General features: G+C 71.9%; 55 protein-coding genes and 1 riboswitch (2 of these 56 running past the window's edge). Of the genes, 23 read left to right on the forward strand and 32 right to left on the reverse strand.

Annotation, left to right across the window (positions count from 1 at the left end; translation table 11 throughout):
- Positions 1 to 748 carry the 3' portion of an amino acid permease gene (locus ACLJQF_RS24970; protein WP_410612035.1) on the forward strand. 692 nt of this gene lie to the left of the window's left edge, so only the last 748 of its 1,440 coding nucleotides appear in the window; its start codon lies beyond the left edge, outside the window; the stop codon is at positions 746 to 748.
- On the opposite strand, the gene ACLJQF_RS24975 is transcribed toward ACLJQF_RS24970, so the two are convergent.
- From ACLJQF_RS24975 to ACLJQF_RS24985, 3 genes are read right to left on the reverse strand one after another with little or no spacing between them, the layout of a single operon-like run.
- A complete protein-coding gene (locus ACLJQF_RS24975; protein ID WP_410612037.1) occupies positions 745 to 1,794 on the reverse strand; it encodes an NAD(P)H-dependent flavin oxidoreductase in 1,050 nt (349 codons plus the stop codon). The two genes, ACLJQF_RS24970 and ACLJQF_RS24975, sit on opposite strands and share 4 nt — an antisense overlap.
- 17 nt (positions 1,795 to 1,811) lie before the next feature.
- The gene (locus ACLJQF_RS24980; RefSeq protein ID WP_410612039.1) at positions 1,812 to 2,186 is read right to left on the reverse strand and encodes a nuclear transport factor 2 family protein; all 375 of its coding nucleotides are present in this window, start codon (positions 2,184 to 2,186) and stop codon (positions 1,812 to 1,814) included.
- 30 nt (positions 2,187 to 2,216) lie between these two features.
- Positions 2,217 to 2,726 (reverse strand): MarR family winged helix-turn-helix transcriptional regulator, encoded by a 510-nt coding sequence (locus ACLJQF_RS24985; protein ID WP_410612041.1) that lies wholly within the window; start codon positions 2,724 to 2,726, stop codon positions 2,217 to 2,219.
- A 76-nt stretch (positions 2,727 to 2,802) separates the two neighbouring features.
- Between ACLJQF_RS24985 and ACLJQF_RS24990 the strand changes: the two genes are divergently transcribed.
- Genes ACLJQF_RS24990 through ACLJQF_RS25010 form a run of 5 tightly spaced genes read left to right on the forward strand, consistent with a single transcriptional unit; the run spans position 2,803 to position 7,309 of the window.
- Complete coding sequence (locus ACLJQF_RS24990) at positions 2,803 to 4,605, forward strand: family 20 glycosylhydrolase (protein WP_410612043.1); 1,803 nt, start codon at positions 2,803 to 2,805, stop codon at positions 4,603 to 4,605.
- A gap of 60 nt (positions 4,606 to 4,665) precedes the next feature.
- Positions 4,666 to 5,910, forward strand: a complete 1,245-nt coding sequence (locus tag ACLJQF_RS24995; protein ID WP_410612045.1) for a pentapeptide repeat-containing protein — start codon at positions 4,666 to 4,668, stop codon at positions 5,908 to 5,910.
- Between the two features lie 24 nt (positions 5,911 to 5,934).
- Positions 5,935 to 6,216: a hypothetical protein gene (locus tag ACLJQF_RS25000; protein WP_410612047.1), complete on the forward strand. Its 282-nt coding sequence runs from the start codon at positions 5,935 to 5,937 to the stop codon at positions 6,214 to 6,216.
- A gap of 41 nt (positions 6,217 to 6,257) precedes the next feature.
- A complete protein-coding gene (locus ACLJQF_RS25005; protein ID WP_410612048.1) occupies positions 6,258 to 6,704 on the forward strand; it encodes a pyridoxamine 5'-phosphate oxidase family protein in 447 nt (148 codons plus the stop codon).
- Between the two features lie 26 nt (positions 6,705 to 6,730).
- Complete coding sequence (locus tag ACLJQF_RS25010) at positions 6,731 to 7,309, forward strand: hypothetical protein (RefSeq protein ID WP_410612050.1); 579 nt, start codon at positions 6,731 to 6,733, stop codon at positions 7,307 to 7,309.
- A 12-nt stretch (positions 7,310 to 7,321) separates the two neighbouring features.
- On the opposite strand, the gene ACLJQF_RS25015 is transcribed toward ACLJQF_RS25010, so the two are convergent.
- Together ACLJQF_RS25015 and lepA are read right to left on the reverse strand one after the other, a co-directional pair.
- Complete coding sequence (locus ACLJQF_RS25015) at positions 7,322 to 7,891, reverse strand: Uma2 family endonuclease (RefSeq protein WP_410612052.1); 570 nt, start codon at positions 7,889 to 7,891, stop codon at positions 7,322 to 7,324.
- 134 nt (positions 7,892 to 8,025) lie between these two features.
- On the reverse strand, positions 8,026 to 9,876 hold the full coding sequence (gene lepA / locus ACLJQF_RS25020; RefSeq protein ID WP_410612054.1) for a translation elongation factor 4: 1,851 nt from the start codon (positions 9,874 to 9,876) through the stop codon (positions 8,026 to 8,028).
- Positions 9,877 to 9,991: 115 nt separating this feature from the next.
- On the opposite strand from lepA, the gene ACLJQF_RS25025 reads away from it, so the two are divergent.
- A complete protein-coding gene (locus tag ACLJQF_RS25025) occupies positions 9,992 to 10,612 on the forward strand; it encodes a class I SAM-dependent methyltransferase (protein WP_410612056.1) in 621 nt (206 codons plus the stop codon).
- Here ACLJQF_RS25025 and ACLJQF_RS25030 read toward each other — a convergent pair.
- Entirely contained in the window at positions 10,609 to 10,983 is a 375-nt protein-coding gene (locus ACLJQF_RS25030; RefSeq protein WP_410612058.1) for a VOC family protein, read from the reverse strand. The genes ACLJQF_RS25025 and ACLJQF_RS25030 overlap by 4 nt on opposite strands.
- A 23-nt stretch (positions 10,984 to 11,006) precedes the next feature.
- Positions 11,007 to 11,870 carry an EamA family transporter gene (locus ACLJQF_RS25035; RefSeq protein ID WP_410612060.1) on the reverse strand — a complete coding sequence of 288 codons (864 nt, stop codon included), beginning with the start codon at positions 11,868 to 11,870 and terminating at the stop codon, positions 11,007 to 11,009.
- Positions 11,871 to 12,227: 357 nt separating this feature from the next.
- On the opposite strand from ACLJQF_RS25035, the gene rpsT reads away from it, so the two are divergent.
- Positions 12,228 to 12,488, forward strand: coding sequence for a 30S ribosomal protein S20 (gene rpsT, locus ACLJQF_RS25040; protein ID WP_410612062.1), 261 nt, complete (start codon positions 12,228 to 12,230; stop codon positions 12,486 to 12,488).
- A gap of 117 nt (positions 12,489 to 12,605) precedes the next feature.
- On the opposite strand, the gene holA is transcribed toward rpsT, so the two are convergent.
- On the reverse strand, positions 12,606 to 13,586 hold the full coding sequence (gene holA, locus ACLJQF_RS25045) for a DNA polymerase III subunit delta (RefSeq protein ID WP_410612064.1): 981 nt from the start codon (positions 13,584 to 13,586) through the stop codon (positions 12,606 to 12,608).
- Between the two features lie 148 nt (positions 13,587 to 13,734).
- Positions 13,735 to 13,868, forward strand: a riboswitch (SAM riboswitch).
- A 12-nt stretch (positions 13,869 to 13,880) separates the two neighbouring features.
- On the opposite strand from holA, the gene thrC reads away from it, so the two are divergent.
- Both thrC and ACLJQF_RS25055 read left to right on the forward strand, forming a co-directional pair.
- Entirely contained in the window at positions 13,881 to 15,146 is a 1,266-nt protein-coding gene (gene thrC, locus ACLJQF_RS25050; protein WP_410612066.1) for a threonine synthase, read from the forward strand.
- Between the two features lie 244 nt (positions 15,147 to 15,390).
- A complete protein-coding gene (locus tag ACLJQF_RS25055; RefSeq protein WP_410612068.1) occupies positions 15,391 to 15,810 on the forward strand; it encodes a DUF4231 domain-containing protein in 420 nt (139 codons plus the stop codon).
- Positions 15,811 to 15,819: 9 nt separating this feature from the next.
- Here ACLJQF_RS25055 and ACLJQF_RS25060 read toward each other — a convergent pair whose 3' ends face one another.
- The 7 genes from ACLJQF_RS25060 to nadD form a co-directional block, all read right to left on the reverse strand.
- Positions 15,820 to 18,192 (reverse strand): ComEC/Rec2 family competence protein, encoded by a 2,373-nt coding sequence (locus tag ACLJQF_RS25060; RefSeq protein WP_410612070.1) that lies wholly within the window; start codon positions 18,190 to 18,192, stop codon positions 15,820 to 15,822.
- Complete coding sequence (locus tag ACLJQF_RS25065) at positions 18,189 to 18,923, reverse strand: helix-hairpin-helix domain-containing protein (protein ID WP_410612072.1); 735 nt, start codon at positions 18,921 to 18,923, stop codon at positions 18,189 to 18,191. Before ACLJQF_RS25065 ends, ACLJQF_RS25060 begins: the two co-directional genes overlap by 4 nt.
- Positions 18,924 to 19,034: 111 nt before the next feature.
- Positions 19,035 to 19,904, reverse strand: coding sequence for a DegV family protein (locus tag ACLJQF_RS25070; RefSeq protein ID WP_410612073.1), 870 nt, complete (start codon positions 19,902 to 19,904; stop codon positions 19,035 to 19,037).
- Positions 19,905 to 19,908: 4 nt separating this feature from the next.
- Entirely contained in the window at positions 19,909 to 20,637 is a 729-nt protein-coding gene (octT, locus tag ACLJQF_RS25075; RefSeq protein WP_410612075.1) for a diglucosylglycerate octanoyltransferase, read from the reverse strand.
- A gap of 3 nt (positions 20,638 to 20,640) precedes the next feature.
- A complete protein-coding gene (locus ACLJQF_RS25080) occupies positions 20,641 to 21,255 on the reverse strand; it encodes a histidine phosphatase family protein (RefSeq protein ID WP_410612077.1) in 615 nt (204 codons plus the stop codon).
- Complete coding sequence (gene rsfS, locus ACLJQF_RS25085) at positions 21,252 to 21,647, reverse strand: ribosome silencing factor (protein ID WP_247020711.1); 396 nt, start codon at positions 21,645 to 21,647, stop codon at positions 21,252 to 21,254. Before rsfS ends, ACLJQF_RS25080 begins: the two co-directional genes overlap by 4 nt.
- A gap of 60 nt (positions 21,648 to 21,707) precedes the next feature.
- Positions 21,708 to 22,277: a nicotinate-nucleotide adenylyltransferase gene (gene nadD, locus ACLJQF_RS25090; RefSeq protein ID WP_410612252.1), complete on the reverse strand. Its 570-nt coding sequence runs from the start codon at positions 22,275 to 22,277 to the stop codon at positions 21,708 to 21,710.
- A gap of 196 nt (positions 22,278 to 22,473) precedes the next feature.
- Here nadD and ACLJQF_RS25095 point away from each other — a divergent pair, with 196 nt between their 5' ends.
- The 5 genes from ACLJQF_RS25095 (at position 22,474) to ACLJQF_RS25115 (ending at position 28,440) form a co-directional block, all read left to right on the forward strand.
- Positions 22,474 to 24,585, forward strand: a complete 2,112-nt coding sequence (locus ACLJQF_RS25095; RefSeq protein ID WP_410612080.1) for a RecQ family ATP-dependent DNA helicase — start codon at positions 22,474 to 22,476, stop codon at positions 24,583 to 24,585.
- A 96-nt stretch (positions 24,586 to 24,681) separates the two neighbouring features.
- Positions 24,682 to 25,968 carry an MFS transporter gene (locus ACLJQF_RS25100; protein ID WP_410612082.1) on the forward strand — a complete coding sequence of 429 codons (1,287 nt, stop codon included), beginning with the start codon at positions 24,682 to 24,684 and terminating at the stop codon, positions 25,966 to 25,968.
- Positions 25,969 to 26,038: 70 nt separating this feature from the next.
- Complete coding sequence (argS, locus tag ACLJQF_RS25105; protein ID WP_410612084.1) at positions 26,039 to 27,760, forward strand: arginine--tRNA ligase; 1,722 nt, start codon at positions 26,039 to 26,041, stop codon at positions 27,758 to 27,760.
- Positions 27,761 to 27,772: 12 nt separating this feature from the next.
- Positions 27,773 to 28,159: a PPOX class F420-dependent oxidoreductase gene (locus ACLJQF_RS25110; RefSeq protein ID WP_410612086.1), complete on the forward strand. Its 387-nt coding sequence runs from the start codon at positions 27,773 to 27,775 to the stop codon at positions 28,157 to 28,159.
- A complete protein-coding gene (locus ACLJQF_RS25115; RefSeq protein WP_410612088.1) occupies positions 28,156 to 28,440 on the forward strand; it encodes a putative quinol monooxygenase in 285 nt (94 codons plus the stop codon). The genes ACLJQF_RS25110 and ACLJQF_RS25115 overlap by 4 nt, the downstream gene beginning before the upstream one ends.
- Here the strand turns inward: ACLJQF_RS25115 and ACLJQF_RS25120 are convergent.
- Entirely contained in the window at positions 28,410 to 29,009 is a 600-nt protein-coding gene (locus ACLJQF_RS25120; protein WP_410612090.1) for a TetR/AcrR family transcriptional regulator, read from the reverse strand. The two genes, ACLJQF_RS25115 and ACLJQF_RS25120, sit on opposite strands and share 31 nt — an antisense overlap.
- A gap of 61 nt (positions 29,010 to 29,070) precedes the next feature.
- Between ACLJQF_RS25120 and ACLJQF_RS25125 the strand changes: the two genes are divergently transcribed.
- Positions 29,071 to 29,784 carry an SDR family oxidoreductase gene (locus tag ACLJQF_RS25125; protein ID WP_410612092.1) on the forward strand — a complete coding sequence of 238 codons (714 nt, stop codon included), beginning with the start codon at positions 29,071 to 29,073 and terminating at the stop codon, positions 29,782 to 29,784.
- A gap of 106 nt (positions 29,785 to 29,890) precedes the next feature.
- Here the strand turns inward: ACLJQF_RS25125 and proB are convergent, their stop codons facing one another.
- The 5 genes from proB to ACLJQF_RS25150 form a co-directional block, all read right to left on the reverse strand.
- Positions 29,891 to 31,000: a glutamate 5-kinase gene (gene proB, locus ACLJQF_RS25130; RefSeq protein ID WP_410612094.1), complete on the reverse strand. Its 1,110-nt coding sequence runs from the start codon at positions 30,998 to 31,000 to the stop codon at positions 29,891 to 29,893.
- A complete protein-coding gene (obgE, locus tag ACLJQF_RS25135; RefSeq protein ID WP_410612096.1) occupies positions 30,997 to 32,454 on the reverse strand; it encodes a GTPase ObgE in 1,458 nt (485 codons plus the stop codon). Before obgE ends, proB begins: the two co-directional genes overlap by 4 nt.
- Positions 32,455 to 32,561: 107 nt before the next feature.
- The gene (gene rpmA / locus ACLJQF_RS25140; RefSeq protein ID WP_410612097.1) at positions 32,562 to 32,822 is read right to left on the reverse strand and encodes a 50S ribosomal protein L27; all 261 of its coding nucleotides are present in this window, start codon (positions 32,820 to 32,822) and stop codon (positions 32,562 to 32,564) included.
- A gap of 40 nt (positions 32,823 to 32,862) precedes the next feature.
- Positions 32,863 to 33,177, reverse strand: coding sequence for a 50S ribosomal protein L21 (gene rplU / locus ACLJQF_RS25145; RefSeq protein ID WP_410612254.1), 315 nt, complete (start codon positions 33,175 to 33,177; stop codon positions 32,863 to 32,865).
- A 165-nt stretch (positions 33,178 to 33,342) separates the two neighbouring features.
- Positions 33,343 to 36,360, reverse strand: a complete 3,018-nt coding sequence (locus ACLJQF_RS25150; RefSeq protein ID WP_410612098.1) for a translation initiation factor IF-2 N-terminal domain-containing protein — start codon at positions 36,358 to 36,360, stop codon at positions 33,343 to 33,345.
- A 549-nt stretch (positions 36,361 to 36,909) separates the two neighbouring features.
- On the opposite strand from ACLJQF_RS25150, the gene ACLJQF_RS25155 reads away from it, so the two are divergent.
- The gene (locus tag ACLJQF_RS25155) at positions 36,910 to 38,346 is read left to right on the forward strand and encodes a S8 family peptidase (protein ID WP_410612100.1); all 1,437 of its coding nucleotides are present in this window, start codon (positions 36,910 to 36,912) and stop codon (positions 38,344 to 38,346) included.
- A 116-nt stretch (positions 38,347 to 38,462) separates the two neighbouring features.
- Here ACLJQF_RS25155 and ACLJQF_RS25160 read toward each other — a convergent pair whose 3' ends face one another.
- The 7 genes from ACLJQF_RS25160 to ACLJQF_RS25190 all read right to left on the reverse strand — a co-directional run bounded on the left by ACLJQF_RS25160 (position 38,463) and on the right by ACLJQF_RS25190 (position 47,264).
- A complete protein-coding gene (locus tag ACLJQF_RS25160) occupies positions 38,463 to 39,287 on the reverse strand; it encodes an ABC transporter permease (protein ID WP_410612102.1) in 825 nt (274 codons plus the stop codon).
- A complete protein-coding gene (locus tag ACLJQF_RS25165) occupies positions 39,288 to 40,091 on the reverse strand; it encodes an ABC transporter permease (protein ID WP_410612103.1) in 804 nt (267 codons plus the stop codon).
- A complete protein-coding gene (locus ACLJQF_RS25170) occupies positions 40,091 to 41,047 on the reverse strand; it encodes an ABC transporter ATP-binding protein (protein WP_410612105.1) in 957 nt (318 codons plus the stop codon). The genes ACLJQF_RS25165 and ACLJQF_RS25170 overlap by 1 nt, the downstream gene beginning before the upstream one ends.
- A gap of 29 nt (positions 41,048 to 41,076) precedes the next feature.
- The gene (locus ACLJQF_RS25175) at positions 41,077 to 44,370 is read right to left on the reverse strand and encodes a phosphodiester glycosidase family protein (protein WP_410612106.1); all 3,294 of its coding nucleotides are present in this window, start codon (positions 44,368 to 44,370) and stop codon (positions 41,077 to 41,079) included.
- A 105-nt stretch (positions 44,371 to 44,475) separates the two neighbouring features.
- Complete coding sequence (locus ACLJQF_RS25180; protein ID WP_410612107.1) at positions 44,476 to 45,186, reverse strand: maleylpyruvate isomerase family mycothiol-dependent enzyme; 711 nt, start codon at positions 45,184 to 45,186, stop codon at positions 44,476 to 44,478.
- Between the two features lie 61 nt (positions 45,187 to 45,247).
- Positions 45,248 to 45,658 (reverse strand): nucleoside-diphosphate kinase, encoded by a 411-nt coding sequence (gene ndk / locus ACLJQF_RS25185; protein ID WP_410612108.1) that lies wholly within the window; start codon positions 45,656 to 45,658, stop codon positions 45,248 to 45,250.
- A 58-nt stretch (positions 45,659 to 45,716) separates the two neighbouring features.
- A complete protein-coding gene (locus ACLJQF_RS25190; RefSeq protein WP_410612110.1) occupies positions 45,717 to 47,264 on the reverse strand; it encodes an alkaline phosphatase D family protein in 1,548 nt (515 codons plus the stop codon).
- Between the two features lie 124 nt (positions 47,265 to 47,388).
- Here ACLJQF_RS25190 and ACLJQF_RS25195 point away from each other — a divergent pair, with 124 nt between their 5' ends.
- The 3 genes from ACLJQF_RS25195 to ACLJQF_RS25205 are packed head-to-tail and all read left to right on the forward strand — an operon-like array spanning position 47,389 to position 50,961.
- Complete coding sequence (locus tag ACLJQF_RS25195; RefSeq protein ID WP_410612112.1) at positions 47,389 to 49,746, forward strand: penicillin acylase family protein; 2,358 nt, start codon at positions 47,389 to 47,391, stop codon at positions 49,744 to 49,746.
- Positions 49,747 to 49,786: 40 nt separating this feature from the next.
- Positions 49,787 to 50,653: a hypothetical protein gene (locus ACLJQF_RS25200; protein WP_410612114.1), complete on the forward strand. Its 867-nt coding sequence runs from the start codon at positions 49,787 to 49,789 to the stop codon at positions 50,651 to 50,653.
- Complete coding sequence (locus tag ACLJQF_RS25205; protein ID WP_410612115.1) at positions 50,650 to 50,961, forward strand: ArsR/SmtB family transcription factor; 312 nt, start codon at positions 50,650 to 50,652, stop codon at positions 50,959 to 50,961. Before ACLJQF_RS25200 ends, ACLJQF_RS25205 begins: the two co-directional genes overlap by 4 nt.
- A 3-nt stretch (positions 50,962 to 50,964) precedes the next feature.
- Here ACLJQF_RS25205 and ACLJQF_RS25210 read toward each other — a convergent pair whose 3' ends face one another.
- Positions 50,965 to 51,321, reverse strand: a complete 357-nt coding sequence (locus ACLJQF_RS25210) for a DUF4233 domain-containing protein (RefSeq protein ID WP_410612255.1) — start codon at positions 51,319 to 51,321, stop codon at positions 50,965 to 50,967.
- A gap of 32 nt (positions 51,322 to 51,353) precedes the next feature.
- Positions 51,354 to 53,009, reverse strand: a complete 1,656-nt coding sequence (folC, locus tag ACLJQF_RS25215) for a bifunctional tetrahydrofolate synthase/dihydrofolate synthase (protein ID WP_410612116.1) — start codon at positions 53,007 to 53,009, stop codon at positions 51,354 to 51,356.
- 74 nt (positions 53,010 to 53,083) lie between these two features.
- On the opposite strand from folC, the gene ACLJQF_RS25220 reads away from it, so the two are divergent.
- Complete coding sequence (locus tag ACLJQF_RS25220; RefSeq protein ID WP_410612117.1) at positions 53,084 to 53,719, forward strand: class I SAM-dependent methyltransferase; 636 nt, start codon at positions 53,084 to 53,086, stop codon at positions 53,717 to 53,719.
- Between the two features lie 71 nt (positions 53,720 to 53,790).
- A complete protein-coding gene (locus tag ACLJQF_RS25225) occupies positions 53,791 to 54,660 on the forward strand; it encodes an SGNH/GDSL hydrolase family protein (RefSeq protein WP_410612119.1) in 870 nt (289 codons plus the stop codon).
- Here the strand turns inward: ACLJQF_RS25225 and ACLJQF_RS25230 are convergent.
- Together ACLJQF_RS25230 and ACLJQF_RS25235 are read right to left on the reverse strand one after the other, a co-directional pair.
- Positions 54,644 to 55,420 carry an alpha/beta fold hydrolase gene (locus ACLJQF_RS25230; RefSeq protein WP_410612120.1) on the reverse strand — a complete coding sequence of 259 codons (777 nt, stop codon included), beginning with the start codon at positions 55,418 to 55,420 and terminating at the stop codon, positions 54,644 to 54,646. The two genes, ACLJQF_RS25225 and ACLJQF_RS25230, sit on opposite strands and share 17 nt — an antisense overlap.
- 12 nt (positions 55,421 to 55,432) lie before the next feature.
- Positions 55,433 to 56,194: an alpha/beta fold hydrolase gene (locus ACLJQF_RS25235; RefSeq protein ID WP_410612121.1), complete on the reverse strand. Its 762-nt coding sequence runs from the start codon at positions 56,192 to 56,194 to the stop codon at positions 55,433 to 55,435.
- Between the two features lie 70 nt (positions 56,195 to 56,264).
- Here ACLJQF_RS25235 and ACLJQF_RS25240 point away from each other — a divergent pair, with 70 nt between their 5' ends.
- Positions 56,265 to 56,288: the 5' portion of a LysR family transcriptional regulator gene (locus tag ACLJQF_RS25240; RefSeq protein WP_410612123.1), read on the forward strand. It continues 879 nt past the right edge of the window; only the first 24 of its 903 coding nucleotides appear in the window; the start codon lies at positions 56,265 to 56,267; the stop codon falls past the right edge of the window.

Genomic DNA, 56,288 nt, shown 5'->3' on the forward strand with positions numbered 1-56,288 from the left:
CTTCGGCGGTGCGGTGACCGGCGCCGCGACGGTGTTCTTCGCCGTCTTCGGCTACGACGCCATGAGCACCGCGGCGGAAGAATCGAAGGACGCTCAGCGGCACATGCCGAAGGCGATCCTGTACTCGCTGGCCATCTCGATGGTGCTGTACGTGCTGGCCTGCCTGGTGCTGACGGGCATGCAGAAGTACACCGAGATCGACCCGAAGAGCGGGTTCTCGACGGCGTTCAAGTCGGTCGGCCTCGACGGGCTGGCCACGGTGATCGCGATCGGCGCGATCGTCGGCATCCTGACCGTGCTGTTCACGTTCCTGATGGGCGCCACCCGCGTCGGCTACTCGATGAGCCGTGACGGGCTGCTCCCGCCGTGGTTCGGCAAGACGAACCCGGCGCGCCAGGTGCCGAGCCGGATGACGTGGATCCTCGGTGGTGCGGCCGCGGTCATCGCCGGGGTGCTGCCGATCGGCGAGGCCGCCGAGCTGACGAACATCGGCATCCTGCTCGCGTTCGTCGTCGTCTGCGTCGCGGTGATCGTGCTGCGCTACAAGCAGCCGGACCTGCCGCGGACGTTCAAGACGCCGGGTATGCCGGTGGTGCCCACGATCGGCATCGTGTTCTCGATCTGGCTGATCACGTTCCTGCAGCCGGCGACCTGGCTGCGGTTCGCCGTCTGGTTCGTCATCGGCCTGGCCGTCTACTTCCTCTACAGCCGGCGGCACTCGGTGCTGAACCGCGGCTCGGACGCCTAACGGATCCGGTCGAGGCGTGCGGCGGCTTCGCGCGCCTCGACCTTCAGCCGCTCGATGATCACGGCGGCCGAGGCGTCGTAGGCGAGTGGGTACGTCTGGCCCGCCCACAGCGAGATGGCTTCCGGGTCGCCCGCCTTCGCCGACGCCTTGCGCACCGGGCCCGCGAGGTTGTTGAGCTGCGGATATGCCGCCGGCGCACCCTCGGACAGGGCGTCCATGAACTTGTTGACCAGCCCGCGCGCCGGGCGGCCGCTGAACGCGCGGGTGAACGCCGTCTCGCGCTCGGCGAGGGCGAGGGCCTTGCGGTGCGCCTCGGACGTCCCCGCTTCGTCCGCACGCAGGAAGACGGTGCCCAGCTGGGCGGCCACGGCCCCGGCGGCGAGCACGGCCGCGACGTCGGCCCCGTGCACCAGCCCGCCGGCGGCGATCAGCGGCAGGTCGACCCGGGCGGCGACCAGCCTCAGCAGCGCGAGCACGCCGTATTCGGCGCCGCCGCCGGGCAGGCGCGCGTCGTCGGTGAACAGGCTCCGGTGCCCGCCCGCCTCGAAGCCCTGCAGGACGAGCGCGTCGGCGCCGAGGCCGGCGGCCCGGTGGGCGGCCTCGGGCGTGGTCACGGTGACGACGGTCTTGCTGCCGGCTTCGCGGAGCCGGAGGACGTCCGACGGCGAGGGCGGCCCGAAGGTGAAGGACACCATGGGGACGCGCTTCTCGAGCACGACGTCCAGCTTCGCGGGGTACGCGTCGTCGTCCCACTTCGGTTCGCCGAGCTCGACGTCGTACTCGCGGGCGAACTCGTCGAGCCGCTCGCGGTGCGCGCCGATGTCGGCACCGGTGTCAGGCTGCGGGACGAAGAGGTTGACGCCGAACGGCCGCCCGGTGAGCTCGGCGGTGCGGTCGATCTGCGCGCTCAGCGCCGCGGGCGTGAGCATGCCGGCGGAGAGGAAGCCGAAGCCACCGGCCTCGGACACCGCGGCGACCAGCTCCGGGGTGGTGGGACCGCCGGCCATCGGCGCGGCGACGACCGGGAACGTCAGCTCGTCGAACATGCCACCGAGCGTAGCCTTCAGGCGGGCAGCACCATCGTGTAGAGCTTCTTGATCACCCCGTCCGCGACGAGGGCGACGTCGATCCCCCGCACGACCGGCGGCGCGCCTTCCGGACCGAGCTGCCAGGCGAGGTGGCCCAGGTCGTGGTTGGCGAGCACCGGGCCCGCGGGCGCGAACACAAAGCCCGGGGACTGCTCCAGCAGGCCCTTCGCCTTGGCGTTCAGGCCGTCGTGCCCGGTCACGAGCCCATCGGGATCGGCGAACTCGACGTCGGCCGCGTAGGTCGCCGCGATCGCCTTCGCCCGCCGCTCGTCGTCACGTTCGTTGAAGACGTCGAGCAGGTTCGCCCGCATCAGTTCCGCCACCGTCGCCATCGCGTCCTCCTCAGTCACGACCATAATAGGTGACATGTCACGCAACTGTCAGGGGTGGTCTTCCGGCCTCGGCAGGGTGCCGTGCTCGACCAGCGTGTCGTAGACCCGGTCGAGCAAGGTCGTCAGCTGCACCAGCTCAGCGGACTCGAGGACGCCCAGGAACGTCTGCCGCACGAACGCGACGTGGTCCGGTGCCGCTTGCCGCAACGACGCCCAGCCTGCCTCGGAGAGCACCACCTCGGTGCCCCGGCGATCCTCGGCAGCCGTCCCGGTCTCGACCAGTCCGCGGTCCCGCATGCGCTTCAGGTGGTGCGACAGCCTGCTGCGCTCCCAGCCGATGCGGATCGCGAGGTCGGTGACCCGCATCCGGCCGCCGGACGCGCTCGTCAGGGCGACCAGCACGTGGTAGTCGGCGAGTGAGATCCCGCTGTCGGCGCGCAGCTGCCGGTTCAGCTCGTACTCGAGCCGGAGGTGCACCTTCATGTAGGCGTACCAGGCGGCCGTCTCGGCGCTCGAGAGCAGCGCGAACGGCGAGCCCGGCGCGAAGTCCCGAGTCACGGACCGAGCCTAACCACCCAGTTTGGTCTAGACCATCCGCGGCGGAAATGCGACGATCCGGGCAGGTGCGACGGCGATGTCGCCCCCTTCTGCCTGGAGGTCCCCGGTGAAGACTCCGTTCGCGCGGCGGCTCGGCCGCGCCCTCGCCGTGCTGGCCCTGATCGGCGCCAGTACGACGGCCGCACAGCTCACGCCGGCCACGGCGGCCACCCCGGCGTTGCAGTCGATCGTGCCGGTGCCGGTCTCGGTGACCCCGGCGGCCGGCGTCACGTTCCCGCTGGTCTCGACCACGAAGATCGTCACCGAGGCCGGGTCCGCGCCGGCCCGGCAGGCCGGCGACTACCTGGCCGGCGTGCTGCGGCCCTCGACCGGCTTCGCGCTGCCGGTGTCCGACGCGCCAGCATCCGTGCCGTCGGACAGCATCGCGCTGCTGCTCAGCGGCGCACCGGCATCCGTCGGAACGCAGGGCTACCAGCTGGTGTCGACGGCGTCGTCGGTCACCGTGCGGGCCACCACCGCGGACGGGCTCTTCGCGGGCATCCAGACGTTGCGGCAGCTGCTGCCGGGCCGCGTGGAGAGCCCGACGGCTCAGCAGGGCACATGGAACGTCCCGGGTGCGACGATCGTGGACTACCCGCGTTTCGGCTACCGCGGCGCAATGCTCGACGTCGCCCGCCACTTCCACCCGGTGTCGACGGTCAAGCGGTACCTCGACCAGCTGGCCCAGTACAAGATCAACAATCTCCACCTGCACCTGGCGGACGACCAGGGCTGGCGCATCCAGATCGACAGCTGGCCCCGCCTGACGACCTACGGTGGCAGCACCCAGGTCGGCGGCGGCGCGGGCGGCTACTACACGAAGGCGCAGTACACCGACATCGTGAACTACGCGGCTTCGCGCCACATCACGATCATCCCGGAGATCGACATGCCGGGGCACGTGAACGCGGCCCTGGCGTCGTACGCGGAGCTGAACTGCAACGGGGTGGCCCCGGCCCTGCGCACGGACACGGCGGTCGGCTACAGCTCGTTGTGCATCGCGAAGGACATCACCTACACGTTCGTGGCGGACGTCCTGCGCGAACTGGCGGCCCTGACCCCGGGCCCGTACCTGCACATCGGCGGCGACGAAGCTTCGGCGACGTCGCAGGCGGACTACCTGACGTTCATGAACAAGGTCCTCCCCTTGGTCGCGGCAACGGGCAAGTCGGTGGTGGGCTGGCACGACATCGCGAAGGCTTCCCTGCCGGCTTCGGCCAGTCCGCAGTTCTGGGGGACGACGACGTCGGACTCGGGTGTCTCGACGGCGGTTTCCCGCGGCAGCAAGGTGATCCTGTCGCCGGCGAACAAGGCGTACCTGGACATGAAGTACAACAGCTCGACGCCCATCGGCTTGTCGTGGGCGGGCTACATCGAGGTCCAGGACGCGTACAACTGGAACCCGGGAGCGTACCTGTCGGGCGTGGGCGAGCCGGCGGTCCGCGGCGTGGAATCGCCGCTGTGGACGGAAACCGTGGTGACGCCGTCGAACATCGACTACCTGGCCTTCCCCCGCTTGGCGGCGCACGCGGAGCTGGGCTGGTCACCGTGGTCGACGCACGACTGGACGGCTTTCCGGACGCGATTGGGCGCCCAGGCACCGCGCTGGGTGGCGCAGGGGATCACCTTCTACCGGTCCTCGCAGGTCGCGTGGGACACGGGCGGAACGACGAACCCGGGCACGTGCACGGACCCGGCGTGGACCGCACCGCAGGTGTACACAGGCGGGAACGTGGTGTCCCACAACGGTCACAAGTGGACGGCGAAGTGGTGGACGCAGGGAGAGGAACCGGGGACAACGGGCCAGTGGGGAGTCTGGACCGACAACGGCGCCTGCTGAAGTAGCGCCGGGCCCACCCGCGCGGTGGGCCCGGCTCCTCGGGCGTGGCACAGTCGACGGGTGAGCAGAACGCCCGCACGACCGGACGGCCAGGACCCGGAACAGTTCGAGCCGGCGAGACGTCGCGCCGAGCGCCTCGGCAGGGTGCTCACCACTCGTGCCATCGTGCTCGCCGGGCTGATCGTCGTCGTTGTCGCGGTCGGGACGCTCTGGCTGCTGCTGGCGTTGTTCGGCGCCGGCACGCCGGCGGACCAGGCGCAGCTGGACGTTTTCCGCGCGACCGGGAACGTGGTGCTCGGCGCGGGTGGAGCGGTGGCGCTGGTGCTGGCCGCGCGACGCCAGCGCCTGGGTGAGCTCGAACTCCGCAGGAAGGAACAGGAGCTCGCCCAGCGGGACCACGCCCAGCGGCACGTCGAGCAGGTGGCTTCGGACACTGCCGCGCACCAGCAGCGGCTGGCCGAGGACGCCCGGGTCGACGCGGCGGAACGGCGCATCACCGAGCTCTACACCAAGGCAGCGGACCAGCTGGGATCCGAGAAGACACCGATCCGGCTGGCCGGCCTCTACGCGCTGGAGCGGCTGGCCCAGAACACGCCGGACCAGCGGCAGACGATCGTCAACCTCCTCTGCGCCTACCTCCGGCTGCCGTACACGCTGCCCACCGGGACCCGGCTGCCACCCTGGTCGTCGCTGCGCGCCCCCGGTCCGGAGCAGGACGCGACGGACTCGCAGCAGCCCGACACCGACGATCGAACGAGCGACCAGGAACTCGAGGTGCGCGGAACGGCCCAGCGCATCCTGGCCGACCACCTCTTCCCCGGCGACTCCCCCGGCGTGACGCGCCCGGAGTTCTGGCCCGGCATCACCCTCAACCTGACGGGCGCCGTACTGTGCCACTTCGACTTCCGGGGCTGCCGGATCGGCAACGTCCGGTTCGGCGGAGCGCGGTTCGCCGGCTGGACCCGCTTCGAGGACGTCGAGTTCACCGGCTACGCCATCTTCGGCGGCAGCGAGTTCGACCGGTCCGCGAACTTCAAACGCGCCCGCTTCCACGGCTCCGCGCTGTTCCGGGGAGCGATCTTCCGCAACGGCGCGCTGTTCGACGAAGCCGTGTTCCGGGACGAGGCGTTGTTCGGCGGAGTGCGCATGATCGACGGCGTACCCCACGAGGACGGCGCCGTGTTCGGCGGTGCCGTCTCCTTCGCCGCCGCGACCTTCGAGCGGGACGTCGTCCTCGAGCAAGTCCGGGTGGAGGACGACGCTGCCGAGCACGTCTGGCCGCCGGGCGGAACGACCCCGGCCTGACCGGTGCCGCACTACTCTGCGGTCATGCCGTGTCCGGTCTGCGCCAAGCACCAGGGTGCCGGGCCGTGGGTGGGCCCGGTGGCCTGGATTGCCGCTCGCGCCCTGCGGGCCGAACTGGAACCGGAGTCCGTGCACTCCGCCATCGCCGGGCGGGGACTGGCGCGGGCTCACTTCCACCAGCACGTCTTCGTGCGGCACCGGGGCACGCCCGCCGAGCTCGGGTGGATGGATGTCGACTGGCCGGGGGCGCCTCGGGCGGACATCGGCCTCCTGTGCGCACGGTTATCGGCGTACTTCGCGCCGTGAAGACGGGGCGCGCTGCCGGTCCGGCGGGCTAGGTTGGGGCCATGAGCGCTGATCTGGAGCAGGTTCGCACGCTGTCGCTGCAGGAGCACGGCCTCGCCACGGTCGCCACGACGCGCGCCGACGGCACCGTGCACTCCTCCGTCGTCAACGTCGGTGTCATCGACGATCCGGTGACCGGCGCCCCGGGTGTCGCGTACGTCGCCGTCGGGAAGGCGCACAAGCTTCTCCTACTGCGGCGGGCCGGGCACGCCACCGTCACCTTCCGGCGCGGCTGGAACTGGCTCTCCGTCACCGGCGCCACCCACCTCATCGGGCCCGACGACCCCGATCCCGCCTTCGACCCCGCGGGCCTGCCGCAGCTGCTGCGCGACGTCTTCATCGCCGCCACCGGGACTCACGACGACTGGGTCGAGTACGACCGCGTCATGGCCGAAGAGCGGCGGGTCGCGGTGTTCATCCGGGCAGACCGGATAATCGGCAATCCCTGACCCCTCCGGCCCCAGGAGTCGTCCCCTTGTCCGAGTCTCCGCCCCGCGTCAGCACGCCGGTCAAGGTCCTCGTCGGCTTGCTCCTCGTCACCGACGCCGGGTTCGGCGTGGCGCTCGCCACCGGGCTGGTGCGCGGCCTCTCGCCGTGGCTGATCGGCGGCGCCTACGCCGCGACCGTGCTCGCCGCTGTCGCGGCCTACCGCTTGTCCCGCGCCCGCGACCTCAAGCGCGGCTTCGAGGGCCTGCGCGACCTCACCATCGGCGACGAGGGCCTCCGCCTGCCCGCGGGAACCCTCAGCACGCGCCTGGTCCCCTGGCCGGAGATCGCGGAGGTGACCGTCCGGCGTTCGGCCCGCTTCGGCGACGGCTACCTGCGTGACGCCCTCTGGGTCGACCTGGTCACCGGCGGAGGCGTCGAGAGTTCCGTGCAGCGCTACGCGCCGCGAAGCAAGCTCGAACCGGCGCCACCCCAGCGGAGGCAGTTCGAGCAGACGGCGATCCTCCCCCCGGCCCTGTTCGACGCGATGCTCGACCGGCTCCGGAAGGAACTGCGTCACCGGCAGCTGGACGCCCAGCTCCGCGGCACCCACTTCCGGCCGGACTGACCGGCGCTGCGCTCAGCCGAGCCGGCCCAGCAGCTCCCGTGGCACGATCCGCACCGGGAAGGGCCGCTCGAGCTCGAGGACTTCGTCGCCCGCCGCCTTGGCCACCTGCTGGTAGCAGCCGTCCGCGTCCAGCTCGAACACCGTCAGCGTGGGGTCGACCGGATCGATCACCCAGTAGCTGCCGGTCCCGAGCCGCTCGTACACCGCCTTCTTGAGGTTCAGGTCGTAGATCGCCGTGCTGGGCGACAGCACCTCGACGGCCAGCACCGGCGGCGCGGGGAGATCCTTCTCGGTGAAGTCCTCGTCCCGGCCGACCAGGACGTCCGGCTGGAGTTCGATCTTGTCACCGTGGTGTACCGCGAACGGCGCCCCGACGACTTCGAACTCAAGCGGGCAAGCATCCTCCAGCACGCCGTAGAGGCGGTAGGCGATCTTCTGGTGCCGGAATCCGGGCGCCGGGGTCACCAGCAGCGTCCCGTCGACGAGTTCGTATCTTCGCCCGTCATCCGGCATCTCCTCGAGATCGCGCACCGTCATGGGGCCCGACCCGGTCGGATACTGGAAGTCCGTCATGAGAGTCATGGTGCCCTCCTTTCGCTCTTCGCACCAGAGGAAAGCAGACGGCACCGACAGAATCCGCATCGAACATCGGTTCGGCGCCGGTGTTCACTCGGAAGTGTGAATACCGGCGCCAGTGTCACTTCAGTGCGACACCCCTACTTCTTGTTCTTGCCAGAGTCCTCAGTGGACAGTGCGGCGACGAAGGCTTCCTGCGGGACCTCGACCCGGCCGACGGTCTTCATCCGCTTCTTGCCTTCCTTCTGCTTCTCCAGCAGCTTGCGCTTACGCGAAATGTCACCGCCGTAACACTTGGCGAGAACGTCCTTGCGGATCGCGCGGATGGTTTCGCGGGCGATGATCCGGGCACCGATGGCGGCCTGGATAGGCACCTCGAAATTCTGCCGCGGGATCAGCTCGCGAAGCCGGTTCACCATGCGGTTGCCGTAATTGTAGGCGTCTTCCTTGTGCACGATCGCGGAGAACGCGTCCACGCCTTCGCCCTGCAGGAGGATGTCCACCTTGACCAGGTCCGCCGCCTGCGTGCCGGCCTCTTCGTAGTCCAGGGACGCATACCCGCGCGTACGCGACTTCAGCGTGTCGAAGAAATCGAAGATGATCTCGCCCAGCGGCATGTTGTACCGCAGTTCGACCCGGTCCTCGGACAGGTAGTCCATCCCGAGCAGCTGGCCGCGCTTGTTCTGGCACAGCTCCATGATCGTGCCGATGAATTCCGACGGCGCCAGGATGCTGACCTTGCTGACCGGCTCCAGCACCTTGTCGATCTTGCTGCCGGTCGGCCAGTCCGACGGGTTGGTGACGTGGATTTCCTTGCCGTCGTCCAGCACCACGTCGTAGACCACGTTCGGCGCGGTGGAGATCAGGTCGAGGCCGAACTCGCGCTCGAGCCGGTCGCGGGTGATCTCCAGGTGCAGCAGGCCGAGGAAGCCGCAGCGGAAGCCGAAGCCCAGCGCCACCGACGTCTCCGGCTCGTAGTCCAGGGCGGCGTCGTTGAGCTGGAGCTTGTCCAGCGCCTCGCGCAGCTCGGGGTAGTCGGAGCCGTCCACCGGGTACAGGCCCGAGTAGACCATCGGCTTCGGCTCGCGGTAGCCCGCCAGCGCCTCCTTGGCGCCGTGCCGCTCCGACGTCACCGTGTCGCCGACCTTCGACTGGCGGACGTCCTTCACGCCGGTGATCAGGTAGCCGACCTCACCGACGCCGAGCCCCTTGCTGGGCTTGGGCTCCGGCGAGATGATCCCGACCTCGAGGAGCTCGTGAGTGGCACCGGTGGACATCATCTTGATCTTTTCGCGCGGCGTGATCTTGCCGTCGACGACGCGGATGTAGGTGACGACGCCGCGGTAGGTGTCGTAGACCGAGTCGAAGATCATCGCGCGGGCGGGGGCGTCGGCGTCGCCCACCGGCGCCGGGACCGACTTCACGACCTCGTCGAGCAGCGCGCCGACGCCCATGCCGGTCTTGGCCGAGACCCGCAGCACGTCGTCGGGCTCGCAGCCGATGATGTGGGCCAGCTCACCCGCGTACTTGTCGGGGTCGGCCGAGGGCAGGTCGATCTTGTTCAGCACCGGGATGATCTGGAGGTTGTTCTCCAAGGCCAGGTAGAGGTTGGCCAGCGTCTGGGCCTCGATCCCCTGCGCCGCGTCGACCAGCAGGACGGCGCCCTCGCACGCCTCCAGGGCCCGGGAAACCTCGTAGGTGAAGTCCACGTGGCCGGGCGTGTCGATCATGTGCAGGACGTGGTCCTGCCCGTCGACCTTCCAGGGCAGCCGGACGTTCTGCGCCTTGATCGTGATGCCGCGCTCGCGCTCGATGTCCATCCGGTCGAGGTACTGAGCGCGCATGGCCCGCTCTTCCACGACGCCGGTGAGCTGCAGCATGCGGTCGGCCAGGGTGGACTTGCCGTGGTCGATGTGCGCGATGATGCAGAAGTTCCGGATGAGCTCCGGAGGCGTGAAGGTGGTGTCGGCGAACTTGTTGAGCGCTGTCACTCGAATGAGTCCTCGGAAAGTCGGGGATGGCCACCTCTATCTTCCCATGGCCCTCCGGGTGCGGGTGGGGGTCATCCCCGATGCGGGGTTTCGCGATCCGTGGTGCCCTCGAAGTATGAGTACTCCGCACCAGCCGGCACCCCCTCCCCAGTCGGAGACCAGCGGGTTCGCCCGCGTCCTCGACCGGACGTTCGGTCACCCCTCCGGCGCGCTCGGCCGCCTCGGCGGCTGGGTGATGGCCCGCGGCAACGCCGCGACGGAACACCGCGTCGTCGACCTCGCGAAGATCGAGCCGGACGAGACCGTCCTGATCGTCGGGCCCGGCCCCGGCGTCGGCCTGGAAGCCGCCGCCCGCCTGGCCGGGCGCGCCGTCGGCGTCGACCCGTCCCCCGAGATGCTCACGCTGTGTCAGGAGCGCTGCGGCGACCGGGCCGAGCTCCGCGAGGGGTCGGCGGCGCACACCGGTGAGCCCGACGGGTCCGTCGACGTGGTCCTGAGCGTGAACAACGTCATGCTGTGGGAAGACCGTGCGGCGGGGTTCGCCGAGCTGTTCCGGGTGCTGCGCCCCGGCGGCCGGCTGCTGCTGTCCGCGCACGAGAAGTGGCTGCCCGTGAGCAGGCACGTCCTCGCCGACGAAGCCGCCGCCGCGGGCTTCGCCGACCTGCAGACCTGGACCTGGGAACCGCCGGGCTTCGCCGCCCTCGCCGCGCAGCTGCGCGCCGTCAAGCCCGCCTAGCGGGTGTCCGTGCGGATCGGGTGGCCCTCGGGCACCTCGACCAGCACGATGCGCGTGCCGTCCGGATCGGCGATCCAGGCCTCGTCGAGGCCCCACGGCATCCGCCGGGCGTCCTGCACCGGCTCCAGGCCCTTCGCCTTGAGGTCGGCCAGGGTGCCGGCGAGGTCCCGGACCTGCAGCCAGAGCACCAGATCGGGCGACGAGCCCGCCTCCCCCGCGCCGGAGACCTCCAGGGAGCCGTGGCCGAGGAAGAACACGGTGCCACCGGGGAATTCCCGCTCCACGGCCAGGCCGAGGGTGTCGCGGTAGAACGCCGTGGACGCGGCGGCGTCACGCGGGCGGATCAGCAGCCGGCTCTTCAGGATCTCCATCCGACCATCCCTACCGGACGGGCTCAGGCGGCCGCAATCGCCGCGATGCCCGACAGCACGATCAGCGACCCGGCCAGCCGCCGCACGGCGTCCCGCTCGCCCAGGACCAGCCACGCGGCGAGACCGCCGAGCACGATGCTCAGCTCCCGGGCGGGCGCCACGAGGCTGACCGGCGCCATGGTGAGGGCGAACAGCACGAGGATGTAGGCGATCGGCGACAGGACCGCGACGAGGACGACCTCGCGGCGCTGCTCGCGCCAGATCCGCGTCACCTCGGCGCGATCGGCCAGCGCGCCGGGCACGAGCAGCACGCTCTGCAGGACCGAGCCGAGGCCGAAGTAGACGACCGGCGGCACGCCGAGGCCGGTCACCGAATGCGCGTCCCAGAGCGTGTACCCGGCGATGACGGCCCCGGTCAGCAGGCCGTAGCGGATCCCGGCTTTCACCGCCCGGGGGTCGCCGGCCTTGCGGCCGGTGCCGATCACCAGCACCCCGGCGACGACCAGGAACGCGCCGAGCAGGCCGAGCGGGCCCGGCCGCTCGCCGAGCACCAGGACGGCGGCCAGCACCGACAGCAGCGGCCCGGTGCCGCGCGCGACGGGGTAGACGACGGAGAGGTCGCCGACGCGGTACCCGCGCTGCAGCACGACGCCGTAGGCGATGTGCAGGAAGGCCGTGACCACGGCGGCGAGCAGCCAGCTCCACTGTGGACGGTAGTTCTCGACGACGAGCAGCACGATCGTGACCGGAAGCATCAAGACGGCGCCGACGGTGCAGTAGAGCCAGACGAACTGGGTGCCACCGGAGGAGATCCGCTTGGCCGCCAGGTTCCACCCGGCGTGCACGACAGCGGCAACGAGGACGAGGGACAAGGCGGTGGTGTTCACGGGACCCCTTCGGGTTTTCGCGCGCGCGAAAACCGGGTCCTCCAGGCTTTTGCCCCGTCAGATGAACGACCGGCCGTCCAGGCCCGCCGATGGTGCCGCTCGGACCAGACCCGCCGGCCCTGGTTGTGGTGGACAGTGTGGTGCGGACCGCGTGTGGTGCGGACCGCTCGGACCGGCGACGGAACCCTAGGCACTGACGTCACCCACGGTACTCCCGGCGCCGGGCGCCGGCGGCCCGGCTGTTAGAGTTGTCGCTCGCTGCCCGTGCGGCATTCCGTCATGGAGGAAACCGGCTCATTCGAGCGGGGCCACTTCAGCGCGGCGGCGAATCTCACCGAGTGAAACAGGAGTTGCCCTATGGCCAACATCAAGTCGCAGATCAAGCGCATCACGACGAACGAGAAGGCGCGTCTGCGCAACCAGGCGATCCGGTCCTCGGTGAAGACCGCGATCCGCAAGGTCCGCGAAGCCGCCGAGGCCGGCGACAAGGCCAAGGCCGCCGAGCTCCAGCGCGACGCCGCCCAGAAGCTCGACAAGGCCGTCTCGAAGGGCGTCATCCACGCCAACCAGGCCGCCAACAAGAAGTCCGCGCTGGCCAAGCGCGTCAACGCGCTCTGAGCTGGTTGATTTCTGGGAAGGCCCCGGCTTCGGCCGGGGCCTTCTTCATGTCCGGACGCGGCTCGAGAGCCGGCACGCCCCGGCGCGCTGTCCGATGGTCGGCGCCGCCCGCAGCAATCAGCGGTCGCCCTTCGCCGCGGCCACCTCGAGGACCGCTCGTTCCAGCGCGTAGCCCGGGTCCGCCGCCGCGCCCTTGACCTCGGCGTTCAGCCGCGCGACCACCCGCATCGCCGTCGCCAGGCCGTCCGGGTTCCAGCCGCGGGACTGGCCCTGCGCCTTGCGGATCTTCCACGGCGGCATGCCGAGCTCGCCCGCCAGCTGGTTCGGGTTGCCCCGGCCGGCGCCGGAGACGCGAGCGATCGTGCGGACCGCGTCAGCCAGCGCGTCGGCGACGAGGACGTGCGGGACGCCCAGCTGCATCGCCCAGCGCAGCGACTCCAGGGCCGCCGAACGGTCGCCGCCGACCGCCTTCTCCGCGACCGCGAAGCCCGTCACATCGGCCCGGCCGCGGTGGTAGCGGCGGACCGCGTCGGCATCGACGGCGCCACCCGTGTCCGCGACCAGCTGCGTCGCCGCCGAGGAGAGTTCCCGCAGGTCGGAGCCCACGGCGTCGAGGAGAGCGGCGACCCCGGCCGGGTCGATCTTGCCGCCCACCCGGCGCACCTCGTGCCGCACGAACTGCTCCCGCTCGGCCGGTTTGGTCAGCTTCGGGCACTCGGTGACGACGGCGCCGGCCTTTTTCAGCCCAGCCGGGAGCGACTTGCCCGCCTTGCTGCGGCCGCCGCCGGTGTGCACGACGACGAGCACGACCCCGTCCGCCGGGTCCTTCAGGTAGGCCGCGACGGCATCGGACAGCTCCTGCGAGATGTCCTGCGCCGACTCGAGGACGATCACCCGGCCTTCGCTGAACAGCGACGGGCTGACCAGTTCGGCCAGCTCAGGGGCTGTGAGATCGGACACCCGGACGCGGGTCAGCTCCGCGGTCGGGTCCATCGCGCGGGCGGCGGCGAGCGTCTCGCGGACGGCCCGCTCGATCAGCAGTTCTTCCTCCCCCAGCACCAGCTGCAGCGGGGCCGGGGCGGTGGCTTGCGCGGTCACCCGGGAATCCTCTCACTTGCGCTCCCGTGCCTCCGCTCCGGTGATGTCGGGCGGCCACCGTGGCACGGTCCGAGCGCGATGTCGTACGGTGTAGCCGAGGCAGCCCGCCCCGGAAATTCCGGCGTGCGTGGCACCGACAACTGAATACCGCTCATCCAGAGGGGCAGAGGGAACGGCCCGACGAAGCCCCGGCAACCGGCGTACAGCCTGTCATCCCGCGATCGCGGGATAGCTGACGACCACGGTGCCAATTCCGGCCCGCTTCGGCGGGGCAGATGAGGAAGGAACCTCGCGATGACCGCCACCCTCGGAACGACCTCCACCACGAAGACCCCGGATCTCGGTCCCGCCGTCGAACTGGTGTCGAAGGAAGAGGGCCACCGGCAGCCGCTCGCTCCGGAGTTCGTCTCCGCCGAAGACTTCTCGCCGCTCGAGGTCGCCTACGACTTCGGCCGCGTCCGGCGCGAGGACATCGAGGCCGGCCCCAAGAACATCTGGCGCTACAAGAAGCTCCTTCCCGTTCCGTCCAACGTCGAAGAGATCCCGAACACCGAGCCGGGCGCGACGCGGCTGGTCCGCGCCGACCGTCTCGCCAAGGAACTCGGCCTCAAACGCGTGTGGGTCAAGGACGACACCGGCAACCCGACGCACTCGTTCAAGGACCGCGTCGTCGCCGTCGCGCTGGCCGCGGCCCGCGAGTTCGGGTTCGAGGTGCTCGCGTGTCCGTCGACCGGCAACCTGGCCAACGCGACGGCCGCCGCCGCGGCCCGCGCCGGCTGGCGGTCGGTCGTGCTGATCCCCAAGACCCTCGAGCGCGCCAAGATCCTCACCACCGCGGTGTACGACGGTGACCTCATCGCCATCGACGGCAACTACGACGACGTCAACCGTCTTGCCACCGAGCTCGCCGGTGAGCACCCGAAGTGGGCGTTCGTCAACGTGAACGTCCGGCCGTACTACTCGGAGGGCTCGAAGACGCTGGCCTTCGAGGTCGCCGAGCAGCTCGGCTGGCGCATCCCGCCGCAGATCGTCGTCCCGATCGCCTCCGGTTCGCAGCTGACCAAAGTGGACAAGGGTTTCCGCGAGCTGGGCCAGCTCGGTCTCGTGGACGCCAGCCCGTACAAGGTGTTCGGCGCGCAGGCCACCGGCTGCTCGCCGGTGTCGGCCGCGTTCCGCGAAGGCCACGACGTGGTCCAGCCGGTGAAGCCGGACACGATCGCCCGCTCGCTGGCGATCGGCAACCCGGCCGACGGCCCGTACGTGCTCGACATCGTCAACCGCACCGGCGGCGCGATCGAGGATGTCTCCGACGAAGAGGTCGTCGAAGGCATCCGCCTGCTGGCCCGCACCGAGGGCATCTTCACCGAGACGGCGGGCGGGGTCACCGTCGCCACGGCGAAGAAGCTGGTCGAAACGGGCAAGCTGGACCCGGACGCCGAGACGGTGTTGCTCATCACCGGCGACGGCCTCAAGACCCTCGACGCGATCGAGAACCACGTGGGCCCCAAGGCCACCCTGCCGCCCTCGGCCGCGGCCGTGAACAAGGCTCTCGGCTACTGAGCTCCGGCCGGGGCGGGCACCTCTTGGCCCGCCCCGGCACTCAGCGGCGAGGCGGCGACGCGGGCCGCGCGGCTCGCCTTTGACGGCAACACCTCCTTCCGGACTATCGGGCCGCTAGGGTCGACACCCGCCAGGGCGTTGACTCGATCGCGGGGGGTTCGGGATGAAGTGGGCTGCGGACACGTCCGGAGATCTCGGCAAGCATTGGATGGTCACGGCCGAGCGCGACGGCCAAGCCTTGCCGGTGACGGTCGTCGCGAGGTGGCGGTGGTACAAGAAGGGGTCTCGGCGAGACCGCATCAGATACGCCGCCGTGGAAGTCGCCGCTCTCACCGGTTCGGCCGCGATTCCGGTGGCCGCAGCCGCCCACCTCGACTCGGTCATCATCGCCGCGATAGGCGCCTTCGTGCTGATCGCCACCGGTGTCCGGACCACCTTCGGCCTGCACGAGAACTGGGTGGAGCACAGCCAGGTCGGCTACGCGATCGAGCGTGAAGCCGCATTGTTCCTCCAGTCGTCACCGCCTTACGAAGGCGCGGACGCCGTCCAGGTGCTGGTCGCCCGCGTCGAGACTCTTGCCGAAGAGGGCGGCCAGCAATGGGCTCGACGTCGGATGACCGTCGAGCGCAGCCGCCTGACCCACGAGAACGCCCAGAAGAATTGACGGTCCGCCTCACCGGCGAGGTGGACCGCGCGGCTCGCCGCGGCGGGCGATCGCCGTTCCGGTGACCACCGCGGTGTCGCCGTCCACGTCGGTGCGGGTGACTCGCGCGCCGAGGGCCGTCAGGGTGTCTATTGTGGACTTGCTGGGGTGACCGTAGCTGTTTCCCGCCCCCACGCTGACCAATGCCACCCGCGGGGCCACCGCCGCGAGGAACGCCGGCAGCGAGTAGCGGCTGCCATGATGGGGCACCTTCAACACCTCCGCCTTCAGATCTCCGATGTCGGCCAGCAGGTCCGCCTGCGCGGCCAGTTCGACGTCGCCGGTCAGCAGGACGCGGCCCGCCGTGGTCTCCGCTCGTAGCACCACCGAGCTGTTGTTGATCGTCGTGCCGTCCGGTGGCCCGTCCGTGCGGGCCGGCACGTAGCGCGGGCCCAGGACGTCGAGCGCCAGGCCGGGCCAGTCCAGCCGTTCGCCCGGGTTCAGTTCCACCAGCGCCACCGCCCGCCGGGCCGCCTCGGCGGCGACCTGGCGCCACGCCCACCCCGGCGACCGCCCCGGGCCGACGGCGATCGCGCCGACCGCGCGGCCGTCGAAGACCGAGGAGAGACCGCCGATGTGGTCGGCGTGCAGGTGGCTCAGGATCAGCAGCGGGATCCGGTCGACCGCCAGCCGGTGCAGGCACTCGTCGACCGGCCCCGGTTCGGGTCCGGCGTCGACGACGACCGCGCGTCCCGGCTCGGCGGTCGCCAGTACGACCGCGTCGCCCTGGCCGACGTCGCACTCGACCATCGCCCAGTTCCGCGGCGGCCACGCCGGTGCCAGCACCCGGACCGGCACGAACACCAGCAGCGCGCCGGCGACGAGCACCGCCAGCAGCACCCGCACCCGCCGGTGCCGGACCGCGAACACCAGCACCACGAGGACCGCGGCTGCCAGGAGACCACCCACCCAGCCACCGGGCCAAGCGATGACCGCACCCGGGGCTCGCGCGCCGTGCCGGGCCACCGTGATCAGCCACCGGGCCTCCGGGTCGGCCAAGTGCACCAGGACCTTCCCGGCGCCCGGCCACCACGGGCCGGTGACCGTCGCCAGCACGCCGAGCACCGTCGCCGGGGCCACCACGGGTGCGGCAAGGACGTTGGTCAGCACCGAGACCAGGCTCACCGAACCCGCCATCCCCGCGAGTACCGGCGCCGTCACCAGGAAGGCCGCCAGCGGGATCGCGAGCCCCTCCGCGAATCCCGGCGGGATCCCGCGGCGGACCAGAGCGTCGGCCCAGCGGGGCGCGAGCAGGACCAGCCCACCGGTGGCGCACACCGACAGCGCGAAGCCGAAGTCCGTGGCCATCGCCGGATCCGCCACCACCAGCAAGCACACCGCGAAGGCCAGCGCGGGCAGCGCCGAACCGCGGCGTCCCAGCGCCAGGGCCAGGAGCGCCACGGCCGCCATGACGCCCGCGCGCAGGACGCTCGCCTCCGGGCCGACCAGGACGAGGAACCCGGCCAGGCACGTCCCGGCCGCCGCGGCCGACAGCCGGGGACCGAGCCGGAGCAGGCGCAACAGGAGCAGCACCGCCCCGCAGACGACTGCGAGATTGCCCCCGCTGACCGCCGTGAGGTGCGCGAGGCCCGCGGAGACGAACTCCTGCTCGACGCGCGGGGACAACGCGCTCGTATCGCCCAGCACCAGGCCCGGGAGGAGACCCGCGGGTTCCTCCGGCAGGACCTGGCACAGGTCGTGGAGACCGGAGCGCAGCCCGGCCGCCGCCCGCTGCCACCACGGTGACGGACCGGGCTCCCCCGGTGGACCGCGTACCGACAGCACCGCCACGGTCAGGTCCGAGCCGCGCGGCGGCATCAGCAGGCCCGCCGCGGTCACCTCTTGGCCGGGCAGGAGGGACGACCACCGCTCGACCGGAGCCAGCAGCAGGACGCGGCCGGACGAGGTGACCGGCCGTCCGTCGACCGATGCCGTGCGCACGTCGGCCGCCAACACGACCGACCGGGCGCCGGCCTGCTGATCGGCGTACCCCGCGCTGCGTACGGGTTTCGGGCGCTCGGCAACATTGACCCGCAACGACGCCGGCAGGCCTTCTGCCGCGGAGGCGCGAAGCTCGTCGCGCTGCGCGTCGCGGATCCGCCAGGCGACCGGACCTGCGGCGAGCAGGCCCAGCACCAGCAGGGCCGCCGCCGCGTCGCGCGCCCGGGGATGGTCGCGGGCTCGCCACAGCACGAGCGCGGCGAGGACCGCCGAGGCGAGGCCGGTGGCGACGGCCGTCCACCAGCCGTGCAGCAAGCCGGCCAGCGCCGCAAACCAGCACGCCGCTGCTGCCGGGACCAGCCGCATGTCCTGCCTGGTATCGGGCACGGGAAAGGTGCTCATCCGGCCGTCACCTGCTCGCGCAATTTCTGGAACTTGCTTTCGCCGATGCCTTCGACATCCCGCAGCTGCTCCACCTTCGTGAAGCCGCCGTGGTCCGTGCGCCACTGGACGATGCGCTTGGCCATCACCTCGCCGACTCCCGGCAGCGTGTCCAGCTGGGCCGCCGAAGCCGTGTTGAGGTCGACCTTTCCGCCGGCCGCCGGGGATCCGGGCTCCGGTGGTGGTGCCGCCGGCGCCGGGATGCCGACCGCCAGCTGCTCACCGTCCGCCACCTTGCGGGCCAGGTTCAGTGCGCCCACGTCCGCTCCCGGCTCGGGGCCGCCTGCCGCGCGCAGCACGTCCGCCACGCGGGCGCCCTGGGGCACCGTGACCAGACCCGGCGACCGGACGCGGCCGATCACGCTGATCACCAGGCCCGGCTGGGGCGCCGCGCGCGCCTCCGCCACCCGTTTTTCGCTGGGCAGCGCGGTGGGAAGCGCGGGCGGCGGCTCGGGCGGCGGGCCGCCGCCCACCAGCGCGACCGCGCCGAGGACGATCGCCACCACCGCGGCGAGGACGCCGGCCAGTGCCCACCGGCGGCGGCCGGTACCGGCCGGTCCGCCCGGCAGCCAGCGCCGGATCAGCCGGCCGCCCGGGCCGACCGTGCTCGCATCGGGCGAGAGCTGGTCGGCCAGCCAGGAGAGCCGGTCGTTGAGGGGAGGGCCCGGATCCCGGGCGGGCTGCTCGAACACACGATCGACGTTAGGGCCCGCGGGGAGGGTCCGACAGGGGTGACGTCACGTCCTGTGGACAACCGGGGTGTTGTGGATGGATTGCCGGTACCGAGCCCGGGAGCCGGTGTTTCAGTCGTGCCCGGGTGCGGTGCGCGGGACCGCCCGCTGGACGACCACACCCAGTACCCCGGGACCCGTGTGCGCCCCGATCACCGCCCCCAGCTCGGAAACCACGCAGCCCGCCGAGCGCGGCACGGCCACTTCGAGCCGGTTCGCGAGCTCGACGGCCCGTTCCGGCGACGCGAGGTGGTGGACCGCGAGCTCGACGTCGTCCTCGGCCGCCGCCTGGGCCGCGAGCTCGACCAGGCGCGCGATCGCCCGGTTCATCGTGCGGACCTTCTCCAGCGGCAGGATCCGGCCGTCGGACATGTGCAGCACCGGCTTCACCGCCAGCGCCGTGCCGAGCAACGCCGCCGCCGGGCCGATCCGGCCGCCGCGGCGCAGGTGGTCCAGGGTCTCCACGACGAAGAACGTCGACGAGCAGCCGGCCGCCGTCACCGCGGCGGCTTCGACGGCGGCCGCCGGAACCCCGGCGGAGGCGGCCGAAGCGGCGCGCAGCGCGGCGAACCCGAGCCCCATCGCGGTGGTCCGCGAGTCGACGACGCGGACCCGGTCCGGCCCCACCTCCTGCGCCGCGAGCACCGCCGCTTCCCAGGTGCCCGACAGCTCGCGCGACAGGTGCACGGACACGATCGCGTCCGCGCCGTCGGCGAAGGCCGCCTGGTACTCCTTCACGAATTCGGTGGGGGTCGGCCGCGACGTCGTGACGATCTTCCGCTGCTTCATCGCCTCCGCGACCGCCGCCGGGCCGGTCTCGACGCCGTCGAGGGAAACCACGCCGTCGACCAGGACGTGCAGGGGCACCACCCGGACCGCGTGCCGTTCGGCGAAGCCCTCCGGCAGGTGGGCGGTGGAATCCGTGACTACGGCGACCGACACGCCGTCAGCCTACGTGGCCGGGGGCGGGCACCGGCGCCATCAACACGGACATCGCCTCGCCCACCGCGGCGTGGCCCGCCCAGCCCCAGTGCATGCCGTCCGGGTTGCCCGCACCGCTGAGCACGTGCTCCCCCACGACGGCTTCGAGGTCCAGCAACGGCACGTCCGCTCGGGAACTCCAAGCCGCCATCGCCGCCGCCGCGGCCGGGCGCGCGGTGTGCACGCCGCCGTAGGCCGCGGCACGGTGGACCGACGGCAGCCAGCCGAAGATCGGCAGCTCGGGCCGCAGGACGCGCAGCGCGCCCACGGCGGTGTCGAGGTACTGCACGGTGAGCTTGGCCGGCAGCACCGACGGGCGGCCGCGCAGGGCCACCGCCAGCCGCGGTTGCGCCGCGAGATAAGCCTTGCGCACCACGCGCCGCACCGGGTCGGGCCGCAGGTACCGCAGTCCGGTGCGCAGGTAGGTCGGCAACGGCGAGGGCAGCGTGTCCATGCTGCCGATCGCGAACACGACCGCGTCGACGTGGTGCAGGTCGGCCCAGACACGCGGGTCGCCGGTCAGCGACCACCAGGCGTCCCGGGCGTTCCAGCCGATCCCGGCGACCAGGTCGGCGGTGCCCCCGAGGGCGGCGGCCGCGACATTGGGCCACAGCCGCGGCTCGTCGGCGGCACAAGGTCCTTCGGGACCGTGAAAGCTCAGCGAATCGCCGAACACCAGCAGGCGCGGCCCCATCGGCTAGCCGTGCATCCCCGCGTTGTAGGCGTGCAGCCGCCACTTCCCGTCGCGGCGGCCCAGCTCGACCCAGTGGCAGTTCGAGATCCCGCCGAGCGACGGCCAGGTCTCCACCGGCAGGACCAGCAGCCGCGCGGTCAGGGCGATGATCAGCCCGCCGTGCGCGGCCAGCAGCACGGTGTCGCCCGCCGCGGAATTGGCCTGCTGCAGGTCGGTGACGACTTCGACCGCGCGGTCGGCGACGTCGACACGGCTCTCGCCGCCCGGCGGGGCCCAGGTCGCGTCGGTGCGCCAGCGGTCGCGCTCACCGGGGTACGCCTGGTCGACTTCCTCGCCGGTGAGCCCCTGCCACTCGCCCAGGTGCGTCTCGCGCAGCCGCTTGTCGATGCGCAGGGGGACGCCGATCGCGTCGGTGAGCACGGTGGCGGTGTCGGTGGCGCGACGCAGGTCGGAGGCGATGACGAGGTCCGGGGAGAAGCGGGCCAGTGCGGGCACCGCGAACCGGGCCTGGTTCCAGCCGCGCGGGGTCAGCGCCGAGTCGAGGTGACCCTGCATCCGCCCGGCGGCGTTGTAGTCCGTTTCGCCGTGACGCCAGAGCACCAGCCTCCGCGGGCTCACGGGACGTCCGGGTCCTCGTCCGCGGGTGGCTCCTCGAGACCGGCCACCTCGATGCGCGGGCAGTCCTTCCAGAGCCGCTCGAGGCCGTAGAAGGTGCGCTCTTCGACGTGCTGGACGTGCACGACGACATCGACGTAGTCGAGCAGCACCCAGCGCCCTTCACGGGCGCCTTCGCGGCGGACCGGCTTGTGCCCGCTCTCGCGCAGCTTCTCCTCGACGTTGTCGACGATCGCGCCGACGAGGCGCTCATTGGACGCGGAGGCGATGACGAAGGCGTCGGTGATGACGAGCTGTTCGGACACGTCCAGCACGACGACGTCGCTGGCCTTCTTGTCCGCCGCCGCGTGGGCGGCCGCTACGGCCAGCTCTCGTGCCTCGGACGTGGCTGTCACAGTGCTCCTTTTCCGGATCGGGTTCGCCCGAGAAGGGTACCCGCAGGCACCGACAGTGGTTCAGTCGCTCTTCCGGTAAAGGTCCTTCTTGGTGATGTAGCGGACGACACCGTCGGGCACGAGGTACCAGACCGGCTCCCCGCGTCCGACCCGATCGCGGCAGCCGGTGGACGAAATGGCCATCGCGGTGACCTCGACGAGGCTCACCTTGCCGCTGGGCAGGTGGTGGGAATTGAGCCGGTAGCCGGGCCGGGTGACGCCGATGAAGTGCGCGAAGTCGAACAGCTCGTCGGCCTTGTGCCAGGTCAGGATCTGTTCGAGCGCGTCCGCGCCGGTGATGAAGAAGAGCTCGTCCCCCGGGTACTCGGCGTGCAGGTCGCGGAGGGTGTCGACGGTGTAGGTCGGGCCGCCGCGGTCGATGTCCACGCGGCTGACGGAGAAGACCGGGTTGGACGCGGTCGCGATCACCGTCATCAGGTAGCGGTCCTCGGCCTTGGTCACCTCGCGGGCGGTCTTCTGCCACGGCTGCCCGGTGGGGACGAAGATCACCTCGTCGAGCCCGAACCGGGACTGGACCTCGCTCGCCGCGACGAGGTGACCGTGGTGCACGGGGTCGAAAGTGCCGCCCATGACCCCGATCCGCCGTGGTGACATGACCGGAGAGCCTATAAGGCCGGGCACCGTGCGGCCCGGTGCTCTTCGCCACCCCGCCCGACCGTGCGAAGTTGTGATTCGGGTCACAATACGGCCCGTATTCGTCGCGAACCCTCCGTTCGCGGCGCCGCCGATTCCCGATCTGTCGGTGTCATGGGGTAGACGTGGGGACGTGGACACGACCAGCACCACCTCAGCCCTCCGCGACCGCGCCGAGACCCTCCTCCGGGCACTGGCCGGCGATGCGGCGAAGCTGCGCGAAGACCAATGGACGGCCATCGAGGCCTTGGTCGCGCAGCGACGCCGCGCGCTGGTCGTGCAGCGCACCGGGTGGGGCAAGTCGGCGGTGTACTTCCTGGCCACGGCGTTGCTGCGCGAACAGGGCAGCGGGCCGACGGTCATCGTCTCGCCACTGCTGGCGCTGATGCGCAACCAGATCTCGGCGGCGGCGCGGGCCGGGATCCACGCGGCGACGATGAACTCGGCGAACCCGCAGGAGTGGGACCAGGTCCAGGCGTCGGTCGCGGCCGGCGAGGTGGACGTCCTGCTGGTCAGCCCCGAACGGCTGAACAACCCGGACTTCCGCGACAACGTGCTGCCGAAGCTGACCGCGAGCACCGGGCTGCTGGTGGTCGACGAGGCACACTGCATTTCGGACTGGGGCCACGACTTCCGGCCGGACTACCGGCGCTTGCGCACCTTGCTGGGGGACCTGCCCGACGGGGTGCCGGTGCTGGCGACCACCGCGACCGCGAACGACCGCGTGGTCACCGACGTCGCCGAGCAGCTGGGCCTCGGCACCGGCGCGGACACGCTGGTGCTGCGCGGCAGCCTCGACCGGGAGAGCCTGCGGCTGTCGGTGTGCCGGCTGCCGACGTCGCAGGCGCGGCTGGCCTGGCTCGCGGAGCACCTGGCCGAGCTGCCCGGTTCGGGGATCATCTACACGCTGACCGTCGCGGCGGCGCACGACGTCGCGTCGCTGCTGAAGGACCGCGGCTACCCGGTGGCGGCCTACACCGGCAAGACCGACCCGGCCGACCGGCAGGCGGCCGAGGACGACCTGCTCGGCAACCGCGTCAAGGCCCTGGTCGCGACGTCCGCGCTGGGCATGGGGTTCGACAAACCGGACCTCGGGTTCGTCGTGCACCTCGGCGCGCCGTCGTCGCCGATCGCCTACTACCAGCAGGTCGGCCGCGCCGGGCGTGGCGTGGAGCGCGCCGAGGTCGTGCTGCTGCCCGGGGAGGAGGACAAGGCGATCTGGGCGTACTTCGGGTCGCTGGCCTTCCCGGACGAGCTCCGGGTGACCCAGGTGCTGAACACCCTCTCCTACGCCGACCGTCCACTGTCGACGGCCGCGCTCGAGCCGTCGGTGGAGCTTTCCCGGTCACGGCTGGAAATGGTGCTCAAGGTCCTCGACGTCGACGGCGCGGTCCGGCGCGTCAAGGGCGGCTGGACGAGCACGGGCGAGGAATGGCAGTACGACCGCGGGCGGTACCGGCGGGTGGCGGAGGCGCGCGACCGCGAGCAGGAGGCGATGATCGGCTACCTCGCGACCGGCGGCTGCCGGATGGAGTACCTGCGGCGCCAGCTCGACGACCCCGACGCGGTGCCGTGCGGTCGATGCGACAACTGCACCGGACAGCACTGGGACACGACGGTGGCCGACGAGGTCGTCGACGCGACCCGGGAACGCCTGCAGCGGCCCGGCGTCGAGGTCGCGCCGCGGAAGCAGTGGCCGACGGGCATGTCCTCTTTGGACGTCCCGGTGTCCGGGCGGATCTCGGCCGACGACCAGGCCGAGCCGGGCCAGGTGCTCGGGCGGCTCACCGACGTCGGCTGGGGCAACCGGCTGCGGGAGCTCGTCGGTCCCCAGGCGAAGGACGGCGAGGTGCCGGACTCGGTGTTCAAGGCCTGCGTCCAGGTGCTCGCCGGGTGGCAGTGGGCGCAACGGCCGGTCGCGGTGGTCGCCGTCCCGTCGGAGACGCGGCCGCAGCTGGTGTACAGCCTGGCGACCCGGCTGGCCGAGATCGGCAGGCTGGACTTCATCGGCGCGCTCGACGCGGACGGCCCGCCACCACGCCAGGCGAACAGCGCGCAGAGGCTGGCCGACCTGTGGCGGCGGCTGAGCATGCCGGCCGACCTCGCGGCGGCGCTGCCGCCCGGGCCGGTGCTGCTGGTCGACGACGTCATCGACACCGGCTGGACGATGACGCTGGCCGCGCGGCTGCTGCGGCGGGCCGGGGCGCCCGCGGTGCTGCCGTTCGCGCTGGCCAGCACGGCCTGAGGGAGGAGGACGAAGAAACCGGGCAGTCAGGATCTTTCGCACTGCGAAGGAATGTGGCAAAGTCCCGTTCCACCTTCGGGTGACGTGGAGGCCGCCATGACCGAATCCGCCGTCCAGGTGTCACAGCGCCACCGGCTGCCGGTGCGCAAGCTGTTCGCCGCCAGTGCCGGGAACGCGCTGGAGTGGTTCGACTGGACGATCTACGCGACGTTCAGCATCTACTTCGCCAGTGCGTTCTTCCCCGCCGGGAACGACACGCTCGCGCTGATCAACACCTTCGCCGCCTACGCGCTGGCGTTCTTCTTCCGGCCGCTCGGCGGCATCCTGCTCGGGCGGTTCGCCGACACCCGCGGCCGGAAGCCCGCCATGATCCTCACCATCCTGCTGATGGCGGGCGGCTCGGTCGCGATCGGGCTGCTGCCGACGTTCGCGCAGGTCGGCTGGCTCGCGCCGATCCTGCTGCTGCTCGCGCGCATCGCCCAGGGGCTGTCGCTCGGCGGCGAGGTGTCTAACGCGTCGGCCTACCTGGGCGAGATCGCGCCGCCGGAACGTCGTGGCCGGTACTCGGCGTTCTTCTACATCTCGACCGGCTCGGCGGTGCTCGTCGCGACCGTGCTCGGCTTCGTCCTGGCCCGCGCGCTGGACAAGGCACAGCTCGCGTCGTGGGGCTGGCGGCTGCCGTTCCTGCTGGGCGGCGTCTTCGGCCTGGTCGGGCTGTGGCTGCGTCGCAGCCTCGCGGAGACCGAGCTGTTCGAGCAGACGAAGACCAAGGCGCGGAAGATCGAACGGCCGCTGCTGACGACGCTGACCCACCACCCGAAGGCTGTCGGCCGGCTCGTCGGCTTCACGATGCTGTCGACGCTTTGCTACTACACGTTCTTCAGCGCACTCACGTCGTTCGCGGTGAAGAACCGGCACGCCGACGCCGACACCGTCTTCCTCGCCCTTTCGGTCGGCACCGCGCTGTTCATCGCGCTGCAGTACCCGCTCGGCGCGCTGTCGGACCGGGTCGGCCGGAAGCCGCAGCTGCTCGTCTGGTCCGGAGCGACCGCGGTCGTCGTCGTGCCGCTGTCCACTTTGATCGGTCCCGGCATCGGCGGCCTGCTCGTGGTGTTCTGCGTCGGGCTCGGGCTGTACACGGCGATGACGTCGATCGCGCCGGCCATCATGAGCGAGCTGTTCCCCACCGAACTGCGCGCGCTGGGCATCGGGGCCTGGTACAACCTGACCGTCGCGATCTTCGGCGGCACCGCTCCCCTGCTCATCACGCTGTTCGGCGCCGTGTCGCCGACGCTCTACTTCTGGTACGTCGCCGCGGGCGCGGCGATCGCGTTCGCGGTCATCCTCACGCTTCCGGAGACCAAGGGCAGCGAGCTGGAGTAAACCCTTCGTCATCGGCCGGTCACGCTCGCTACGCTGCGGACTTCCGTGACCGAGCCGAAGGAGGGACACCGTGCACACCGCCGACGTTACCGAGGAGCTGGCACGCCGCGTGGTGACCGCCGCCGGCCGGGCACTGGACGTCGAACTGACGCCGGAGCAGGCGCTCGTCCAGGCGTCGCCACGCGAAGGCGTCGACTTCCAGGCCAACCTCGCGATGAGCCTGGGCAAGCAGCTCGGCCGGCCGCCGCGCGAGGTCGCCGCCCTCATCGCCGGGGCGCTGGAGCTCGACGGGATCGCCGACCCACCCGAGATCGCCGGGCCGGGCTTCCTGAACTTCGTGCTGCGCACGCACTGGCTCGAGTCGGCCACCGCCGCCCTGCTCGGCGATCCGCGTCTCGGCGTGCCGGAAACCACCGTGCCCCGGCGGATCGCGCTCGACTACAGCAGCCCGAACGTCGCCAAGGAGATGCACGTCGGGCACCTGCGCTCGTCCGTGATCGGCGATGCGCTCGCCCGGCTACTGCGGTTCGCCGGGCACGAAGTGCTGCCGCACAACCACCTCGGCGACTGGGGCACGCCGTTCGGCATGCTCATCGAGCACCTCCTCGACGTCTCCGCCGGGCAACGCGCGATCGCCGACCTGGACGCCTTCTACCGCGAAGCGCGCCGGAAGTTCGACAGCGACGAAGCGTTCGCGACGCGGGGGCGCACGCGTGTCGTCAAGCTGCAGAGCGGCGACGAAGACACCCTCGCCGTCTGGCAGGAGCTCGTCGACGAGTCGACCCGGCACTTCGACGAGGTCTACGCGCTGCTCGGGATTTCCTTGACCGGCAAGGACATTTACGGCGAAAGCTTCTACAACCCGTACCTCGCCACGGTCGTCGACGACCTCGGGGCAGCCGGCCTGACCGAGGTCAGCGACGGCGCGATCTGTGTGTTCCCCGAAGGGTTCCGCAACCGCGAAGGCGACCGGCTGCCGCTGATCGTCCGCAAGCGCGACGGCGGCTACGGGTACGCCGCCACGGACCTGGCGACCGTCCGGTACTGGACGGCCGAGCGCGGCGCGACCGACCTGCTCTACGTCGTCGGGACACCGCAGGCGCAGCACTTCGCGATGCTGTTCGCCACCTGCCGGGCGGCGGGCTGGCTGACCGGGCACGCCGAGCACATCGGCTTCGGCACCGTGCTGGGCGCGGACGGCAAGGCCATGAAGACCCGGGCCGGCGAGACCGTCAAGCTGGTAGACCTGCTGACCGAAGCCGTGACGCAGGCCGCGGCGGTCGTTGCCGAACGCAGTGAGCTCGACGCGGCGGGCCAGGCCGAAGTCGCCCGGGCGGTGGGCATCGGCGCGGTGAAGTACGCGGACCTGTCCGGCGACCGCGAGCGCGACTACGTCTTCGCCTGGGACCGGATGCTGGCCAAGGAGGGAAACACGTCGGTGTACCTCCAGTACGCACACGCACGGACGCAGTCGATCATTCGGAAGGCAGGCGGCTTGCCCGACGGCACCGACGTCCTGCTCGAAGAGCACGCGGAACGGGCGTTGGCGCTGAAGCTGCTCAGGTTCGGCGAAGCATTGAAGGCGGCGACGAGTGCCTACGCGCCGCACAAGCTGTGTACGTACCTGTACGAGACGGCTGTCGCTTTCTCGCGGTTCTACGATGACTGTCCGGTACTGAAGGCGCCTTCGTCCGAGCTGCGCGCGTCGCGGCTGAGGTTGGCTACGCTGACGTCGAACACGCTTGCGCTCGGGCTCTCCCTGCTCGGCATCGAAGCGCCCGACCGGCTCTAGCGGGAGACTACTGTGGAACTGCCCGGCGACCTGCTCGCTCTGCTGCGCGGGCCCAGCCTGTGCTTCCTGTCGACGGTGATGCCGGACGGCTCGCCGCAGCTCACCCAGACCTGGGTGGACACCGACGGCACGCACATCCTCGTCAACACCGTGCTGGGGCACCAGAAGCAGCGCAACATCGCGCGTGACCCGCGGGTGGCGCTCAACGTCGCCGACCGCGACCGGCCGTCGCGCTACTACGCGATCCGCGGGCAGGTCGTCGACATGACCGAGGACGGCGCCGTCGAGCACATCGAGGAGCTTGCGCAGCGCTACCTCGGCGGCCCTTACCCGTGGTGGGGCGGGCGCGATCAGACGCGGCTGCTGCTCACGATCAAGCCGGAGCGGATCGCGTCGTGATCATCGTGGCGGGGTGGCTCGCGGTCGCTCCCGAAGCCCGCGACGCCTACCTCGAAGGCTGCGCCGAAGCCGTGCGGCTCGCCCGCGAAGCCCCGGGTTGCCTCGAGTACGCACTGGGCGCCGACCTGCTCGCTCCCGAGCGGGTCACGGTGTACGAGCGCTGGGAATCCGACGAAGACCTGGAGCGCTTCCGCGGGTCCGGGCCGTCGGACGAGCAGGCGGTGCAGATCCTCGACGCTTCGGTGGCCCGCTACCGGATCTCGGCGGTCGAGGCGCCGTGATCCGACAGTAGCGCCACCAGTTCGTCCGCCAGACCGCCGTCGACCGGTTCGCGTGTCGCGAGGAGGCGGTACCAGAGCGTCCCGAACACGACGTCGATCACCGTGCCGGGGCGGACGCCGGCCGGGAGTTCACCGCGCTCGTGGGCGCGGTCGACGAGCGCGGCGAGCGCGGCGCGGCGACGGAACAGGAAGTCCTCGCGGAAGCGGTTGCCGAAGTCCGGGTCGATCTGCGCCTGGGCCATCAGCGCCCGGAGCGTGTCCGCGACCGGGGACTTGCCGCCCAGCTCGAACGTGCCGGCGAGGAAGCCGGCCAGGTCCGCGCGGAACGACCCGGCGTCGGGGACGGGGATCTGCAGGTCCGCCTTCGTCGCGAGCGCGTCGAGCAGGACGTCGGCCTTCGACGGCCACCAGCGGTAGATCGTCTGCTTGCCGACGCCCGAGCGCGCGGCGATGCCCTCGATGGTCAGCGCGCCGTAGCCGGCCTCCGCGACCAGTTCGAGCGTCGCGGCGAGGATCGCCAGGCGGCTCTGTTCGCTGCGTTTGCGTCCGGGGCGGGACTGGTCGGTCATGGGATCCGATGGTAGCGTCGATTTCGAAACGAGACGTACCGGTTCGAAATGAGGAACAAGCATGAGCATCGCTCTCGTGGCCGGCGGCACTTCGGGCATCGGCCTGGCGACCGCGCGACGGCTGCAGCAGCGGGGATACGACGTCCACGTCACCGGGCGCGGCAAGGAGCGCCTCGACGACGTCGCGTCGAGCGATCCGGAACTGACCGGACACCAAGCCGACGGCGGTGACGCCGTCGCGATGGCGGCGCTGGCCGGGTCGCTCGGGACGGTCGACGTACTGGTGGTGAGCCTGTCCGGCACCGAAGGGATGGGGCCGATCGACGCGCTGGACCTCGCGATGCTGCGGCGGGCGTTCGACGCGAAGTTCTGGGCGCACCTGACGACGATCCAGGCCGTGCTGCCGCACCTGGCGGCGGACGGGTCGATCACGCTGCTCAGCGCGATCACGGCCCGGGCGGCGATGGCCGGCACGGCGGGGATCGGCGCCCTGAACGCGGCAATCGAAGCGCTGGTCAAGCCGCTGGCGGTCGAGCTGGCGCCGAGGCGGGTGAACGCGGTGTCGCCGGGTGTGGTCGACACGGCTTGGTGGAGCGGCTTCCCGGAGGAGATGCGGGAGGGGTTCTTCGCGCAGACGGCGGCTTCGATCCCGGTCCGCCGGGTCGCGACGGCCGACGACGTCGCGGAGGTGGTCACCCTGGCGGCGACGAACCCGAACCTGACCGGCACGGTCCTGGAGGCCGACGGCGGAGCCCGCCTGGTCTCGCTGGGCTGAGCACGAGCGGCACTTTCACGTGAAAGTGCCGCCGGTCTCGCGTGGGGAGGGGCGACACGGTGATGCCCGTCCATTCACGCGAGATGCCCCGCGGATCACGCTTGGGTCAGCGGCGGAGGGGGACGAGGTCGTCGGCGTGGACTACCTCGCGGCGTTGCTCGGGCGGGAGTTCGGGGGTGGAGCGGCCGATCAGGTCCGGGAGCTCCGTCGCGTCGAAGGCCACCACTCCGCGGGCGACCGCGCGGTCCTTCGCGTCCACCAGGTCGACGACGTCGCCCGCCTGGAAATCGCCGTCCACGCCGGTGATGCCGGCCGCCAGGAGGGACCTGCGGCGGCGGACCACCGCGGTCACCGCGCCGTCGTCGAGGCGGAGCTTGCCCGTGGTGTCCGCCGCGTAGCCCAGCCAGAACCGGCGGGCCGACAGGCGGGTGTCCGCGGGGGCGAACGCTGTCCCCGGGGAAGCCGACGTCAACGCCGCCGCGGCTTCCGACGCCGCCGCCAGCAGGACCGGGATGCCCGCGCCCGCCGCCGTGCGAGCCGCCGCGAGCTTGGACACCATGCCGCCCGTTCCCAGGCCGGAGCTGGACATGCCGACCGAGATTCCGTCCACATCGGACTCCGAGAGGACCTCCGTCAGCTTGCGGGTCGCGCCGCCGCGGGGGTCTCCGTCGTACAGGCCGTCCACATCGGACAGCAGGACCAGCGCGTCGGCGCCGATCAGGTGGGCGACCAAGGCCGCCAGGCGGTCGTTGTCGCCGAAGCGGATTTCCTCGGTCGCCACCGTGTCGTTCTCGTTGACGACCGGGACCGCGCCGAGTGCCAGCAGGCGCGAAAACGTCCGCTGCGCGTTGCGGTAGTGCGAACGGCGGACGACGTCGTCGGAGGTCAGCAGCACCTGCCCGACCGTCAATGAGTACCGCCCGAACGACTCCGCGTACGCGTGCGCCAGCGCCAGCTGCCCGACGCTCGCCGCCGCCTGCTGCGTGGCGAGGTCGCGCGGCCGCTTGCCCAGCGAGAGCGGGGCCAAGCCGGCCCCGATCGCACCCGAGGACACGAGCACGATCTGGGTCTCCCGGGCGACGCGCTCGGCGATCGCGTCGACCAGCGCGTTCAGCCGGGCCGCGTCGAGCCCGCTGCCCGCGGTCGTCAGCGCCGACGACCCGACCTTGACCACCAGGCGCCGCGCGGCCGCGATGGCTTCGCGCGTGCCGCTCACTCCTCGACGTCCAGGACGTCCTCGAACTCGTCCGAGCCGGCCCGCCGGATCCGGCGGGCTTCCTTGCGCTCGGTGGCGCCGATCCGGTCGACGCGCTCCAGCCGGACGTCGGTGCCGCGCCCGGACAGGTGCATCGCGACGCTCGGCGTCGACGGCTCCCACTCGAACTGGACGTCGCCGACCGTGACCGGGCTGCCCGGCCTCGCGCCGAGCTTCGCCAGCTTGTCCTCGACGCCGAGGCGGTTGAGGCGGTCAGCGAGGTAGCCGACGGCCTCGTCGTTGCTGAAGTCGGTCTGGCGGATCCACCGCTCCGGGCGGGCGCCGCGCACGATGAACGCGCCCTCTTCCTCCGGGTCGACCTCGACGGTGAACCCGGAGTCGTCGACGGCCAGCGGCCGCAGGACGATCTGCTCCGGTTCCAGCACCGGCTGCGCCTCGCGGTACTTCTCGACGACCGCGGCGAGCGCGAAGGTCAGCTCCCGCAGCCCCTTGCGGGACGCCGTCGAGATCTCGAACACCTGCAGGCCGCGGGCCTCCAGCTCCGGGCGGACGAACTCGGCGAGTTCGGCGGCCTCCGGGACGTCGATCTTGTTGAGGACGACCACGCGCGGACGTTCTTCGAGCTTCCCGCCGAGACTCGGCGTGTACTTCGCGAGTTCCGCTTCCAGGGCATCGACATCGGACAGCGGGTCACGGCCGGGCTCCAGCGTCGCGCAGTCGACGACGTGCACCAGCACCGCGCAGCGCTCGATGTGGCGGAGGAAGTCGAGGCCCAGGCCCTTGCCTTCGGACGCGCCGGGGATGAGGCCGGGCACGTCGGCCATCGTGAACACCGTGTCGCCGCCGGTGATGACGCCGAGGTTCGGCACCAGTGTGGTGAACGGGTAGTCGGCGATCTTCGGCTTGGCCGCGGACAGCACCGAGATCAGCGACGACTTGCCGGCGGACGGGAACCCCAGCAGGCCGACGTCGGCGACCGACCGCAGCTCCAGCGTCAGGTCGCGGCTTTCGCCCGGCTCGCCCAGCAGCGCGAACCCGGGTGCCTTGCGAGCCTTCGACGACAGGGAGGCGTTGCCGAGCCCGCCCCGGCCGCCCTGGGCGGCGACGAACGTGGTGCCCGGACCGATCAGGTCGGCGACCATTTCGCCGTCTTCGGTGAACACGACGGTGCCGGACGGCACCTTCATCACCAGCGTCTCCCCCGCCGCGCCCGCGCGGTTGCTGCCCTGGCCCATCTTGCCGTTGCCGGCCTTGGCGTGCGGGCGGAAGTGGAAGTCGAGCAGGGTGTGTACGTTCGGGTCGACGACCAGCAGGACATCGCCGCCGTTGCCGCCGTTGCCGCCGTCGGGGCCGCCGAGGGGCTTGAACTTCTCGCGGTGCACCGAGGCGCAGCCGTTGCCCCCGTCACCGGCGGTCAGGTGGATGACCGCGCGGTCCACGAACCGGGACGCCATGACTTTGCCTCACTTCACTCGCAACAAAGGGACTACACAAAACAAACGAGGGGTGGCACCGGATATTCCGGCCCCACCCCTCGTCAGAGGTCTAGACAGAAGCCGAATCAGGCTTCGACTGGCACGACGATGTTGACCGTCTTGCGGCCACGCTTCTCGCCGAACTGGACCGCGCCGGCAGCCAGCGCGAACAGCGTGTCGTCGCCGCCACGGCCGACGTTCACGCCGGGGTGGAACTTGGTGCCACGCTGACGGATCAGGATCTCGCCCGCGTTGACTTCCTGGCCGCCGAAGCGCTTGACGCCGAGGCGCTGCGCGTTCGAGTCACGACCGTTGCGGGAGCTGGACGCACCCTTCTTGTGAGCCATAGCTCAGTCCTCTTTCTAAAACGAAGATCCGGAGAAGCCCTTACAGGGAGATGGCGGTGACCTCGACGCGGGTCAGCTTCTGCCGGTGACCCTGACGCTTGTGGTAGCCCGTCTTGTTCTTGAACTTGTGGATCCGGATCTTCGGGCCCTTGGTCTGCTCGACGACCTTGCCGGTGACCGAGACCTTCGCCAACGCGTCGACGTCCGTGGTGACCTCGCCACCGTCGACGTACAAAACGGCGGGGAGGATGTGCTCGGTGCCCGGCTCGCCCTCGAGCTTCTCGACCTCGACGACGTCGCCGACGGCCACCTTGTACTGCTTGCCGCCGGTCTTGACGATCGCGTACGCCGACACGGAAGTCTCCTGCATTGCTCGACAATGGGTGGGGGCTCCGCGCGACCGGCCCACCTGATGGAACGGCGGTCCTGGACTCGCGCAGACAACCTGCTCTGGTGGCAGGCCGTACTACAGGTTACGTGGGGTGCCCCGGTGCGTTACCACCGGGGTCCCCCTAGTTGTTCACTTGCTCTGGTCGGAGGCGTGCACCGGCGGACCTGCCGGCCGCGACGCCGCCCGGCGCGGACGGCGCCGGGTGGAGCGCACGGCCGGTTCGGGCACAGTGATCTCCGGGTCGGAGACCGGCTCCGAAGAGTCCACAGCCTCCACAGACCGCACTGCCGCGGTAACGGGCTCCTCGGCCGGCTCCGGGGCCGGGGAGCGCTCGACCTCGGGCTCCTCCTCCGGCGGCACCGGCACCTCGTCGGCCTCGGTGGTCACCGGGATGCCGGCCACCTCCCTGGCCGGCTCGGCGGACGGCTCGGCCGCCACCGGCGTCTCGTCCGCCTCCGTGGTCGCCGGGACGTCCGCGACCTCCCTGGCCGGCTCCGGGGCGGGCCCGTTGCCGTTCAGGGCGCCGTGGTCGTGGTCCTTGGCGGCCTTCGCGGCGTTGGCCACCGCCGCCACCGCGGACGCGATCGACTCGCGCCGCTCCGGCGGCGGAACGGCGTGCACCTCGGCCTTGGCGGCTTCGGCCTGCTCCTTGGCGGCCTCCTCGCCCTTGCCGCGGCCCCGCGAGCGACGGGAGCTCTTCTCCCCGCCGCCGCTGTTGCCACCACTGTTGCCGCTGTTGCCGCTGTTGCCGTTCCCGCCGTGGGACTGCGCCGAGCCGCCGCTCGTGCGCTGCACCTCGGTCGAGACGAGCACGCCCCGGCCCTTGCAGTGCTCGCACGGCGTCGAGAACGCTTCCAGCAGACCGGTGCCGATCTTCTTGCGGGTCATCTGCACCAGGCCGAGCGAGGTGACCTCGGCCACCTGGTGGCGCGTGCGGTCGCGGCCGAGGCACTCGGTGAGGCGGCGCAGCACCAGCTCGCGGTTGGACTCGAGCACCATGTCGATGAAGTCGATGACGATGATGCCGCCGATGTCCCGCAGCCGGAGCTGGCGGACGATCTCCTCCGCCGACTCCAGGTTGTTGCGGGTCACCGTCTCCTCGAGGTTGCCACCCGATCCGGTGAACTTGCCGGTGTTGACGTCGATCACCGTCATCGCCTCGGTGCGGTCGATGACCAGGTAACCACCCGAAGGCAGCCAGACCTTGCGGTCGAGGGCCTTGGTGATCTGCTCGTCGATCCGGTGGTCGGCGAACGCGTCACCGGTGCCGACGTAGCGCTTGAGGCGCTCGGTCAGCTCCGGGGCGACGTGGCTGACGTAGCCGTTGATCGTCTCCCACGACCGGTTGCCCTGGATCTCCAGCTTGGTGAAGTCCTCGGTGAAGAGGTCACGCACGACCTTGACCAGCAGGTCGGGCTCTTCGTAGAGCATGGTCGGAGCGCCGCCCTTCTTGCCGGACCCGCCGGCGGCCTTCTCCTTGATGACGTCCCACTGGGCCTTCAGGCGGTCGACGTCGCGGCCCAGCTCCTCCTCGCCGATGCCCTCGGAGGCGGTGCGGATGATGACACCCGCGTCCTCCGGGACGATCCGCTTGAGGATGTCCTTGAGCCGGCGGCGCTCGTTCTCGGGCAGCTTGCGGGAGATGCCGGTGGCGCCGCCCGCGGGCACGTACACGAGGAAGCGGCCGGGCAGCGAGATCTGCGTGGTCAGCCGGGCGCCCTTGTGCCCGACCGGGTCCTTGGTCACCTGGACCAGCACCGAGTCGCCGGTGGACAGCGCCTGCTCGATCTTGCGGGCCTTGCCCTCGAGGCCGGCGGCGTCCCAGTCGACCTCGCCGGCGTAGAGCACGGCGTTGCGGCCGCGGCCGATGTCGATGAACGCGGCTTCCATGCTCGGCAGCACGTTCTGGACGCGGCCGAGGTAGACGTTGCCGACGATCGAGCCGGAGCCCGACTGCGTCACGAAGTGCTCGACGAGGACGCCGTCCTCCAGCACCGCGATCTGGGTGGAGTCGCCGTGCTCGGCGACGACCATCGTGCGCTCGACCGCCTCGCGGCGGGCCAGGAACTCGGCCTCGGACAGGATCGGGGCCCGGCGGCGGCCGGCCTCGCGGCCGTCGCGGCGGCGCTGGCGCTTGGCCTCCAGCCGGGTCGACCCGCGGACGCTGCGCACCTCGTCGCGCGCCGGGCGCTCGGACTGCTCGGCCTTCGCCTGGCGGACGTGGGTGACGGTGTTGGGCGGGTCGTCGGTGGTCTCGGCCTCGTCACCGTCCGAGCCCTTGCGGCGACGGCGACGGCGACGACGGCGGCTGCCACCTTCACCCTCGTCGGCGTCGCTGTCGGCCTCCGAAGACGACACAGAGGACACAGCCGACACAGAGGACACAGCCGACTCAGCGGCGTCCTCGGCCTCCTCGGTGTCCGCTTCGGGCTTTTCGTCACCGTTGCGGCGCTTGCGGCGCGGCTGCTCCTCGACCTGGTCGTCCTCGGTCTCGCCGGCCTCGTCGCCACCCTCGGCGCCCTTGCCACGGCCACGGCCGCGACGGCCCCGGCGGCGGCGACGGCGGCTGCCGGCGTCGTCACCGTCGTCGTCGGCACCGGTGTCGGCGTCCGGCGTGGTGTCTTCGACCTCTTCCTCGGCGACCTCGGGCTCGGGACGCGACGGCGGCTCCGCGAACGGGTCGACCGGCTTGCGGGCCGGCTTGGCCGCACGCTCGGCCGGCTCCGGCGGCAGGAAGACCGGCGACGGCGCGGCGAACACCGGCAGGTGCGCGCGGGTCTTCTGCCTCGGCCGCGGCTTCTCGGCCTCAACGACCGGCACCGACGGCACCGACGGGCGGGTCTCGGCGGGCTGCCGGGTCTCCTGGGCCACCGGCTCGGCCGGCGTGTCTTCGGTCTCACCGGGCGTTTCGCCGGGTGCGAAGGCCTCGGCCACCTTGAGCGCCACGTCCCTGGTCACGCTCGACTGCGCACTGCGCACGCTTTCGCCCAGCTCGGCGAGCTTCGCGAGGATGTCCCGGCTGTGCGACTCCAGCAGCTTGGCCAGCGCGTGCACCCGGATCCGGGGTGGCAGGTCGGCCAACGGGCCGCCCGTGGGTGTGGCGGGATTCCCGCCGGTCTGCTCGGCGGGTGTTTCCGCGTTCGACATGTGTCTCCTCCGCCCCCGGGCGCGTCTGCCGATTCGCACCGGCAGGGACGCGGCCGCGCAGGGGCCCCTTTCTGTTCGTTCCGCCGTGGTGGTCACCAGCGGCGGGAATCCTTGCCCGACAACCGGGCGCCGCACCACCGCTTCCGGTGGGGCGCAACCCGGCCAAAGGTCTGCTCGGCGGCGTGCTTGGCCAGGCTTTCGCGGCCCCCGGGCCGCCTGCCACGTCGTCCAGCCGCCCGGTTCGCGGGCGGCGACGCGCGTCACGCTGTTCATGCACATCACCGGGCCACAACGCCGCAGGCAGCACCTCTCACATGCGCCCCGCGGCCCAGCGGCCTCCCCGAGTATCCCACACCGGGTGACCACTCCGGTGTACTCGGTACCTCCCGCAGGCACCCGGGCGCGCCGTAGCGCCCCCACCCGCCCCACGGCCGGGGGAACTTCCCCGCAGCGCTTGTCCGCCGGGCACGGGGTGGCTACGGTGCGGCTCGGGGTGCCCGGGATCTCGCGCGCCGGCACCCGCGGTTCCTGCATCCGGTAGGAGGTCCGGTGTCCCTGCTGGCGCGGCCGCTGCGCGCGGCCGTGTGCACCGTCCTGGTGCTTTCGGGATGCGTCACCGCCGGTCCGGCGGTGGCCGCCGAGTCCGGCTGCGCCCACGGCCGGGCCCTCCGCTACGTCGTCACCTTCGACCGCGGCACCCCCGAGGCCGCGGCCCGGTCGGAGATCGGCGGCGCCTGCGGGACCACCACCGTCTACTACCCGCAGATCGCCGTCGCGGTCGCCACCTCCGGCGATCCGGAATTCGGCCGGCGGATCGGGCTGGACCGGGCGTTCAGCGCGCAGGCCGGGCGGCTGGCCGCGCAACGCGCCGCCGAGGTCAAGCCACAGCCCGCCCGGGCGACGCTGCCCGCGACCGATCCCGCGAAGGTGCCCACCGCGGACCTGAGCCAGCAGCAGTGGGACATGCGGATGATCGACGCCGGGGCCGGCCCGGTCGGCCCGGCTGGCTCGGCCGGCCGGCGTGCCGTCGTCGTCGGCGTGCTCGACTCCGGGATCGACCCGGACCACCCGGACCTGAGCGCCGCCATCGACCCCGGCGACTCCGCCGGCTGCCTGACCGGCGCGCCCGACCGGTCGCCGTCGGCGTGGGCGCCGACGACGTCGGTGCACGGAACGCACGTGGCGGGGATCATCGCGGCGGCCGACGACGGGCGCGGGGTGACGGGTGTGGCGCCCGGGGTGCGAGTGGCGTCGGTGAAGGTGATCGACGACCGTGGTTACGCCGACCCGGAAGCCGCGGTGTGCGGGCTGATGTGGGCCGCCTCACGGCACATGCGGATGACGAACAGCAGTTTCTTCGTCAACCCGTGGTCGCTGTCCTGCATCCGCGGCGACGACCGCGGGGTGGTGCACGAGGTGCTGGCCCGCGCGGTCGAGTACAGCACGTCGGCGGGGACGGTGAACGTGGCGGCGGCGACGAACGAGGCCGTGGACCTGACGCCGTCGGCGCGGTCGGGGACACGCGGGGTGAGCAGCGGCTGCGAGGCCCTGCCGGCCGGGCTGCGGGACGTCGTCGCGGTGTCCGCCGTCGGCGCGGGCCGGGTGAAGGCGGGCTACAGCTCGTACGGGCTGGGCGTGATCGACGTCACCGCGCCGGGCGGCGAGACGGGCGAGTGTGTGCTGTCGACGGTGCCGGGCGGGTATGCGCCGCTGTGCGGAACGTCGATGGCGGCGCCGCACGTCACCGGGGTGCTGGCCCTGCTGGCGTCGGCCGCGCCCGAGGCCCGGCCACGGCAGCTGCGGCGGGCGCTGGAGGCACAGGCGATGCCGATGCCGTGCCCGGCCGACTACGACCTGACCGGGGACGGGCTCCAGGACGCGTATTGCGCGGGGTACGAGGGGTACAACGGGTTTTACGGGCACGGGATGGTGCACGCCCCGGTGCCCGCCGCGGCGCCGGACGGGCCGCCCGACCAGGCCCGCTGACCTCGGCTGCCCGTGCGCGAAGCCGGGCCTCACGTGACGCAAGGCCGATGTCGCGTGATTGAGCGGGCATCTCGCGTGATTGGCGGGGCATCTCGCGTGATTGGGCGGGCATCACGTCAGGTCAGGAGGAGCTTGGCGATCCGGCGGGTCGCCGCCCAGAGGCCTACCGCGCCCAGGACCAGCAGGTATGCCAGGTTGACCAGCATGCTGCCGGACAGGATGCCGGTGGCGAGGCCGCGCATCAGCTCGATCGCGTGGTAGAGCGGGAGGCAGCGGACCACCCACTGCAGGGGCTCCGAATACACCGACAGCGGGTAGAACGTGGTCGCGAAGAGGAACATCGGGGTCAGGCCCAGCTGGATGTAGTCGAACTGGGCCGTCGACCGCAGGAACGTCACCAGGGCCATGCCGATCGCCGAGAACGCGAGGCCCACCAGCAACGCCGCCGGGACCATCAGCAGGGCCCACCACGACGCCAGCAGTCCCATCGCCGCCGCGATCGCGAGGAACGCCACCGCGTAGATGCCGCCGCGGGTGATCGCCCAGCCGAGCTCGCCCAGTGCCACGTCCAGCGGGCCGATCGGGGTCGCCAGCATCGCGTCGTACAGCTTCGCGTAGCGCAGCTTGAAGAACAGGTTGTACGTCGATTCGAACACCGCGCCGTTCATCGCCGACGTCGCCAGCAGCGCCGGCGCCACGAACGCGACGTAGCTCATCGGGTGCCCGCCGGGGCCCGTCACCTCCGTGACCAGCTTGCCGAACCCCAGCTGGAACGCCAGCAGGTAGAGGAACGGCTCGACCGCGCCGGACAGGAAGATCAGCCAGCTGCCGCGGTAGACCATCACCGAGCGTTCGACGAGCATGCGGGCACGGCCCGCGTACAGCGCGGGCGGGAGGATGCGCAGCAACAGGCCGGCACGGGTTTCCACGGTCGTCGTCATTCAGACCACCAGCCTCCGGTAGAAGGCCCGGTGCGCGAGCACCCACCCGGCCGCGAACAACGCCGCCAGCACGGCGAGGTGACCGAGCATCGCCCAGCCGCCGACGCCGCCGACGCTCACGCCGCGGGACAGCTGCGTGCCGTGCCACAGCGGCGAGATCCAGGCCAGCCAGCGGATCGCGCCCGGCAGCTGGGAGATCGGGAAGAACGTGCCGGAGAACAACGTCATCGGTATCAGGACGAACCGGAAGACCAGGCCGAAGCGCTGGCCTTCGTCGTAGGTCCGCGCGGCGAGCGCGGCCATCGGTGTAGTGCAGGCGAGCCCGGTGACGGTGCCGGCCAGGATCACCAGCAGCACGCCCGGCCCGGTCCAGGCGCCGAAGAACAGCGCGACGAGCGCGTAGATCACGCCCGCCAGGGTCAGCCGGAGAGCCGACCAGATCAGGTGGCCGCCGAACACCTGGCCCGGCGACACCGGCGTGGCCGTGACGGCCAGGTACTCCTTCTGCCACTTGAACCCGGAGAGCACCGGGTAGCTCGACTCGCCGACGGCCTGCTGCGCGGCCCCGGCGGCCAGCAGGGCGGGGGCGATGTATTGGAGGTAGGACAGGCCGCCGGTGACCTCGCCCGGCCGCACCTGCGAGCCGAAGCCGAGCCCCATCGCGGCGAGGAACAGCACCGGTTGCAGCCCGGTGGAGTACAAAGTGGACACCCAGTGGCGGCGGTACCAGGTCCAGCGCCCCTCGACCTGCAGCCAGGCGCCCTGCCACTTGCCGACCACCCGGCCGGTCGAGATCGTCGCCATCAGTCCACCAGCGTCCGGCCGGTGAGCCGGAGGAAGACGTCCTCCAGGGAACTGCGGCGCACCAGGCTCGACAGCGGGCGCACCCCGCGGGAATGGGCGCGCTCCAGGGTGTCCTCGCCGTCGTCGCTGTACAGCAGGACCCGGTCCGGCAGCACTTCCACGCGCTCGGACAGCCCCTCCACCTGCTGAGCGGCCGCGACCTGCTCCCCCGGCGCGAACCGCAGCTCGACCACCTCGCGCGTCGAATACCGCCGGATCAGGTCGGCCGGCGAGCCCTCCGCCGCGATGCGGCCGTGGTCCATCACCACCAGCCTGTCGCACAGCTGCTCGGCTTCGTCCATGTAGTGCGTGGTGACGATCAGCGTCGTGCCCTGGGCCTTGAGCCGGAACAGCCGGTCCCACAACAGGTGGCGGGCCTGCGGGTCGAGGCCCGTCGTCGGCTCGTCGAGCAGCAGCAGCTCCGGGTCGTTGACCAGCGAGCGGGCGATCGTCAGGCGCCGCTTCATACCGCCCGACAGCGGGTCGACCTTGTCGCCGGCCCGGTCACCGAGCTGCGCGAACTCCAGCAGCTCGTCGGCCTTGCTCCGCGCCGCCGCGCGCGACAGGCCGAAGTAGCGGCCGTAGATCAGCAGGTTCTCCCGGACCGTCAGCTCGACGTCCAGGTTGTCCTGCTGCGGCACCACGCCGAGGCGCGCGCGGATCCGCGGCCCGGCAGCCTCCGGGTCCAGCCCCAGCACGCGGAGGTCGCCGTCGGTGCGGGGCGACACGCAGGCGATCATCCGCATGGTCGACGACTTGCCGGCCCCGTTCGGGCCGAGGAAGCCGAACGCCTCCCCGCGCCGCACCTCGACGTCGATCCCGCGCACGGCTTCGAACTCGCCGAAGCGCTTCACCAGTGCCTTGGCCTGCACCAGTGCCGGTTCCCGGTCCTCCGATTCGTCCACGCTTCGCACCATAGAACCCACCACCGACAAAACCGAGCGGATTACTCGCGGACGGTCACGACCAGCGTGGCCACCACCCCGTTGACCAGCACCGACAGCCGCGCGACCCCCGGCCGCATCGCCGTCAGCACGCCCGAAGCCGGGTCGAACGCAACGACGCCCCGGCCGACCTGCCAGTCCGCGCTCACCGGATAGGACACCGGCACGTCCCGCGTCCCCTGCCGCACGGAAGCGCGCACCTGCGCGCGCTCACCGGGTGCCATCGAGGACGGCCCGGTGAGCGAAAGCGAGTCGACGTTCGGCCGCGTCTCGAACCGCACCGGCTGGGCGCGGTCGGCCGGGTCCACGCGCAGCAGCGTCCAGCCGACGAACCCGCCGTCGCCCGGCGCGGCCGCGGGCGCCTTGCCCGAGTTGCCGTTGACCAGGTACGGCACCCCGTCGACCCGCGACAGCGAGAACACGCCGGCATGCGAAGCCACCGAAGCCGCGGGTTTGCCGGAGGCCTGCTCGAACCCGGTCAGCCACTGGGTCAGCAGGGTCGCTTCCTTGCGGTCGTTCAGCTGGGAGTTCCCGGTCGGGCTCGGGTCCCGCACCGGGTGGTGCATGGCGACGACGACTCCGCGCACGGACCGCTCGGCCGCCGCGGAGTCGAGCGCCGACCGCAGCATCCGGACCTGGTCGAACCCGCCGGCCCGCAGCGAGCCGCGGGAGGAGTCCAGGATCACCAGCCGGATGCCGTGGACGTCGACGACCCGGTGCGTCTCCCCGAAGGCGGCCTGGAAGTTCGCCAGGCCGTTGCCGCCTTCCGCCTCGTGGTTGCCCGGCACGTAGTACCAGGGCGCCTTGCCGTCGAGCTCCTCGGTGAGCACCTGCCGGGCCAGCACGAAGTCGGGCGCCGTGCCGCGGTCGACGAAGTCGCCGTTGATCAGCACCAGGTCCGGTTTCGCCGCGACGGCTTCGCGCAACGCCCGCCGGGCCTGGGTGACCAGCGGCCCCGCCGGGTCGTCCGCGGTGAACTGGGCGTCGCTGACCACCGCCACCCGCAGGCCGCCGGCCAGGACGCCGTCCGTGACCAGTGCCGGGTCGTGCGGAGCGGGATCGGCGGGCACGGCCGTCGTCGGGGCGACCTCGAAGGTCAGGTCGTCGAACCCGAGCCGGCCCTCGTACTGCTGGTCCGGCAGGTTCTCGACGGCGTAGAAGCGCGCCAGCCGCTGTCCCGCGGGCAGCCCGGCCGGGATCGCGGCCGTGACGTACCGCCAGCCCGTCCAGTCCACGCTCAGCGATAGGTCCACAATGGACGCAACGTTCGCGGCGTCGCGCAGTTCCGCCCGCAGCCACGCGCCCTTGCCGTCGCCGTCGACCCACAGCCCGATCTTCTGCGTCCCCGGTGGCACCGGAAGCGGCGAAGACGGCGTCACGTAGGCCGCGCGTGTCGCGGTCGTGCCGGTCAGCCGGTAGTCCAGCGCGAGCCCGGCACCGCCGTCGTGGCCGGGTGCCGCGGAGAGCGCCGCGCCGACGACCGCCGGGAACACCGTGGCCGTCCAGCCCGCCGGGCCGTCCAGCGGCGCCGCCACCTGCGCCACCGTGCCGGCCGAAGCGGCCAGGTGCGTGGTCAGGCCGGCCGCCGAAGCCGTGATCGCCGAAGCGCCGGAGGACGTCAGCGCGGTCACCGCGTAGCCGTCACCCGACGGCTCGACCCGCACGACCGAGTGGTCGTAGTCGAGCTTGACGTCGTCGGGTTCGAGCCAGGTGCCGTAGCCGTCGGCGTCGTAGCCGTAGACCTTGAACGTGCTTCGCGCGCCCGCACCCGAGAGCGCGACCTGCTCGGTGCTCGTGCCGAGCCGGACCGGCCTGCCCAGCACCGAAAGGGCGGTCTTCCCGGACGCCCGGCCGGACCGCGCGACGACGTCGACGTCGCCCGCGCGGTGGCCGGTGACGACGCCGCGCGTCACGGTCGCCCGCCCCGGCTCCGACGTGCTCCAGCGCGGGTCGGCGGCCACCGCGGCGCCCGTCTCGTCGTGGCCGTCGGCGACCAGGTGCCGGGTCAGGCCGGAGAGCACGCGGTTCGCGCCGTCCGTCGCCACCGCGGGTGCCGGCGCGAAGCCGGTGAGCTTGCCACTGCCCGGCACGGTCGTGAAGCCGATCCCGTTGGGCACCAGGCGTTCCCCGCCGTCGGACGGCGAGTTCCGGATGCTCGGCGCGGCTTCGCCCTCGTTGCGCGCCAGGAGCGTCGACGACCCGCCGCCGTCGAGGTTGACGGCGTCGTCGGCACCGAGGCTCTTCAGGTGCCGCGCGAGTTCGAGCTCGGTCATCCCGCGGCTGTCGGCCTGCCGTCCGTCCACGGTGGCCAGCCACAGCTTCCGGCCGTCGGCGGAGAAGCCGACCGCGGTCCGCGGGTGCATGGCGACGTTGTCGACCGGCTGCACGACGCCGTCACGGAGCAGGACTTCGTTGCCGCCCACCGCGACCGCGATCTTCCCGGCGTCCGAGCGCGGCGCGTAGGCGACGCCGACCGCGTCCCCCGGCTGCAGCGCGGCGAGCGCGTCCGCCCCGGCTTCGCGGGCCAGCAGCAGGGTGGTGCCCGCTGCGATCGGACCGTCCGCCGGCTGCGCACGCACCGCGGTCACGACGCCGTCGCGCAGCTCGACCTCCCGCACCCGCGAAGTGCCCGCCACCGACGTCCGACGGCTCGAAGCGCCCCACAACGGCGTGTAGACGCCGATCGCGTCCGTGCCCAGGACCGGGCTGTTGAAGTTGGTCGCCCGCACGGCGCCGCCGGGCAGCGTCACGGCGGCTTCGAGGAAGACCGAGGCCAGGGCGGCCTTGCCTTCGTCGGTGATCGACGCGGTGAGGTTGTGCCCGGCGGCGGGCGCGGTCTGCAGCTGTCCGCGGTCGATGCCGACGCCGATCGGCGCGCCGGTGGCGTTGATGTCGAAGAAGTCCCCGTTGACGCCGGCCACCGCGCCCGCCCGCGCGATCTGCTGCGACAGCGGGGTGCGCGCGGAAACCGTGCCGGGGCTGAGGTACGTCGGCTCCAGCACCTTGCTGCCGAGGTCGACGGCGAGGGTGTCGCCGCGGATCCAGCCCGCCGGGTCGAACCGGTCGAACTGGGTGAGGCTGAGGCCGGGCGCAACTTCGGTGGTGGCGCTGCCGGTGACGAGCCCGTCATCGGGGTCCGCGGTGGCGAAAGCGGCCGGGCCCTCGTGGGCCGACGACGCGGCGGGCGCGGCCTCGACCGGCGGGGTGCCGAGCGGCGCTTCGAGGCGATCGGCGGGGACGACGAAAGCTGTCGCGAACAGGGCGACGAACGGCAGCGCGATGCGTGACTTCTTCACCGGGTACCCCAGTATCGAGTGAGAGTGAGCCGGACCAGCACAGCGCAGCGGCACGGCCGGGGGAAGACTTCCCGGTGAACGCCGCCTGAATGGTCTAGAACACCATCAGGGGGTCAGCGGCGCGGCGAGGAGCGCCGCCGCGGCCGCACCGGTGGCGTGTGGCTCCGGTCCGGTGCGCTTCCACAGGCGCAGCAGGAGATCGCGCGCAGGAGCTTCGACGGTCGCGCCGCCGGCGGCCGGGCCCAGCGCGGGCGGCTCGCCGGGGTGCACGGTCCAGACGTCGCCGGTGTCGGTGGCCCGCAGGGTGACGGGCCCGGGCAGCTGCGGGACGGCGTGCCAGCGCGTCACCCGCGGCAGCATCGCGCCGAGGACCTCGTCGACGCCGTCCGCCGCGACAGCCGGGTCGAGTACGTGGCCGCTTCCCGAGTCGGCGAGGTGGATGGCGGTCTCGTGCACCTGGCGGCGGAACCAGAAGGCCTTCGTCTTGCCGGTGCCGCCGAAGTGCCAGCACGGGTCCGCCGGATCGGTGGCCTCGAGCTCGCCGAGCAGGATCCGCGCGCTTTCGGCGTACCACGACACCAGGTCGGCGCCCGCGTCCACGGCAAAGTCCTGAGGGTGCGCTTCGCCGGTGCGGACGACCGTCGCGGCCCAGCGATGGACGTTGCCCAGGTGCGTCGCGAGGTCGGCGACGGTCCAGCCGGTGCAGTCGGGCACCGGCGCGGCCGGGTCGGCCGTGCGCAGCGCCTCGGTGAACGCACCGGTCAGCTCGGCCAGCACCGGGACGTAGTCGCGCGGCGCGAACGGCATCGTCGTCATGGAGGCTCCGGAAGCAGGAACCGGGGCCACGCGGACGTGGCCCCGGTCGCGGATCACAGGATCACAGGTCGGGGAACCAGAGCTTCAGCTCGCGCTCGGCCGACTCCGGCGAGTCCGAGCCGTGGACCAGGTTGTACTGGGTCTCCAGCGCGAAGTCGCCGCGGATGGTGCCCGGGGTGGCCTTCTCGACCGGGTCGGTGCCGCCGGCCAGCTGGCGGAACGCGGCGATGGCGCGCGGACCCTCGACGGCGAGCGCCACCAGCGAACCCGAGGTGATGAACTCCAGCAGGTCGCCGAAGAACGGACGCTCCTTGTGCTCGGCGTAGTGCTCCTCGGCCAGCGCCTGCGGAACGGTCCGCAGCTCGACCGCGGCGAGCTTGAGGCCCTTGCGCTCGATCCGCGAGATGACTTCGCCGACGAGGCCGCGCGCGACGCCATCGGGCTTGACCAGGACCAGCGTGCGTTCAGTCACGACGGTGTTTCTCCTTGATGCGGTGGGTTTCGGTGCGCGCGAGCCTAGCCGACCCTGCTCAGCGGCCCGCCGGGTGCAGTGTCTTCGACCACAGCGACGTCCCGGTCGCGTCGCGCAGGTCCACCGTGAGGTCGCCGCTCACGCCGTCGACGTTCAGCTCGCCGAAGTGCTGGAAGCCGTCGATCGGGGCGGTGTTCGCCACCGGCGGGGCGTGCACGAACACCGCCTGCGGGCCGAACGTCGGGTCCAGCGCGTTCGGTCCGAACGCGCCGGCGTTCAACGGTCCGGACACGAACTCCCAGAACGGGTCGAAGTCCTGGAAGGCCGCCCGGTCGGGTGAATAGTGGTGCGCGGCCGTGTAGTGGACGTCCGCGGTCAGCCAGACGACGTTGCGGACGCGGCGGCGCTGGATCTCCCGCAGCACCCACGCGAGCTCGGTCTCGCGGCCGCCCGGCGCGCCCGGCAGGTTGTTCGCCACGGCTTCGATGTTGGCGCCGTCCGGGACGACCAGGCCCAGCGGCATGTCGGCCTGGACGATCTTCCACGTCGCCGTGCTGCGGCCGAGCGCGTCAGCGAGCCAGCGGGCTTGGGCGTCGCCGAGGATGTAGCCCGGCTTCGTCTGGTCCGCGGTGTTGGCGTTGCGGTAGGTCCGCATGTCCAGGACGAAGATCTCGACGCGGGAGCCGTAGGTGAAACTGCGGTAGACGCGGCCGTCGACGGCCCGGCGCGAGTCGATCGGGTGCCACTCGTGGAACGCCTGGTACGCCCGCGGCGCGAGGACGTCGACGCGCTTCTCGGTGTAGGCCGGGTTGTCGAGGATCTTGCCCGGGTACCAGTTGTTCAGGACTTCGTGGTCGTCCCACTGGGCATAGACCGGCACCTGCGCGGCGAAGCGCTTGAAGTTGTCATCGAGGCGGTTGTAGGCGTGCTGGCCGCGGAACTCGTCGAGCGTTTCGGCGACCTTCGACTTCTCGGGCGTGACGACGTTGTGCCAGGTCCGGCCGCCGGGCAACGTCACGGACTCGGTCAGCGGCCCGTCGGAGTAGACCGTGTCGCCGCTGTGCAGGAACAGGTCCGGGCAGCGGGCGGCCATCGCGGAGAAGATCGTCATCCCGCCCAGCGCGGGGTTGATGCCCCAGTTCTGGCCGACGACGTCGCCCGACCACAGGATCCGGGCGTCGCGGCGGCCCACCGGCGCGGTGGCGAACCGGCCGGTCAGCGGCTCGCTCGTGGCGCGCCCGTCGAGGGCTTCGGCGGTGACGCGGTAGTGGTAGTCGGTGCCGGGCAGCAGCGCCGCGACGCGTACGCGGCCGGTGCCGCCGCTGTCCGGACCCACCAGCGGTCCGGGGACGCGGCGGGCGTGCCGGAACGACGGGTCCCGCGCGATTTCGACGACCAGGCGCGACGGCCGGTCCGCGCGCGACCAGACGATCGCCGAGCCCGGGGTGACGTCGCCGGACTGGACGCCGTGGGTGAGCACCGGCCGGTCGCGGCGGACGAGCGGGACCGCGGCGAAGGCCGTGGACGGCACGACGAGGCCGGCGGCGACCGCGGAGGCGCCGGTCAGCCCGGCCTTGAGCAAGGAACGGCGGGAGTGTTCGGTCATGCGCGGTTTCTATCCCGCCGCGGCCAACGGCGGCTTGCGCGCGGATGAACGAACATTGGGGTTTTCCCCCATACCCGGGCGTGATCGCCGTGGGTAGCGTGGTGATCACGACAAGGGGGTACGAATGACGCACATCCGGAAGGCGCTGGCCGTTCTAGCGGCCGCGCTCTCTGTCACCACACTCTGCACCGGCGTCGCGACGGCCGGGGAGGCCGGCGCGAAAGCCGTCCTGCGTTACACCGAACACGGCATCCCGCACATCGTCGCGAAGGACTTCGGCGGGCTCGGCTACGGGTACGGGTACGCCGCGGCGACCGACAACGTCTGCGAGCTCGCGAAGATCTACCTCACGGTGAGCGCGCAGCGGTCGCGGTACTTCGGCCCGGACGGCGAGGGCTACCCGTCGCTGTCGGAGGCGAAGGACAACCTGCACAGCGACCTGTTCTTCCAGCAGCTCAACGACTCCGGCGTGGTCGACCGCCTGGTCGCCCAGCCTGCGCCACAGGGGCCGCGGCCCGAGGTCCGGCAGGTCGTTTCGGGCTACGTCAGGGGGTACAACGCCTACCTGGCGCGCACCGGGCGGTCCGGGATCACCGATCCGGCCTGCCGCGGCGCGGACTGGGTGCGGCCGATCAGCGAGCAGGACTTCTACCGGCACTTCTATTCCATCGCCGTCACCGGCGGCCTCGGCTTCGTCACCGAAGGGCTGTTCGCGGCGCCACCGTCCGGTGCGCCGTCGCCGGCCGCGGGCACGCCCGCGCAGCTGTCGGCGAGCCTGCGGGACGGGCTCGGCAAGGGCGGCCTCGGCAGCAACGGCATCGCCGCGGGCGCCGACGGAACCGCGGCGGGCACGGGCAGCGTGCTGCTCGGCAATCCGCACTACCCGTGGCACGACGGACGGCGGTTCTGGCAGAGCCAGCTGACCATTCCCGGCCGGGTGGACGTGGCCGGGGCGAGCCTGCTCGGCATGCCGTTCGTGATGATCGGGCACACCGCGGACGCGGCCTGGACGCACACGGTGTCCACCCCGGTCACGTTCGGCCTGTTCGAGGTGCCGCTGGCGGCCGGTGACCCGACGACGTACGTGGTCGACGGCAAGCCCGAGAAGATGACCTCCCGCGAGGTCACGGTCCAGGTGCGCCAGGCCGACGGGTCGCTGAAGCCGGCCAGCCGGACCTTCTGGTCGACTCGGTACGGCCCGGTGCTGAACGACGTCGGCGGAATCCCGATGCCGTGGACGGCGAAGTCGGCGTTCGCGCTGCGGGACGCCAACGCGACCAACCTGCGCGGGCTGAACACGTGGTTCGAACTCGACCAGGCCCGCAGTACGGTCGACGTGGTCCGCGCGCTCAGCAGCACCCAGGGCGTGCCGTGGGTGAACACGATCGCCACCGACCGGGCGGGCAATGCGCTCTACGCCGACATCCAGGTCGTCCCGCACGTCACCGACGAACTGGCCCGGGCCTGCAGCACACCGGCCGGGCAGCAGACGCTCGCCGGCGACGGACTGGCCATTTTGGACGGTTCGCGGTCGTCCTGCCAGTGGGGCTCGGACCCGGGTGCGCTGGAGCCGGGGATCTTCGCGCCGTCGCGGCTGCCGCAGCAACAGCGCCGGGACTACGAGCTGAACACCAACGACAGCGCCTGGCTCGCGAACGCCCGGGCTCCGCTCACCGGATTCCCGCGGATCGTCAGCGACCAGGACACCGAGCGCTCCCCACGCACCCGCGAAGCGCTGCTGACGGCCGAGGCGAGCAAGTTCACCACGGAGTCGATGAAGAAGATGCTCTTCGCCGACCACAGCCTGTTCGCCGACCTGGCGGCGGCGGACCTGGCGAAGCTGTGCGCGTCGTTCCCGGACGGGCAGGCACCGTCGTCGGCCGGCCCGGTACCGGTCGGCCCGGCGTGCGCCGCGCTGACGAACTGGGACCACACGTACTCGCTCGACAGCCGTGGTTCGCTGCTGTTCCAGCGGTTCGGCGCACGCCTCGGCACTGTCGCCCGGTTCACCACACCGTTCGACCCGAAGGCACCGCTGACGACGCCGAACACGCTCAACGTCGGCGACGCGGGCGTCCGGAAGGCGTTCGGCGACGCACTGGTGGAACTGCGCGCGGCAGGCCTGCCGGCGGACGCCCGGCTACGCGACGGCCAAGCGGTGACACGCAACGGCGAGCGCATCCCGATCCACGGGGCACCGGGCTTCCTCGGGGTGCTCAACGTGATGACGCCGGTGTGGGATCCCGCACGCGGCAACGCCGAGGTCGCGCACGGGTCCAGCTTCATCCAGGTGGTGGGGTTCAGCGGGCGCGGGTGCCCGGACTCCTCGACGTTGCTGACGTATTCGCAGTCGGCCGATCCGGCGTCCCCGTACTTCAGTGACCAGACGAAGCTCTACAGCCGTGGCGAGTGGGTGAAGGGCCGGTTCTGCGAGGCCGACATCCTGCGCTCGCCCGCGTTGCGGGTGGTGGTGCTGCGGTAGCTACTAGCACTACATCCGGATATGCGGATATGGTGCGGGCATGCGCGTTCTCGTGGTGGGGCACGGCCCGGTGGCCCGGGTGCTGGCGACGTCGTTGGCCGAGAGTCACCGGGTCGGGTTCGCGGTGCGCGAACGGAGCGCGGAATCCCTGCTGGTCGAGAGCCGCCGGCTCCGCACCGCGGGATCTGCCCGGCAGGTCGAGCAGCGGAGCGTCGAACTGACGACGCCCGGCGAGGGCGCATCCGGGTGGGACGTGGTGATCAGCACGGCCTCGCCCGCCTCGCCGGGCGTCGCCGATCTGCTCGGGCAGTCGGCGATCGTCGCGGCGGTCACGCAGGTGCCGTCGGAGGTGGAACTGCTGCGCGAACTGGCGGGCACGCGGCCGTGGGGCTTGGTGGTTCCCGAGTTCTTCGCCGGCGGCGCGGATCCGACGTGGTGGTGGCCGCCGGCGCGGGTGCGGTTCACCGTTGCCGGTCCCGCGTCGGTCCTTCTCCGGTCCTTGTTCGCCCGGCCGCGGTGGGCGCGGACCGCACCGCTCGCGGCTCCCCTGGTGTCCGCGGCGACGACGATGCCCGTCGTGGCCGGACTGCACGCCGCGGGCTTCGACCTGAAGGCCACCCGCCGGTCGTCGCGGCAGCTCGCGGCGGCCGCGACGCAGGCGCGTGCGGCGGTCGCGGCCGGGTTCGGCGGCCCGAGCCCGCGTCCGGTCCGCTCGCAAGCCGTGCTCGCGGCGCTGACGGCGCTGCCCCGGCTGGCACCGTTCGACGTGCCGCGCTACCTGCGCACCCACTTCGGCGGGCACGGGCCGCAGACGGTCCGGATGCTGCGGGACTGGGCCGACCTGGGCCGGCAGCACGGCCTCCCGACCGGTGCGCTCGAAGAGCTGCTGGAGCAGGTGCCCGCGTGATCCAGGACGCGCTCACCACCGCACTGCCCGTGCTGCGGGCGCTCGGCGAAGCGACCCGGGTGCAGATCGTCGGAGTGTTCCTCGACCGGGGTGGATCCGCCACGGTCGGCGAGGTCCAGGAAGCGCTGGGGTTACCGCAGTCCACGGTGTCACGGCACCTGCGTGTCCTGCTCGACGCCCGCCTGCTGGCGGTGGCCCGGTCGGGCCCGCACCGGATCTACCGCCTCGACGTTCCGGCCGATGCCCTCGACGCGCTCGACGCGCTCACCACCCAGGTACGAGCCTGCCAGGCCGCGCCGCACCCGTGAAAGTCACGGCTGGGGCTGCTGGCTCGCCAGCGTCCCCGCGGCCAGCCGGCGCGCGACGTCCCGGCGCAGCCACAGCAGCCACAGCCACACCGCCAGGAAGATCGCGCCCAGCACGGCGATCGCGGGCAACCAGAACACCAGCGCGATCAGCACCACCTGCAGCGCCAGGATCACCGGCACCGCCCACGGGCGCTTGACGAACCCGCACGTCACGATCAGCAGGACGGCCACCGCGATGACCGTCCAGCCGGTGCCCGTCGAAAGCCCGCCGCCCAGCTTGTTCACCACCGGGAGGGCGAGGGCGACCGTGATCGCCTCCATGATCAGCGTCCCGGACATCACGCCGCGGAACCCCTTCATCGGGTCCTTCGGCTTCGGCGTCTCCTGCGACGTCACGCCGGCTCCTTCCCGAACAGCGTGCGCGCCTCTCCGGCCGTGACCACCGAGCCGGTGACCAGCACGCCGCCGCCCGCCAGGGGCTCTTCCGGGTCGTCGCTGGTCTCCACCAGCGCGATCGCCGTCTCGATCGCCGTCTCCAGGTCCGTCTCGGCGACGACGCGGTCTTCGCCGAACACCGAGATCGCCAGCTCGTTCAGCTGTTCCAGCGGCATCGACCGGGGCGAGGAGTTGCGCGTCACGACGATGTCCGACACCACCGGCTCGAGCGCGTCGAGGATGCCGAGGGCGTCCTTCTCGGCCATCACGCCGACCACCGCGACCAGGCGGCGGAAGGCGAACTCCTCGGAGACCGTCGTCGCGAGTGCGCGGGCGCCGTGCGGGTTGTGCGCCGCGTCGAGCAGGACCGTCGGGGCCGACCGGACGCGCTCGAGCCGTCCCGGCGTTTCGACCTCGGCGAACGCCTCGCGCACCGCCTCGACGACCAGCTGCCGGTCCTTGCCCGCGCCGAAGAACGCCTCGACCGCGGCCAGCGCCAGCGCGGCGTTCGCGGCCTGGTGGGCGCCGTGCAGCGGCAAGAAGATCTCGTCGTACACCCCGCCGAGGCCCTGCAGCTTCAGCAGCTGCCCGCCGACGGCGATCTCCTTCTCCAGCACGCCGAACTCGCTGCCCGCGCGGGCCACCGCGGCGTCGACCTCGACCGCGCGCTCCAGCAGCACCTTCAGCACCTCGGGGTCCTGCTCGCCGATCACCGCGACCGAGCCGGGCTTGATGATGCCCGCCTTTTCGCGCGCCGCGCTCACCGCGTCCGGCCCCAGGTACTCGACGTGGTCGAGGCCGATCGGGGTGAGCACGGCGACATCGGCGTCCGCGACGTTCGTGGCGTCCCAGGCGCCGCCCAGGCCCGCTTCGAGCACCGCGGCCTCCACCGGTGCGTCGGCGAACGCGGCGAACGCCATCCCGGTGAGGATCTCGAACTTGCTCATCGCGACGCCGTCCGCGGCCGCACCGTCCACCATGGACACGTACGGCGCGATGTCGTTCCAGAGCTCGGCATAGCGCGCGGCGGAGATCGGCCGGCCGTCGAGCGCGATCCGCTCGGTGACCAGCTGCAGGTGCGGGCTCGTGTAGCGGCCGACGCGCAGGCCCATCCGGGTCAGCAGCGCGTCGATCATCCGGGCCGTGGAGCCCTTGCCGTTCGTGCCGGCGACGTGCAGCACCGGGTAGCCGCGGTTCGGCTCGCCCAGCAGCTGCGTCAGCGCCGAAATGCGGGTCAGCGACGGCTCGATCTTCGTTTCCGGCCAGCGCTGGTTCAGCTCGGCCTCGACGGCCATCAGCTCGCGCCGCGCCTCGGGGCCGTCCGGGCTGCCGTACACCTCGGGTTCGCCCTGGTCGTCGAGCTCGTGCAGCTCGGCGTCCTCGGGCACGGTGAGGTCGGGCACCGGGCCGGTGGCGATGTTGTCCCCGAGCTGGCCGACCCCGCCGATCCCGCCGCGCGAGCCGCCGCCGGCGTCGAACGCGGTGTCGCGGACGTCCAGTTCCGGGTCGTTGTCGTCGGACTCCTCGTACCCCGTCGCCCCCAGTTCGTCGACGCCCGCGAAACTGTCCAGATCCGACAGGTCCGGCCTGCGACCTGTCTCATCCTGCGGCACTGAATCTCCTCCGGCCTGGGGTTTTCACACTTGCCTTCCGAGTCTACGTGCGTGGCCGGTGGCACTCTCGACGCATGCCGTTCAACCACAACGACCACTACCACCCGCTGTTGCTGGACCTGCTGCCGCCCGGTCCGGGGATCGCGCTGGACGTCGGGTGCGGTACCGGCCGGTTCGCCCGGCGGCTGGCCGCGACGGGCATGGCGGTGGAGGCGGTCGACGTCTCGGCGGCGATGGTCGAGGCGGCGGCCGGGCTGGGGTCGCCGGGGCCCGGCGAGATCGTCTACCGGCAGGCCGACATCACCACAGGCACCCTGCCCGAGGCGCACTACGACTACATCTCGTGCCTGGCGTCACTGCACCACATGCCGTTCGAGACGGTCACCAAGCTGCGCCGCGCGCTGGTGCCGGGCGGGGTGCTCGTGGTGCTGACCCCGGCCCGGCCGAGCAGCCCGCGGGACTGGGCGCGCGAGGCGGCCGCCGTGCCGCTGAACGCGCTGGCGCGGCTCGTCGTCCACGCCGCGGAACGGCTCAACGGCGGCGGCGACGGCGGGCCGCCGGCCCCCACACTGCTGCGGTTCCCGACGATCGCCGAGCTGCGCCGCGAGTCGGCCCGGCTGCTGCCCGGGAGCACGGTCCGGCCGTTGCTGTTCTGGCGCACCTTGATCACTTACCGTGAACACGGCGACGGTGACCCGACTGGCGGGTGAAGTCCGGCCCCTCACTGTCCGGCGCTCGCTACATCTGGAAGGAGCGTTCCGCAGAACAGAACGGGGTCTTCATGCGCACCACCCGGCTGCTCGTCGCCGTCTTCTCGGCAGCCATCCTGCTCACCACCGCCGCGACCGTTGCCTCGGCCACGGAATTCCATCACTACGTCGCTCTCGGCGACTCCTACACCTCGGGGCCGTTCGTTCCGGCGCAGCGGCTCGACCCGCTCGGCTGCGGGCGGTCGACGGCGAACTACCCGTCGGTCGTGGCGGCGTCGCTGGCGCCCGGCGAGTTCACCGACGTCAGCTGCGCCGGCGCCAACACCACCGCGATGACCCGGCCGCAGAAGGTGCCGTTCAACGGCACCAACGCCCCGCAGCTCGACGCCCTGCGGATCGACACCGACCTGGTCACCCTCGGCATCGGCGGCAACGACTACGGCGTGTTCGGCAGCCTGACCGGGACGTGCCCGGGGCTGCGGGCGGGCGACCCGACCGGCAACCCGTGCGAGAAGCACTTCACGTCCAACGGCGTCGACACCGTGGGCACGGCCATCACCTCCATCCAGCCGCGGATCGCCGCCGTGCTGGCCACGGTCCACCAGCGCTCGCCCGGCGCGCGGGTGCTCGTCGTCGGCTACCCGCGGATCGCGCCGGAGAACGGCTACTGCCCGGACCTCCTCCCATTCGCCGACGGCGACTACGCCTGGCTCAACCGCGTCGAGTCCGACCTGAACCAGGCACTCGAGGACGCGGCCGCGAACGGGGACGCGGAGTACGTCGACGCGTTCGGCCCGTCCCGCGGCCACGACGCCTGCGCACGCGGCGGGTCGGCGTGGATCAACGGCAAGAACCAGGACGTCTTCGCCGCGGCCGCCTACCACCCGCTGAAGGCCGGAATGGCGGGCGTGGCGGCAGTGGTGCTCAAGGCGTTGCGCTGACGAAGTCCAGCACCAGCCGGGCGAACTCGTCCGGCAGCTCGGCCGGGGCACCGTGCCCCGCGTCGATTTCGGCGGCGCGCGCGTCCGGGATCGCGGCGGCCAGCGCCCGCTGCTGGTCCGCCGTGACTATCCGGTCGTGCGCGCTGCCGAGCACCAGCACCGGCGCGGTGATCCGGCCGAGCACGGGCCGCAGGTCGACGGCGCGGTCGGCCTCGATCTGCCGGTCCGCGCCGGGCTGGAGCACCGTTTCCAGGGTTTTGACGAGCTGTTCGTTGCTCTCGGCGGTGGCCTGCGCCCAGTAGCGCGGCCCGAAGGCCATCAGCGGGAGCATCCGGGCGAAGGTCCCGGTTTCGAGCAGGTCCAGCCAGTAGCGGAACTCGGCGTCCTGCCGGACGTCGGTGACCGGCCAGGCGGCGTGCAGGACCGCGTTCCGGACGCGGTCCGGGCGGGTGCCGGCCAGGTGGGCGGCCACCACCCCGCCGAGCGAGTGTCCGACGACGTGGGCGGTTTCGAATCCGGCGTGGTCCAGGACGGCTTCGGCCTGGGCGGCGAGGGCGCCGACGGTGATCGGGCCGCCGTCGTCGGTCGTCAGGCCGGAGCCGGGGAAGTCGGGCGCCAGGACGGTGAAGCCGTCCGCCCGCGCGGTCAGCGGCCCCCATTGCTCGCGGGACGCGGCGGTGCCGTGCAGCAGGAGCAGCGCCGGGCCGTCGCCGGTCCGGTCGTAGTGGACGACGGTGTCTCCGAGCGGCACTTTCGGCATGGTTCGTCCCCTTCAGGCGATGTCACGGAGGGCGGCGGTGAACGCGCGCGGGTTTTCCTGGTGCGGCACGTGCCCGCAGCCGGCGAGCACGTGCACGCGGGCGCCGGGCGTTTCCGCGGCGCAGCCGCGCGGCACTTCGAGCGGGATCTGGGCGTCCAGCTCGCCGTGCAGGTAGGTGATCGGGACGGCGAGGTCCTTGAGCCGGGGCCGCGGGTCGTAGGTGGTGCATTCGGTGAACAGCTCGTCGATGTAAGGGCCGGAGTCGAGCAGCTGGCGGACGGTCCAGTCGACGAGTTCGCGTGCGGCGCCCGCGGCGAACCAGCCCGGCACCCAGCCCGCCACCGTGCCTGCCCGGTCGTCGACGAGCTGGGTGCGCAGGTCAAGAACCTGGCCGAGCATGCCGGTGCTCGGCCAGTACCCGGGGCCGTCGACCACGACGACGTGGTCGACGAGGTCCGGCTGGGCGAGCGCCAGCTCGGTGGCGAAGATGCCGCCGATGCTCGACCCGACGACGGTGGGCTCGATCTTCAGCACCTCGACCACCTGCACCAGGTCGGCGGTGATCTGGGCGATGGTGTTGCCGTCGGCGGGGTGGTCCGAGCGGCCGCACCCGCGCCAGTCGAGCGTGACGACGCGGTGGTCACGCACGAGATCGGGCAGGCACGAGTACCAGACGCGGCCGCTGGTTCCCCAGCCGTGCAGGAGCAGCAGGGCCGGGCCGGTGCCGGCGTCTTCGTAGTGGAGCCGGGTTCCGTTGACGTCCAAGTAGGGCATGACTCGAGCTTGGTGCCCGGGTTCGCGCTTTTCGATGAGCAGTCCGCTCCTACACTGATCACGAAGCCTGATGAATGGGGTCGTGGTGGAGCTG

It is taken from the genome of Amycolatopsis sp. lyj-109 (assembly GCF_046548995.1).
Classification (GTDB): Bacteria; Actinomycetota; Actinomycetes; order Mycobacteriales; family Pseudonocardiaceae; genus Amycolatopsis.

Coding starts and splice junctions, on each gene's coding strand:
- ACLJQF_RS24975 (WP_410612037.1), bottom strand. CDS start 1,794: ATGTTCGACGAGCTGACGTTCCCGGTCGTCGCCGCGCCGATGGCCGGC.
- ACLJQF_RS24990 (WP_410612043.1), top strand. CDS start 2,803: ATGTCGCCCCCTTCTGCCTGGAGGTCCCCGGTGAAGACTCCGTTCGCG.
- ACLJQF_RS25000 (WP_410612047.1), top strand. CDS start 5,935: ATGCCGTGTCCGGTCTGCGCCAAGCACCAGGGTGCCGGGCCGTGGGTG.
- ACLJQF_RS25005 (WP_410612048.1), top strand. CDS start 6,258: ATGAGCGCTGATCTGGAGCAGGTTCGCACGCTGTCGCTGCAGGAGCAC.
- ACLJQF_RS25015 (WP_410612052.1), bottom strand. CDS start 7,891: ATGACTCTCATGACGGACTTCCAGTATCCGACCGGGTCGGGCCCCATG.
- ACLJQF_RS25025 (WP_410612056.1), top strand. CDS start 9,992: ATGAGTACTCCGCACCAGCCGGCACCCCCTCCCCAGTCGGAGACCAGC.
- ACLJQF_RS25030 (WP_410612058.1), bottom strand. CDS start 10,983: ATGGAGATCCTGAAGAGCCGGCTGCTGATCCGCCCGCGTGACGCCGCC.
- rpsT (WP_410612062.1), top strand. CDS start 12,228: ATGGCCAACATCAAGTCGCAGATCAAGCGCATCACGACGAACGAGAAG.
- thrC (WP_410612066.1), top strand. CDS start 13,881: ATGACCGCCACCCTCGGAACGACCTCCACCACGAAGACCCCGGATCTC.
- ACLJQF_RS25060 (WP_410612070.1), bottom strand. CDS start 18,192: ATGAGCACCTTTCCCGTGCCCGATACCAGGCAGGACATGCGGCTGGTC.
- octT (WP_410612075.1), bottom strand. CDS start 20,637: ATGGGGCCGCGCCTGCTGGTGTTCGGCGATTCGCTGAGCTTTCACGGT.
- nadD (WP_410612252.1), bottom strand. CDS start 22,277: ATGGGCGGCACTTTCGACCCCGTGCACCACGGTCACCTCGTCGCGGCG.
- ACLJQF_RS25100 (WP_410612082.1), top strand. CDS start 24,682: ATGACCGAATCCGCCGTCCAGGTGTCACAGCGCCACCGGCTGCCGGTG.
- ACLJQF_RS25120 (WP_410612090.1), bottom strand. CDS start 29,009: ATGACCGACCAGTCCCGCCCCGGACGCAAACGCAGCGAACAGAGCCGC.
- ACLJQF_RS25125 (WP_410612092.1), top strand. CDS start 29,071: ATGAGCATCGCTCTCGTGGCCGGCGGCACTTCGGGCATCGGCCTGGCG.
- obgE (WP_410612096.1), bottom strand. CDS start 32,454: ATGGCGTCCCGGTTCGTGGACCGCGCGGTCATCCACCTGACCGCCGGT.
- rpmA (WP_410612097.1), bottom strand. CDS start 32,822: ATGGCTCACAAGAAGGGTGCGTCCAGCTCCCGCAACGGTCGTGACTCG.
- ACLJQF_RS25150 (WP_410612098.1), bottom strand. CDS start 36,360: ATGTCGAACGCGGAAACACCCGCCGAGCAGACCGGCGGGAATCCCGCC.
- ACLJQF_RS25160 (WP_410612102.1), bottom strand. CDS start 39,287: ATGACGACGACCGTGGAAACCCGTGCCGGCCTGTTGCTGCGCATCCTC.
- ACLJQF_RS25165 (WP_410612103.1), bottom strand. CDS start 40,091: ATGGCGACGATCTCGACCGGCCGGGTGGTCGGCAAGTGGCAGGGCGCC.
- ACLJQF_RS25170 (WP_410612105.1), bottom strand. CDS start 41,047: ATGGTGCGAAGCGTGGACGAATCGGAGGACCGGGAACCGGCACTGGTG.
- ACLJQF_RS25180 (WP_410612107.1), bottom strand. CDS start 45,186: ATGACGACGATGCCGTTCGCGCCGCGCGACTACGTCCCGGTGCTGGCC.
- ACLJQF_RS25190 (WP_410612110.1), bottom strand. CDS start 47,264: ATGACCGAACACTCCCGCCGTTCCTTGCTCAAGGCCGGGCTGACCGGC.
- ACLJQF_RS25195 (WP_410612112.1), top strand. CDS start 47,389: ATGACGCACATCCGGAAGGCGCTGGCCGTTCTAGCGGCCGCGCTCTCT.
- ACLJQF_RS25200 (WP_410612114.1), top strand. CDS start 49,787: ATGCGCGTTCTCGTGGTGGGGCACGGCCCGGTGGCCCGGGTGCTGGCG.
- ACLJQF_RS25210 (WP_410612255.1), bottom strand. CDS start 51,321: ATGAAGGGGTTCCGCGGCGTGATGTCCGGGACGCTGATCATGGAGGCG.
- ACLJQF_RS25220 (WP_410612117.1), top strand. CDS start 53,084: ATGCCGTTCAACCACAACGACCACTACCACCCGCTGTTGCTGGACCTG.
- ACLJQF_RS25225 (WP_410612119.1), top strand. CDS start 53,791: ATGCGCACCACCCGGCTGCTCGTCGCCGTCTTCTCGGCAGCCATCCTG.
- ACLJQF_RS25230 (WP_410612120.1), bottom strand. CDS start 55,420: ATGCCGAAAGTGCCGCTCGGAGACACCGTCGTCCACTACGACCGGACC.
- ACLJQF_RS25235 (WP_410612121.1), bottom strand. CDS start 56,194: ATGCCCTACTTGGACGTCAACGGAACCCGGCTCCACTACGAAGACGCC.